Annotated in this window: 58 protein-coding genes (2 of these 58 cut by a window edge); 57 read left to right on the top strand and 1 reads right to left on the bottom strand. The window is 40.0% G+C overall.

What is annotated here, in order from left to right:
• The 4 genes in view from pknB to AC6CH1_RS02390 are tightly spaced (at most 11 nt apart) and all read left to right on the top strand, a layout consistent with a single transcriptional unit that may run on beyond the window.
• Window positions 1–258, top strand: partial view of a Stk1 family PASTA domain-containing Ser/Thr kinase gene (pknB, locus tag AC6CH1_RS02375; protein ID WP_251689426.1) — the final stretch only. 1,719 nt of this gene lie to the left of the window's left edge; the window shows 258 of its 1,977 coding nt (coding positions 1,720–1,977); its start codon lies beyond the left edge, outside the window; it ends in the stop codon at window positions 256–258.
• Window positions 259–269: 11 nt separating this feature from the next.
• Window positions 270–1,151 (top strand): ribosome small subunit-dependent GTPase A, encoded by an 882-nt coding sequence (rsgA, locus tag AC6CH1_RS02380; protein WP_251689423.1) that lies wholly within the window; start codon window positions 270–272, stop codon window positions 1,149–1,151.
• 2 nt (window positions 1,152–1,153) lie between these two features.
• The gene (rpe, locus tag AC6CH1_RS02385; RefSeq protein WP_251689421.1) at window positions 1,154–1,819 is read left to right on the top strand and encodes a ribulose-phosphate 3-epimerase; all 666 of its coding nucleotides are present in this window, start codon (window positions 1,154–1,156) and stop codon (window positions 1,817–1,819) included.
• On the top strand, window positions 1,816–2,445 hold the full coding sequence (locus AC6CH1_RS02390) for a thiamine diphosphokinase (protein ID WP_251689419.1): 630 nt from the start codon (window positions 1,816–1,818) through the stop codon (window positions 2,443–2,445). The genes rpe and AC6CH1_RS02390 overlap by 4 nt, the downstream gene beginning before the upstream one ends.
• 203 nt (window positions 2,446–2,648) lie before the next feature.
• Here AC6CH1_RS02390 and rpmB read toward each other — a convergent pair whose 3' ends face one another.
• Window positions 2,649–2,837 carry a 50S ribosomal protein L28 gene (rpmB, locus tag AC6CH1_RS02395; protein WP_251689417.1) on the bottom strand — a complete coding sequence of 63 codons (189 nt, stop codon included), beginning with the start codon at window positions 2,835–2,837 and terminating at the stop codon, window positions 2,649–2,651.
• 215 nt (window positions 2,838–3,052) lie between these two features.
• Here rpmB and AC6CH1_RS02400 point away from each other — a divergent pair, with 215 nt between their 5' ends.
• The 53 genes from AC6CH1_RS02400 to AC6CH1_RS02660 all read left to right on the top strand — a co-directional run.
• Window positions 3,053–3,931, top strand: a complete 879-nt coding sequence (locus AC6CH1_RS02400) for a diacylglycerol/lipid kinase family protein (RefSeq protein WP_427710999.1) — start codon at window positions 3,053–3,055, stop codon at window positions 3,929–3,931.
• 240 nt (window positions 3,932–4,171) lie between these two features.
• Window positions 4,172–4,534 carry an Asp23/Gls24 family envelope stress response protein gene (locus AC6CH1_RS02405; RefSeq protein WP_008403339.1) on the top strand — a complete coding sequence of 121 codons (363 nt, stop codon included), beginning with the start codon at window positions 4,172–4,174 and terminating at the stop codon, window positions 4,532–4,534.
• 18 nt (window positions 4,535–4,552) lie between these two features.
• Window positions 4,553–6,199 (top strand): DAK2 domain-containing protein, encoded by a 1,647-nt coding sequence (locus AC6CH1_RS02410; RefSeq protein ID WP_427710996.1) that lies wholly within the window; start codon window positions 4,553–4,555, stop codon window positions 6,197–6,199.
• A gap of 290 nt (window positions 6,200–6,489) precedes the next feature.
• The gene (gene sdaAB / locus AC6CH1_RS02415; protein WP_079525121.1) at window positions 6,490–7,152 is read left to right on the top strand and encodes an L-serine ammonia-lyase, iron-sulfur-dependent subunit beta; all 663 of its coding nucleotides are present in this window, start codon (window positions 6,490–6,492) and stop codon (window positions 7,150–7,152) included.
• Window positions 7,153–7,164: 12 nt separating this feature from the next.
• Window positions 7,165–8,085 (top strand): L-serine ammonia-lyase, iron-sulfur-dependent, subunit alpha, encoded by a 921-nt coding sequence (gene sdaAA / locus AC6CH1_RS02420; RefSeq protein WP_251689411.1) that lies wholly within the window; start codon window positions 7,165–7,167, stop codon window positions 8,083–8,085.
• Between the two features lie 165 nt (window positions 8,086–8,250).
• The gene (gene recG, locus AC6CH1_RS02425; RefSeq protein WP_427710994.1) at window positions 8,251–10,290 is read left to right on the top strand and encodes an ATP-dependent DNA helicase RecG; all 2,040 of its coding nucleotides are present in this window, start codon (window positions 8,251–8,253) and stop codon (window positions 10,288–10,290) included.
• A 68-nt stretch (window positions 10,291–10,358) separates the two neighbouring features.
• Window positions 10,359–10,778: a VOC family protein gene (locus AC6CH1_RS02430; protein ID WP_251689405.1), complete on the top strand. Its 420-nt coding sequence runs from the start codon at window positions 10,359–10,361 to the stop codon at window positions 10,776–10,778.
• Window positions 10,779–10,894: 116 nt separating this feature from the next.
• Window positions 10,895–11,467, top strand: coding sequence for a transcription factor FapR (gene fapR / locus AC6CH1_RS02435; protein ID WP_079525130.1), 573 nt, complete (start codon window positions 10,895–10,897; stop codon window positions 11,465–11,467).
• Entirely contained in the window at window positions 11,464–12,459 is a 996-nt protein-coding gene (plsX, locus tag AC6CH1_RS02440; protein WP_498316228.1) for a phosphate acyltransferase PlsX, read from the top strand. The genes fapR and plsX overlap by 4 nt, the downstream gene beginning before the upstream one ends.
• Window positions 12,460–12,484: 25 nt before the next feature.
• Window positions 12,485–13,438, top strand: a complete 954-nt coding sequence (gene fabD / locus AC6CH1_RS02445) for an ACP S-malonyltransferase (RefSeq protein WP_498316229.1) — start codon at window positions 12,485–12,487, stop codon at window positions 13,436–13,438.
• Window positions 13,429–14,175, top strand: coding sequence for a 3-oxoacyl-[acyl-carrier-protein] reductase (gene fabG / locus AC6CH1_RS02450; RefSeq protein WP_427710987.1), 747 nt, complete (start codon window positions 13,429–13,431; stop codon window positions 14,173–14,175). The genes fabD and fabG overlap by 10 nt, the downstream gene beginning before the upstream one ends.
• A gap of 100 nt (window positions 14,176–14,275) precedes the next feature.
• Window positions 14,276–14,512: an acyl carrier protein gene (gene acpP / locus AC6CH1_RS02455; protein ID WP_008403327.1), complete on the top strand. Its 237-nt coding sequence runs from the start codon at window positions 14,276–14,278 to the stop codon at window positions 14,510–14,512.
• Between the two features lie 204 nt (window positions 14,513–14,716).
• Window positions 14,717–15,478 (top strand): ribonuclease III, encoded by a 762-nt coding sequence (rnc, locus tag AC6CH1_RS02460; protein WP_251689397.1) that lies wholly within the window; start codon window positions 14,717–14,719, stop codon window positions 15,476–15,478.
• A 1-nt stretch (window position 15,479) separates the two neighbouring features.
• Window positions 15,480–19,061, top strand: a complete 3,582-nt coding sequence (gene smc, locus AC6CH1_RS02465; protein WP_427710984.1) for a chromosome segregation protein SMC — start codon at window positions 15,480–15,482, stop codon at window positions 19,059–19,061.
• Entirely contained in the window at window positions 19,058–20,329 is a 1,272-nt protein-coding gene (gene ftsY, locus AC6CH1_RS02470; protein ID WP_498316230.1) for a signal recognition particle-docking protein FtsY, read from the top strand. Before smc ends, ftsY begins: the two co-directional genes overlap by 4 nt.
• A gap of 199 nt (window positions 20,330–20,528) precedes the next feature.
• Entirely contained in the window at window positions 20,529–21,515 is a 987-nt protein-coding gene (locus tag AC6CH1_RS02475; protein ID WP_427710980.1) for a LacI family DNA-binding transcriptional regulator, read from the top strand.
• A gap of 190 nt (window positions 21,516–21,705) precedes the next feature.
• Window positions 21,706–22,686 carry a TRAP transporter substrate-binding protein gene (locus tag AC6CH1_RS02480; protein WP_251689389.1) on the top strand — a complete coding sequence of 327 codons (981 nt, stop codon included), beginning with the start codon at window positions 21,706–21,708 and terminating at the stop codon, window positions 22,684–22,686.
• Between the two features lie 21 nt (window positions 22,687–22,707).
• The gene (locus tag AC6CH1_RS02485; protein WP_413077753.1) at window positions 22,708–23,223 is read left to right on the top strand and encodes a TRAP transporter small permease; all 516 of its coding nucleotides are present in this window, start codon (window positions 22,708–22,710) and stop codon (window positions 23,221–23,223) included.
• Window positions 23,223–24,503, top strand: a complete 1,281-nt coding sequence (locus AC6CH1_RS02490) for a TRAP transporter large permease (protein ID WP_251689387.1) — start codon at window positions 23,223–23,225, stop codon at window positions 24,501–24,503. The genes AC6CH1_RS02485 and AC6CH1_RS02490 overlap by 1 nt, the downstream gene beginning before the upstream one ends.
• A 12-nt stretch (window positions 24,504–24,515) precedes the next feature.
• Window positions 24,516–25,910, top strand: coding sequence for a glucuronate isomerase (uxaC, locus tag AC6CH1_RS02495; RefSeq protein ID WP_498316231.1), 1,395 nt, complete (start codon window positions 24,516–24,518; stop codon window positions 25,908–25,910).
• A 16-nt stretch (window positions 25,911–25,926) separates the two neighbouring features.
• Window positions 25,927–27,342 (top strand): tagaturonate reductase, encoded by a 1,416-nt coding sequence (locus tag AC6CH1_RS02500; protein WP_251689383.1) that lies wholly within the window; start codon window positions 25,927–25,929, stop codon window positions 27,340–27,342.
• Complete coding sequence (locus tag AC6CH1_RS02505) at window positions 27,339–28,832, top strand: UxaA family hydrolase (protein WP_498316232.1); 1,494 nt, start codon at window positions 27,339–27,341, stop codon at window positions 28,830–28,832. The genes AC6CH1_RS02500 and AC6CH1_RS02505 overlap by 4 nt, the downstream gene beginning before the upstream one ends.
• 200 nt (window positions 28,833–29,032) lie before the next feature.
• A complete protein-coding gene (locus tag AC6CH1_RS02510; RefSeq protein ID WP_251689378.1) occupies window positions 29,033–29,368 on the top strand; it encodes a putative DNA-binding protein in 336 nt (111 codons plus the stop codon).
• 12 nt (window positions 29,369–29,380) lie between these two features.
• Window positions 29,381–30,739 (top strand): signal recognition particle protein, encoded by a 1,359-nt coding sequence (gene ffh, locus AC6CH1_RS02515; protein ID WP_251689376.1) that lies wholly within the window; start codon window positions 29,381–29,383, stop codon window positions 30,737–30,739.
• Window positions 30,740–30,831: 92 nt separating this feature from the next.
• Entirely contained in the window at window positions 30,832–31,104 is a 273-nt protein-coding gene (gene rpsP, locus AC6CH1_RS02520; RefSeq protein ID WP_008403312.1) for a 30S ribosomal protein S16, read from the top strand.
• A 27-nt stretch (window positions 31,105–31,131) separates the two neighbouring features.
• Entirely contained in the window at window positions 31,132–31,365 is a 234-nt protein-coding gene (locus tag AC6CH1_RS02525; protein WP_008403311.1) for a KH domain-containing protein, read from the top strand.
• 244 nt (window positions 31,366–31,609) lie between these two features.
• The gene (gene rimM / locus AC6CH1_RS02530) at window positions 31,610–32,131 is read left to right on the top strand and encodes a ribosome maturation factor RimM (protein ID WP_251689374.1); all 522 of its coding nucleotides are present in this window, start codon (window positions 31,610–31,612) and stop codon (window positions 32,129–32,131) included.
• A complete protein-coding gene (gene trmD / locus AC6CH1_RS02535; protein WP_498316233.1) occupies window positions 32,128–32,856 on the top strand; it encodes a tRNA (guanosine(37)-N1)-methyltransferase TrmD in 729 nt (242 codons plus the stop codon). The genes rimM and trmD overlap by 4 nt, the downstream gene beginning before the upstream one ends.
• Window positions 32,857–32,987: 131 nt before the next feature.
• Window positions 32,988–33,332: a 50S ribosomal protein L19 gene (gene rplS, locus AC6CH1_RS02540; protein ID WP_008403308.1), complete on the top strand. Its 345-nt coding sequence runs from the start codon at window positions 32,988–32,990 to the stop codon at window positions 33,330–33,332.
• 182 nt (window positions 33,333–33,514) lie between these two features.
• Window positions 33,515–34,078, top strand: a complete 564-nt coding sequence (lepB, locus tag AC6CH1_RS02545) for a signal peptidase I (RefSeq protein ID WP_251689370.1) — start codon at window positions 33,515–33,517, stop codon at window positions 34,076–34,078.
• Window positions 34,079–34,431: 353 nt separating this feature from the next.
• A complete protein-coding gene (ylqF, locus tag AC6CH1_RS02550) occupies window positions 34,432–35,385 on the top strand; it encodes a ribosome biogenesis GTPase YlqF (protein ID WP_251689369.1) in 954 nt (317 codons plus the stop codon).
• A 113-nt stretch (window positions 35,386–35,498) separates the two neighbouring features.
• Window positions 35,499–36,272 carry a ribonuclease HII gene (rnhB, locus tag AC6CH1_RS02555; RefSeq protein WP_251689367.1) on the top strand — a complete coding sequence of 258 codons (774 nt, stop codon included), beginning with the start codon at window positions 35,499–35,501 and terminating at the stop codon, window positions 36,270–36,272.
• Window positions 36,273–36,276: 4 nt separating this feature from the next.
• Window positions 36,277–38,199: a hypothetical protein gene (locus AC6CH1_RS02560; protein ID WP_498316234.1), complete on the top strand. Its 1,923-nt coding sequence runs from the start codon at window positions 36,277–36,279 to the stop codon at window positions 38,197–38,199.
• Complete coding sequence (locus AC6CH1_RS02565; RefSeq protein WP_251689363.1) at window positions 38,196–38,489, top strand: EscU/YscU/HrcU family type III secretion system export apparatus switch protein; 294 nt, start codon at window positions 38,196–38,198, stop codon at window positions 38,487–38,489. Before AC6CH1_RS02560 ends, AC6CH1_RS02565 begins: the two co-directional genes overlap by 4 nt.
• A 188-nt stretch (window positions 38,490–38,677) precedes the next feature.
• Window positions 38,678–39,859 (top strand): ADP-forming succinate--CoA ligase subunit beta, encoded by a 1,182-nt coding sequence (sucC, locus tag AC6CH1_RS02570; RefSeq protein WP_251689361.1) that lies wholly within the window; start codon window positions 38,678–38,680, stop codon window positions 39,857–39,859.
• Complete coding sequence (gene sucD, locus AC6CH1_RS02575) at window positions 39,856–40,758, top strand: succinate--CoA ligase subunit alpha (RefSeq protein ID WP_251689359.1); 903 nt, start codon at window positions 39,856–39,858, stop codon at window positions 40,756–40,758. The genes sucC and sucD overlap by 4 nt, the downstream gene beginning before the upstream one ends.
• Window positions 40,759–40,933: 175 nt before the next feature.
• Window positions 40,934–41,827 carry a DNA-processing protein DprA gene (gene dprA / locus AC6CH1_RS02580; protein ID WP_251689357.1) on the top strand — a complete coding sequence of 298 codons (894 nt, stop codon included), beginning with the start codon at window positions 40,934–40,936 and terminating at the stop codon, window positions 41,825–41,827.
• 125 nt (window positions 41,828–41,952) lie between these two features.
• Entirely contained in the window at window positions 41,953–44,037 is a 2,085-nt protein-coding gene (topA, locus tag AC6CH1_RS02585) for a type I DNA topoisomerase (protein WP_251689356.1), read from the top strand.
• An 18-nt stretch (window positions 44,038–44,055) separates the two neighbouring features.
• The gene (gene trmFO, locus AC6CH1_RS02590) at window positions 44,056–45,369 is read left to right on the top strand and encodes an FADH(2)-oxidizing methylenetetrahydrofolate--tRNA-(uracil(54)-C(5))-methyltransferase TrmFO (RefSeq protein ID WP_251689354.1); all 1,314 of its coding nucleotides are present in this window, start codon (window positions 44,056–44,058) and stop codon (window positions 45,367–45,369) included.
• Between the two features lie 270 nt (window positions 45,370–45,639).
• Window positions 45,640–46,539, top strand: a complete 900-nt coding sequence (gene xerC, locus AC6CH1_RS02595) for a tyrosine recombinase XerC (RefSeq protein ID WP_251689352.1) — start codon at window positions 45,640–45,642, stop codon at window positions 46,537–46,539.
• 18 nt (window positions 46,540–46,557) lie between these two features.
• Window positions 46,558–47,100: an ATP-dependent protease subunit HslV gene (hslV, locus tag AC6CH1_RS02600; RefSeq protein WP_079525191.1), complete on the top strand. Its 543-nt coding sequence runs from the start codon at window positions 46,558–46,560 to the stop codon at window positions 47,098–47,100.
• Entirely contained in the window at window positions 47,100–48,491 is a 1,392-nt protein-coding gene (gene hslU, locus AC6CH1_RS02605; RefSeq protein ID WP_251689348.1) for an ATP-dependent protease ATPase subunit HslU, read from the top strand. Before hslV ends, hslU begins: the two co-directional genes overlap by 1 nt.
• 83 nt (window positions 48,492–48,574) lie before the next feature.
• Entirely contained in the window at window positions 48,575–49,354 is a 780-nt protein-coding gene (gene codY / locus AC6CH1_RS02610) for a GTP-sensing pleiotropic transcriptional regulator CodY (protein ID WP_251689346.1), read from the top strand.
• 562 nt (window positions 49,355–49,916) lie between these two features.
• Window positions 49,917–50,309, top strand: coding sequence for a flagellar basal body rod protein FlgB (flgB, locus tag AC6CH1_RS02615; protein ID WP_427710956.1), 393 nt, complete (start codon window positions 49,917–49,919; stop codon window positions 50,307–50,309).
• Between the two features lie 2 nt (window positions 50,310–50,311).
• Entirely contained in the window at window positions 50,312–50,776 is a 465-nt protein-coding gene (gene flgC / locus AC6CH1_RS02620) for a flagellar basal body rod protein FlgC (RefSeq protein ID WP_251689342.1), read from the top strand.
• A 7-nt stretch (window positions 50,777–50,783) separates the two neighbouring features.
• Window positions 50,784–51,092, top strand: a complete 309-nt coding sequence (fliE, locus tag AC6CH1_RS02625) for a flagellar hook-basal body complex protein FliE (protein ID WP_498316235.1) — start codon at window positions 50,784–50,786, stop codon at window positions 51,090–51,092.
• 57 nt (window positions 51,093–51,149) lie between these two features.
• On the top strand, window positions 51,150–52,745 hold the full coding sequence (gene fliF, locus AC6CH1_RS02630) for a flagellar basal-body MS-ring/collar protein FliF (RefSeq protein WP_251689340.1): 1,596 nt from the start codon (window positions 51,150–51,152) through the stop codon (window positions 52,743–52,745).
• A 14-nt stretch (window positions 52,746–52,759) separates the two neighbouring features.
• Window positions 52,760–53,773, top strand: a complete 1,014-nt coding sequence (gene fliG / locus AC6CH1_RS02635; protein WP_065216424.1) for a flagellar motor switch protein FliG — start codon at window positions 52,760–52,762, stop codon at window positions 53,771–53,773.
• Window positions 53,766–54,563, top strand: coding sequence for a flagellar assembly protein FliH (gene fliH, locus AC6CH1_RS02640; protein ID WP_498316236.1), 798 nt, complete (start codon window positions 53,766–53,768; stop codon window positions 54,561–54,563). The genes fliG and fliH overlap by 8 nt, the downstream gene beginning before the upstream one ends.
• 5 nt (window positions 54,564–54,568) lie before the next feature.
• Window positions 54,569–55,894 carry a flagellar protein export ATPase FliI gene (fliI, locus tag AC6CH1_RS02645; protein WP_498316237.1) on the top strand — a complete coding sequence of 442 codons (1,326 nt, stop codon included), beginning with the start codon at window positions 54,569–54,571 and terminating at the stop codon, window positions 55,892–55,894.
• 2 nt (window positions 55,895–55,896) lie between these two features.
• A complete protein-coding gene (gene fliJ, locus AC6CH1_RS02650; protein ID WP_498316238.1) occupies window positions 55,897–56,343 on the top strand; it encodes a flagellar export protein FliJ in 447 nt (148 codons plus the stop codon).
• Between the two features lie 4 nt (window positions 56,344–56,347).
• Window positions 56,348–56,962 (top strand): MotE family protein, encoded by a 615-nt coding sequence (locus AC6CH1_RS02655; protein WP_498316239.1) that lies wholly within the window; start codon window positions 56,348–56,350, stop codon window positions 56,960–56,962.
• 26 nt (window positions 56,963–56,988) lie between these two features.
• On the top strand, window positions 56,989–57,671 hold the 5' portion of the coding sequence (locus AC6CH1_RS02660; protein WP_498316240.1) for a flagellar hook-length control protein FliK. The gene runs 550 nt beyond the window's last position; only the first 683 of its 1,233 coding nucleotides appear in the window; the start codon lies at window positions 56,989–56,991; its stop codon lies off the right edge, out of view.

The raw sequence follows: 57,671 nt of genomic DNA on the forward strand, positions 1-57,671 counted from the left end.
CAGGAAAAATTCTATACAAATACAATTGAAATTCCGTACGAGCCTTTAGAGGAAGGGATGGAACAAGAAGTCTCCATTTACATTCAGGACAAAACACGTACAATGGCAGAGCCTGTAGAAACGATAACAATAACTGAAGATACTTTATATACAATTAAGCTGGTTATTGTTGAAGGGGACAAAGCAGCCTACCAAATTGTACGGGATAACAATGTAATTGAAAATAAAACAATTACTTATGAAGAATTGGCGGAATAAGGAGGAATTGGATGGCGCAAGCCCAAATTCGAAAAGCATTAAGCGGTTATTATTATGTTGAAAAAGACGGTGATTTAATTCAATGTCGCGCTCGAGGGATTTTCCGTAATCGCGGAGAATCTCCACTTGTCGGCGATTTTGTGGAATATTCTTATGATGGCGAATCGGATGGTTCAATCGATAAAATTCTGGAACGCCATAATGAGCTCGTTCGGCCGCCGATTGCAAATGTGGATCAGGCCTTACTAGTGTTTTCCGCAAAAGAACCGGATTTTAATACAGTACTGCTCGACCGTTTTTTAGTCGTTCTCGAGTCGTTCCATGTGCAGCCGATCATTATTTTGACGAAGATGGATCTATTGAATGATGCCGAACGTGCACATTTACAAACATACATTGACGACTATAAGAAAATCGGCTATGACATTATCGAAACATACATTGATGATCCGACATTGCTGGAGAAAATTGAACCATACTTGCAGGAAAAAACATCGGTGCTTGCTGGACAGTCAGGTGTAGGGAAGTCAACATTATTAAATACATTGCTTCCTGAGCTTGACTTAAAAACAGGTATCATTTCAAAAAGTTTAGGGCGCGGGAAACATACAACTCGCCACGTTGAGCTGATTGAAGTATGCGGCGGACTATTGGCGGACACACCAGGCTTTAGTTCTTTTGATTTTGAAATGATAGAAAAAGAAGAGCTGACATCCTGTTTACCAGAGTTCGAACGTATTAGCGAGAATTGTAAGTTCCGTGGCTGCCTGCATATAAAGGAACCGAAATGTGCTGTAAAACAGGCGGTAGAAACCGGTGAAATCCGTACGTACCGCTATGAACATTATGAACAAATTTTACAAGAAATTATTGACCGAAAGCCGAGGTATTAGACATGATTAAAATTGCACCATCAATTTTAGCAGCAGACTTTGCAAAGCTGGGACAAGAGGTAAAAGAAGTAGAAGCCGCAGGAGCGGAATTGATTCATATCGATGTAATGGACGGCCATTTCGTACCAAATATTTCATTTGGTGCGATTGCATTAGAAGCAATTCGCCCCCTTTCTACATTACCGATGGACGTACATTTAATGATTGAAAATCCGGATCAGTATATTGAACAATTTGCAAAAGCAGGTGCAGACTACATTACAGTACATGTTGAAGCATGCCGCCATTTGCACCGTACAATCCAGTTAATTCGTTCATTTGGTGTTAAACCGGGTGTTGTATTAAATCCGCATACGCCGATTGAAACGATTCAGCATATTTTGGAAGATGTTGATATGGTGCTGTTTATGACGGTTAACCCAGGCTTTGGCGGGCAAAAGTTCATTGAATCGGTTGTGCCTAAAGTGGAAGCATTATCGAAAATCATTAAAGAACGTGGCCTGAATATCGAAATTGAAATTGATGGCGGAATTAACGCTGAAACAATCGTACCTTGTGCAAAAGCAGGTGCAACGATTTTTGTTGCGGGTTCAGCTATTTACAGTAAAGAAGATCGCGCACAAGCTTTACAGGAAATTAAACAAGCAGGATTAGCGGCAATTCAGTGATTGTAGCAATCTGCTCAGGCGGCCCCGTTCATGAGGTCGCCTTTTCTTTAACACCGGATATATGGATTGGAGTCGACCGGGGCGCATTATATTTAGTGGACAAAGGCATACATCCACACAGCATTGTCGGTGATTTTGATTCTATTACAGCGGAGGAATTTGCGCGGATTTCCGAAGTTGTAGACCATGTTGAACAGTTTCAGGCGGAAAAAGATGAGACGGATACAGACTTAGCCTTGCTGAAGGCACTTACATATGAGCCACAGGAAGTTTTTTTAACGGGTGTTACAGGCGGGCGCTTGGATCATTACGAAGCGACTCTAAGATCAGTTTTTCTTATGCAGCAGCAGTATCCTCATATTACTTTTAAAATCATTAATTCTCATAATATCATTCAATTTTTACTGCCGGGTACACATATTCTGAAAGAAGATCATTATACTTATGTATCGTTTTTTGCCTATGGAAAAACTCTTCAAAACGTTACGTTGCGAGGGGTTAAATATGAAACGACAGATGAAGTGATTGAGCAGGGGACAACGCGTTTCACAAGCAATGAAATAAAAGGTACAGGGTCTATTTCATTTAAGGAAGGCATATGTTTAATGATAAAGAGTAAAGATTAAGGAGGAACAACGCTGAAAGTATATACATTCCAAATGCCTAAGTGGTTAAGCGGTGTGGCAAGAGGCTGCGTGAAGTTGTTTCGTAGAGATAAAAAAGAAAAATAAAGATCCTGGCTACAGCTCATAGCGATTATGGGCTGTATTTTTTCTGGCTTTTTACGCAAAAAAATAGAGTACCAGCATTGCTGATACTCTATACGCGATTATACGCGCTCGATTTTACCTGATTTTAAAGCACGAGCAGAAACCCATACACGTTTTGGCTTACCGTCAACTAAGATACGAACTTTTTGAAGGTTAGCACCCCAACTACGTTTGTTAGCGTTCATAGCGTGTGAACGGTTGTTGCCTGTACGAGCTTTACGGCCAGTAATTACGCATTGTTTTGGCATTGTAAAATTCCTCCTTACAGCTGAATCTGAAATCTTTATTTCAGTTCGTTATTTCACATACCATAATAATTTAACATACAGAGTCAATGAGTGCAAGACATTTTGCATAACCTTTCAAGAAAAAAACCTTTACACCCCATTTTGCTTAATCAAGATTAAAAACTTTCTGGAAAAGGTAACGTACTATATAAACTAATTACTTGGGGGAATCAGTTATGAAAAAATGTATGGTTATCATCAATCCTTCTTCAGGAAAAGAAAATGCAAGTGAGTACGAAAAGAAAATTATTGGACAATTACATAATTATGAAGTTGTTGTGAATGAAACAGCAGGGGAAAAGGATGCAACCCGCTTCGCTAAAATGGCGTGCGAAGAAAAATATGATGCGGTTATTTTAGTCGGCGGAGACGGTACATTAAATGAAGGAATCAATGGCATTGCAGAGCAGCCTCACCGCCCTGTTGTAGGAATCGTCCCATTGGGTACAGTCAACGATTTTGCCCGTGCATTGGACATCTCGCTTGATCCGGATGAAGCGATAGCGTTACTTGGCGGAAAAACAACAAAAGCTGATATCGGAAAAGTGAATGATCATTACTTCACGAATGTCATTGCGATTGGATTGTTGGCAGAAGCAGTCGGCGATGTAACGGTGGAACAAAAAACGTCACTTGGTTCGCTCGCTTATTTATTTGAAGGTGTGAAAGCGGCTATTCAAAATGACTCTTACGAAATGGAAGTTAAGGCAGATGGACAAACATATAAAGAAAATATGATGCTCTTCATCTGTGTATTGACCGATTCAGTCGGAAGCTTCCGCCACCTGAATGAAGATGCCGACAAATCAGACGGACTTTTGCACGGATTTATTATTAAAAGTACGAACACACTACAAGTGGTAGGCACAGCTAAAAACCTGCTGACAGGCAATTATGAGGACGACGACAATATTATTAAATTGAATGCGCATGAAATGTATATTAGCGCGAATGAAGCGCTTCCGCTGAATGTTGACGGTGATTTAATCAGCCAACTACCGGCGAAAATCTCCATTTTGCATAATCATATCGAATTTTTTTCGAAATATAGCTAAGTGATACGCTTCATAAATGGTTCTTTGTATAACAACCGGAAATTGTCGAATACTCTAATTAGATTGTGCTAAAAAATTATTATAGTATGATGTTGTTCCGTTTAAAAATATAGAGAAGCCTAATAAATAGAAAGTTTAAAAAACGACTTCAGGCTAGACGTAGATGAACGTTTTCTTTTATAATCAACTTTTGTGTAGTACAATATAAATTAGTCAAATAGAGCCAAGGGGGCATTCACTATGTCAGTAGAATTAAATAACGAATTCGGTCATATTGATATATCCAATGATGTTATTGCTCAAATTGCTGGTGGAGCAGCGATTGAATGCTATGGCATTGTAGGCATGGCATCAAAACATCAAATTCGTGATGGTTTAACAGATATTTTACGAAAAGAGAATTTTGCAAAAGGTGTGCTCATTCGCCAAGAAGGTGATGACTTACATATTGATATGTACATTATTGTAAGCTATGGTACGAAAATTTCTGAAATCGCTTATCAAGTACAATCCAAAGTAAAATATACAGTAAATAAAACATTAGGTATGAGCGTTAAATCAGTTAATATTTTTGTTCAAGGCGTTCGTGTTGCGAATGTGTAAGAGGAGGAAATGAATCGAATGAAGTCTTTAGACGGAATTAAATTTGCTGAAATGGTACAAATGGGTGCACATCACCTATACCAAAATGCAGCTTATGTAGATTCGCTAAATGTATTCCCTGTGCCGGATGGTGATACAGGGACAAATATGAATTTATCAATGACATCTGGTGCAGATGAAACAGAAGCCAATGTAAGTGCACATATCGGTAAAACAGCTCAGGCTTTATCAAAAGGCTTACTAATGGGCGCACGCGGAAATTCGGGCGTAATTTTATCGCAGTTATTCCGCGGGTTCGGTAAAGCGATTGAAAAAGAAGCTGAAATCGATGCGAAAAGCTTAGCGAATGCATTTCAGGCTGGTGTAGATACTGCCTATAAAGCCGTTATGAAACCAGTGGAAGGGACAATCCTAACGGTCGCTCGTGAAGCAGCAGCAAAAGGTGTGGAAGTTGCTGAAACAGAAGAAGATATGATTGTCCTGATGGAAGCATTCATCGAGGAAGCAAAACAATCATTAAACCGTACGCCGGATCTTTTACCTGTATTAAAAGAAGTGGGCGTTGTTGATAGCGGCGGCCAAGGATTGCTGTTCGTTTATGAAGGTTTCCTTGCTTCTATGAAAGGCGAGCCACTACCGGAAAAAAATGAATCTTCACTGGACGATTTAATTAATGCAGAACATCACCGTGTACAAGACTTCATGGACACATCTGACATTGAATTTGGATACTGTACAGAAATCATGGTGCGTTTAGAGGAAGATAAATCACCATTTGATGAAGAGCAGTTCCGCCAAGAATTGAATCCGATGGGCGATTCACTACTGGTAATCTCGGACGATGAAATTGCAAAAGTACATATACACTCGGAAACTCCAGGTGCCGTACTTGCAGCGGGTCAAAAATATGGTAGCTTAATTAAAATTAAAGTAGACAATATGCGTGAACAGCATTCTGCGATTGTCAACGATGCTCCACAAGCACCTGCGAAACAGCAAAAAACCAAAGTGCCATATGCGATTGTAACGATTGCAATGGGTGAAGGTGTATCCAATCTTCTACGCTCGATCGGTGCTTCTTATGTAATTGAAGGCGGACAGACGATGAACCCTTCTACAGAAGATATCGTAAAAGCTGTAAAAGAAATTGGGGCAGAGCGTGTACTAATTTTACCGAACAACAAAAATATCATTATGGCGGCAGAGCAAGCAGCTGAACTTCTGGATATTGAAGCAGCGGTTGTGCCGACAAAAACGATCCCTCAAGGAATGGCAGCTATTTTAGCATTCAATCCTGCTGAGTCGGTTGAAACGAATAAGGCAAACATGACACAAGGCTTTGCACATGTGAAGACAGGTCAAGTAACTTTTGCAGTACGTGATACATCGATCGACGGTGTTGAAATTCGCAAAGATGATTATATGGCATTAGCTGAAGGTAAAATTATTTTATCCACTCCTGAAATGATGGACGCAGCGAAAAAAGTGCTTGAAGGATTAATGGATGAAGATTCAGAAATCATCACAATCATTTATGGTGAAGATGCGACAGCAGAACAAGCCGATGAATTACAAAACTTTATCGAAGAAAATTATCCGGATGCTGAAGTGGAAATAGTTGAAGGTAAGCAATCCCTGTATCCGTTCATTTTATCTGTAGAATAAAATCAATAGTGAAAGCAGTGTGTACACTCATGTATGCACTGCTTTCATTATGTTTAAGCAGAGTGGCATGGGTTTTTAATCGGTATCGGTAGTGTTTCCTATATTGGATTAGTTAAGGGGGAATAATTCTAGCATATTTCCTTACTGCTTACATGCCAGCGTAAACTTATGGAGGATAATCCTCAATTTGGTTATTATTCTGTTTTTACAACAAGAAGTTTGTTAATTGCAGAGAAAATGAGTACACTAGGAGTAAATGAAAGTATGAAAGAATATGGGGGGATAACTTTATGAAATTTACATCGGTTTTTGATATTATTGGACCTGTTATGATTGGTCCGTCCTCTTCACATACAGCAGGGGCAGCACGAATTGGACGTGTTGCACGCGACTTGTTTGGACGTCAGCCGAAATGGGCGAAAATTTATTTATACGGTTCTTTTGCCGAAACATACCGCGGCCATGGTACAGATGTGGCGATTGTCGGTGGATTACTAGATTATGATACGGATGATGAACGGATTAAAACTTCTTTTGCGGAAGCAGAAAAGGCAGGTCTACAGTTTGAGTTTATTCCGGAAACAGCTAATAAAGAGCATCCAAATACTGCGCGGATTTTAATGGGTGATGACGAATCAGAAATGAGCGTTGAAGGCATTTCGATCGGCGGAGGTAAAATTGAAATTAGTGAAGTGAATGGATTTAAGCTGCGTCTGACAGGCGGGATGCCGGCAATTTTAGTTGTGCATGATGACCGTGCAGGCTGTATTGCAAACGTGGCGAACTGTCTAGCCATGCATGATGTTAATATTGGACATATGGAAGTATCGCGTATTGAACGTGGTTTAACCGCTTTAATGGTAATAGAAGTCGATCAAAACATTGATCAGCGTCTATTAGAGCAAATTTCATACATTCCACATATTACGAAAGTATCGAAAATTAATAACTAAGGAGTGACAAATATGGATGTTTTATTCCGCAGTGTTCGTGAGTTAGTGGAGTTAGCCGAAAGAGAAGGAAAGCTTATTTCTGAATTGATGATCGAGCAGGAAATGTTAATTACAGGTCGCTCGCGTGAAGAAATCTTTACACAGATGGACCGCAACTTAACGATTATGGAAGAAGCAGTAGAGCGCGGCCTAAAAGGTGTACAATCCGTAACAGGTTTAACTGGTGGCGATGCTGTACTCATTCAAAATTATATTAAAAAAGGTAATACATTAGCCGGAGACCTTTTACTTGATGCTGTCAGCAAAGCTGTTGCAACAAATGAAGTGAACGCGGCAATGGGTACAATTTGTGCGACTCCAACTGCAGGTTCAGCGGGAGTAGTTCCGGGGACATTATTTGCAGTTCAGAATAAATTAAATCCGACACGTGAACAAATGATTCGCTATTTATTCACATCGGGAGCGTTTGGATTTATCGTTGCGAACAATGCATCAATTTCAGGTGCGGAAGGCGGCTGTCAGGCGGAAGTCGGCAGTGCATCGGCAATGGCAGCAGCAGCGATTGTAGAAATGGCTGGCGGAACAGCGCAGCAAAGTTCGGAAGCATTTGCAATCACGCTGAAAAATATGCTCGGATTAGTTTGTGATCCGGTTGCAGGCTTGGTGGAAGTACCTTGTGTGAAACGTAATGCAATGGGTGCATCCAACTCATTAGTCGCAGCGGATATGGCATTAGCAGGAGTGACAAGCCGCATTCCATGTGATGAGGTTATCGGCGCAATGTACCGAATCGGTCAGGCGATGAGCCCGAACTTGAAAGAAACGGCGCGGGGCGGTTTAGCTGCAACACCAACAGGCAAAGCCATTACCCATGCAATCTTTGAAGGCGGAGACCTGAAAAGCCTACTAAAATCACGTGTAGGCAGTAACTAACTATCAGTTCAGAAACTGATGAAATTGAATATAGAAATCTTAAAGTACTAAATAACTAAAAAAGAACACAAATTTTTGTGTTCTTTTTTTAGTTTGTGAGGGAACATATGCACCCATTTTATGATATTGTTAAATTATAAAAAATTCGTAAAGGAAGTGTCGACAATGATTCATGAGCCAGTTTCACAATTAAAGGGAATCGGAAAAGAAACAGCCGAAAATTTAATGAAAATTGGCATCGAGACAATCCATGACTTGATTTGGACATTTCCATACCGCCATGAAGATTTTCGATTAAAAGATCTAACTGAAACACCGCATAATGAGCGTGTGACGATTGAAGCACGTGTCGAAAGTGAACCGACCGTATTATTTTTAGGGAAAAATAAATCCCGATTACAATTTACAGCTCTTGCAGGAAGACATTTAATTAAAGTTGTGTTTTTCAATCAAAATTATTTGCGGCAAAAAATTTCAACTGGCGGCATAATTACGGTTACCGGAAAATGGGATCGCGGACGTCAAGTTATTGTCGGATCGTCCGTGACATTCGGGCCGAAGACAGAACAAGTTGATTTTGAGCCTGTTTATAGTTTGAAAGGGAATATTCAGCAAAAGCGCTTCCGTAAATATATGCGCCAGGCGTTGGATACCGTAATGGAACAACTGCCTGAAACATTGCCGAATTATCTGCGAGAGAGCTATCAGTTAGTTAACATTCAAGATGCGCTTGAAGGGGTACACTTTCCGCAAAGTGCAGACCATGCAAAACAGGCGCGACGCCGCTTCGTATACGAAGAATTACTGCAGTTCCAGCTGCGTATTCAAGCATTGAGAAAAGCGAATAAGGAAAATGAAAAAGGGATTTCCGTTCGCTTTGATCTGGAAAAATTAAAGGAATTTATTTCGACTCTGCCGTATGAGTTAACAGGTGCACAAAAGCGGGTTGTCAATGAAATTTGCAAAGATTTATTGCTGCCGCAACGTATGAACCGCCTACTTCAAGGGGATGTTGGTTCAGGGAAGACGGTCGTGGCGGCAATCGGCCTATATGCAGCTGTAACGGCTGGGTATCAGGGGGCTTTAATGGCACCGACTGAAATTTTAGCAGAACAGCATGCGGAAAACTTGCATATGTGGTTTGATCCGATCGGCGTCAGGATAGCTTTATTATCGGGCTCCACAAAAACAAAGGCGCGCCGTGAATTATTGGCGCAGCTGGCAGCAGGAGAAATCGATATTCTCATTGGGACACATGCACTCATTCAGCCGGATGTTGAATTCAAGAAGCTGGGATTTGTCATTACAGATGAACAGCATCGTTTTGGTGTAGAACAACGTCGAGTACTGCGTGAAAAAGGTGAAAATCCGGATGTGCTATTCATGACCGCAACACCTATTCCGCGTACATTAGCCATTACAGCTTTTGGTGAAATGGATGTCTCGATTATTGATGAATTGCCTGCAGGACGGAAAGAGATTGAAACACATTGGCTGAAGAAAGAACAGCTGAACAGTGTATTGATGCGCATGACGCAAGAACTTGAAGCAGGCCGCCAAGCGTATGTCATTGCTCCGTTAATCGAAGAGTCCGATAAACTGGATGTGCAAAATGCAGTGGAAGCCTACGAACAATTGAAGGCGTATTTCGGCACCCGTTTTGAAATCGGCCTGATGCATGGCCGACTGCATTCTGACGAAAAAGATGCGGTCATGCGAGCATTTAGTGATGGGGAAATTCATGTGCTTGTATCGACAACTGTTGTCGAAGTTGGGGTAAACGTTCCAAACGCAACATTCATGACAATTTATGATGCCGAGCGTTTTGGTTTAGCACAGCTTCACCAGCTGCGCGGTCGTGTCGGCCGTGGAGAACATCAATCCTATTGTGTACTGATTGCCGATCCGAAAACAGATGAAGGAAAAGAACGTATGATGAGTATGACCGAGACGAATGACGGTTTCCGCCTGGCCGAAAAAGATTTGGAGCTGCGCGGATCAGGCGATTTCTTCGGGAAACGACAAAGCGGATTGCCGGAATTTAAATTGGCCGACCTTGTCCATGATTACCGGGCACTTGAAACGGCAAGACAGGATGCCGAGAAAATGCTCTATGATGAAGCATTTTGGCAAGATCCGGAATATGAATTTTTACGAGAAGATTTAACGGCTTCTGGCGTTCTGCAAGGAGAACGAATTGATTAAACGATTAGAACCTGTAATTGGTGGAAAACTATTTAGGCTACTTAAAAATGCTGAAAAGAGGTTATAAGATGGGAAACCTGTATCCGTATTTCGTGTTAAATGGACAAGCAAAAGAGGCAGTGGTGTTATATGCAGAACTGTTTAATGCCAAAAGTGTAACGATTTCAACTTTTGGAGAATTACCGCCAAATCCTGAGCGCCCTATTCCACCGGAAGCAAAAGATTTGGTAATGAATGCTCAAATTGAACTGCAGGAAGGTCAAATGATGTTTTCCGATACGTATCCGGGCTCTCCGCAAGTGACGGTAGGGGACAATATCAGCATTGCCTATACGTCAAAAGACGAGCAGGAAATCCGATATATTTTCGATGGTTTAAGAGAAGGCGGAAAGGTCGTAATGGAGTTACAGGAGACCTTTTGGAGCAAGTGCTATGGGCAAGTAACAGATAAGTTTGGTGTGCTGTGGCAGCTAAGCCTTGAAGCATAAGATTTTAGGAACGCGACAAAAAGTTGTTGCGTTCTTTTTTTTATACATGTATATTGATATTAGTACCAAGTGCTAATACTAATCTTTTAGAAAATTAAAGGTAGGTAACAAATACGATGAAGCGTTCCAAAAAAGAGCGACAGTCGTTATTGACTGAACAGATCGCAGACAATCCTTTCGTGACAGATGAACAATTAGCAGCTGAATTTAATGTGAGCGTTCAAACAATTCGATTGGATCGCATGGAACTCGCTATTCCGGAATTGCGTGAACGTATTAAAGATGTTGCTGCTAAAAAATATGATGAAGTAAAATCATTGCCACTTGATGAAGTCATCGGTGAAATTATTGATATAGAGCTGGATAATCGGGCAATTTCAATATTTGATGTTGGAGAAGAGCATGTATTTCAGCGCAACGGCATAGCGCGCGGTCACCATTTATTTGCACAGGCTAATTCTTTGGCGGTAGCAGTAATTGATGATGAGCTTGCCCTTACTGTAAAATCAAATGTAGCTTTCGTGAAACCGGTTCGAGCAGGAAACCGCGTCGTAACGAAGGCAGTTGTAAAAGGGAAAAACCCTGATAAAAACCGTACATTTATCGAAGTGACTTCTTCTGTTGATAATGAAATAGTTTTCAAGGGAGAGTTTGAAATGTATCGGATGAAAGGTGAAGAAACAACATGAAAATAGCAGTAGATGGTATGGGTGGAGATAACGCACCACAGGCAATCGTGGAAGGTGTCTTCATGGCCCTTGAAGATTTTCCGAAATTAACAATTGATTTATATGGCGATGAACAAAAAATGGCACCGTATTTAAAAAATCACGATCGCCTAACGGTTGTTCATTGTAGTGAAGTTGTAGAGGCAGAGGATGACCCGGCACGCGCAGTACGCCGCAAAAAGGATTCTTCAATGGCTCGTATGCTGGATGCGGTTGCTGAAGGAAAGGCGGACGCTTGTTTATCTGCAGGAAATACTGGTGCTTTAATGGCAGGCGGACTTTTCAAAGTAGGGCGTATTGATGGGGTAGCGCGTCCTGCATTGGCAACGACATTACCGACGATGAATGGTGATGGCTTCCTTATGCTTGATTTAGGGGCAAATGCAGATGCAAAACCTGAAAACTTATTACAGTACGCAATTATGGGTGATATCTATGTGAAGCAGGTACGCGGTCAAAAGGCACCTCGTATTGGTTTATTAAATATCGGAACTGAAGATAAAAAAGGTAATGAATTAACGAAAGCGGCATTCACTTTACTGAAAGAAGCGGATTTTAACTTTGAAGGCAATGTAGAAGCACGCGAATTACTGAATGGGGTCGCTGATGTTGTCGTAACGGATGGGTTTACAGGCAATATGGTGCTGAAAACAATTGAAGGTACAGCAGGTACGGTTTTCAAAATGTTGAAGGATGCATTATTTGCCACGACAAAAACGAAAATTGCTGCAGCATTAGTAAAAAATGATTTAAAACAGTTAAAAGATAAAATGGATTATACAGAATATGGCGGAGCGGCTTTATTTGGTCTGAAGGCACCTGTTATTAAAGCGCATGGTTCGTCGAATGCACGTGCGATTTACAGTGCAATTCGCCAAGCGACAATTATGGTAGAGCATAAAGTATGCGAAACAATTGCCAAAAAAATTGATCAATTGCCAAAACCAGAATAAGCTTTTTCACAAAGGGGATTATCAAATGACAAAAATTGCTTTTATTTTTCCAGGACAAGGTTCACAAACTGTAGGGATGGGTGCGGAGTTTGTTGCGAATGATGAAGTAAGCAAACAGTATTATGAACGAGCAAACGAAGTGTTGAACCTTCCATTGTCGGACTATATGTTAAAAGGTCCACAAGAAACATTAACACTGACATATCATGCTCAGCCAGCTTTATTGACATCAGGGGTGATGATCGCAAATAAGCTGATTGAAGCTGGTATTGCGCCGCAATATACTGCGGGACATTCATTAGGAGAATACAGTGCATTTGTCATTTCAGGAGTAATTGATTTTGAGGATGCAGTTCAAACGGTTCATAGAAGGGGTTTATTTATGGACGAGGCAGTACCTGCAGGTCAAGGAGCAATGGCAGCTATATTGGCGTTAGACGGAGAAAAACTAGACGCCATTTGCCAACAAGTATCCGCTGAAGGAGAAGTCGTTCAAGTAGCGAACTTTAACTGTCCGGGCCAGATTGTGATTTCAGGGACGAAACAAGGTGTTGACGAAGCATGTAAAAGAGCGAAGGAAGCAGGAGCAAAACGAGCTTTACCTTTAGTCGTAAGCGGTCCCTTCCATAGTTCATTAATGCAGAAAGCGGCACATAATTTAAGAGATACAGTAGCAAATTTACCATTACAGGAACCAAAAATTCCGGTAGTGAGCAATGTGACTTCAGAGCTTTTAACAACGGTTGAAGCAATTAAAGAAGAAATGGTTGCCCAAGTAACAAGCTCTGTACAGTGGCAGCAAAACATTGAAAAGCTTATTGCTGAAGGGGTAACGGTCTTTATTGAATGCGGACCTGGAAAAGTATTATCAGGCTTAGTGAAAAAAATCGACCGCAATGTACAAACATACTGTGTATATGATGAGACGAGTTTGACACAAGTTGTTGAGGCATCAAAGGAGTGGAAACAATGGGTTTAACAGGGAAATGTGCTGTCGTAACAGGGGCATCTCGTGGCATTGGTCGCGCGATCGCATTACAATTGGCAAGTGAAGGTGCAAAAGTCGTTGTCAATTATAGCGGGAGCGAGCAAAAGGCACAGGAAGTTGTAGAAGAAATTAAAGCAAATGGCGGCGAAGCAATTGCCGTACAGGCAAATGTGGCAGATTCAGATTCTGTACAGAATTTGATGAAATCAGCGCTTGATACGTACGGTTCAATTGATATTTTAGTGAACAATGCGGGCATCACGCGCGATAACCTATTAATGCGTATGAAAGATGACGAATGGGATGATGTCATCAATACGAATTTAAAAGGTGTTTTCCTTTGTACAAAAGCTGTTACGCGTCAAATGATGAAACAGCGTGCAGGACGAATTATTAATATTTCTTCAATCGTTGGGGTTGCCGGAAATGCCGGACAGGCAAACTACGTAGCGGCAAAAGCGGGTGTGATCGGTCTGACGAAAACAACTGCACAGGAACTTGCATCACGTAATATTTTAGTCAATGCCATTGCACCAGGCTTTATTACAACGGAAATGACAGAAGGCTTACCGGAAGATTTAAAAGAAGGTATGCTTAAACAGATTCCATTGGCAAAACTAGGCCAACCGGAAGATATCGCAAAAGCTGTCGTATTTTTCGCATCAGACAGTTCCAACTACATTACAGGCCAAACGCTCCAAATAGACGGCGGCATGGTAATGGCTTAATATTATTGAAATATAAGCAATTAAGTTGATGATAGCTGGGGGTCAAGTATACCAGGAACGGAAATCAACAGGTTAGATTCATTGAGGGGAGGTGACTGATTTGTCTACAGTATTTGAGCGTGTTTCAAAAGTAGTCGTTGACCGTTTAGGCGTTGACGAAAGCGAAGTGAAATTAGAAGCATCATTCCGTGAGGATTTAGGTGCAGATTCATTAGATGTTGTTGAGTTAGTAATGGAACTTGAAGATGAGTTCGATATGGAAATTTCTGATGAAGATGCAGAAAAAATTGCAACAGTTGGTAATGCAATTTCATACATCGAAAGCAAAATTAGCTAATTCATTTATAAAACACAGGGCTGTACGAAGTCACAACGACTTTTGTACAGCCTTTTTCGCGTCTGAAAATTGCGTTAAATAGCAGTTTCTAGTTGACTGAACAAATAAAACGAAATTTGATAGGAATTTGACTGATACCCTTTGCACAATGCTATAGAACAAGGTAAACTAAACGATAGAAACTAGAAGGAAGGCAGAAAGTACATGACCTATAGAAAAAAAGGGAACAACCAGAAACCCGGTGTGCTCCCTGAAAAAGTAAAAGAGCAATTCCAAGTTTTAGAAAACGAAATGAACATTCATTTCCAGAATAAAGATTTATTATATCAAGCATTTACCCATTCATCTTATGTGAATGAGCATCGCCGCAAATTATTTACGGACAACGAGCGATTAGAATTTTTAGGGGACGCTGTATTAGAGTTATCTGTATCAAAATATTTATTTGAAAAATTTCCGAATATGAGCGAAGGGGAACTTACGAAATTACGTGCATCAATCGTTTGTGAGCCATCACTAGTTGTTTTTGCGAATGAACTAAACTTCGGACAATTCGTTTTATTAGGTAAAGGTGAAGAATTAACAGGTGGTCGCGAACGTCCGGCATTACTTGCTGACGTATTTGAATCATTTGTCGGAGCCCTTTATTTAGATCAAGGTCTAGAAGTAGTTGTCGCATTTTTAGAACGTGTCGTATTCCCTAAAGTTGAAGTCGGTGCTTTTTCGCATGTGATGGATTTTAAAAGTCAATTACAAGAAATTATTCAACAAACAAATAACGGCCTTTTACATTATGAAATTGTTGATGAAAAAGGTCCAGCACATAATCGAACATTCGTTTCACGTGTATTGTTAAACAGCCAGGAGTTAGGTATTGGCCGTGGAAAATCAAAGAAAGAGGCTGAGCAGCAAGCAGCACAAAGTGCCATGCTGATGCTTAAGCAGTCAAAGCAAGAGGAGGAATAACATGTTCCTTAAAAGACTCGAAGTAGTAGGCTTTAAATCATTTGCCGAACGTATCGGGATTGATTTTGTACCTGGTGTTACAGCAGTTGTAGGACCAAATGGTAGTGGGAAAAGTAATGTAACAGATGCAATCCGGTGGGTATTAGGAGAGCAGTCTGCCAAAAGTCTGCGTGGAGCCAAAATGGAAGACGTTATTTTTGCAGGAAGTGAATCAAGAAGAGCACTGAACTTTGCTGAAGTTACACTCGTTTTAGATAATTCAGATGAACTAGTAGCAATACCTTATACAGAGGTAAGTGTGACGAGACGTGTTTATCGTTCAGGCGAAAGTGAATATTTACTGAATAACCAGCAATGTCGTCTGAAGGATATTACAGACTTGTTTATGGATTCGGGGCTTGGGAAAGAAGCCTTTTCCATTATTTCGCAAGGGCGAGTTGATGAAATTTTAAACAGCCGTCCAGATGACCGCCGCAGTATTTTCGAAGAGGCTGCAGGTGTTTTAAAATATAAGCAGCGCAAGAAGAAAGCGGAGCATAAGCTTGTAGAAACAGATGAAAATCTAAATCGGGTTCTCGATATTTTGCATGAAATCGACCAGCGTCTGGAGCCATTGAAAATTCAGGCGTCCAGCGCGAAAGATTATGTGCGAATGACCGAAGAACTGAAAGATTTTGATATAGCATTAATGGTTCATGATATCCGTGCAAACGGGAAAGTATTGCAAGGCTATACTGAAGAACAGCGGAAATTAACAGCAACCGAAAAAGAACATGCAACTGAAATTGCGACAGTTGAACAACAATTGCGCAAAATGCGTACGGAGTTAAAAGCGATTGACGAAGTGCTGGACAGTTCTCAAGAACAGCTTGTCGAGGCGAGCGCGGAAGTAGAGCGATGGGAAGGCCGTAAAGCGTTATTTAACGAAAAGCGTTCAAATGCAGAAAAACAAATTCAACAATTACGTGAAAGCTTAACGGAAGCAGCCAATACGGTAAAAGATTTGCAAGAAGCTGAACGGGAAAAACGCGGTCAGTTTACAGAAAAGCAAAAAATCGTTACCGAAATTCGTTCGACGCTAAAGCAGGTCGAGCAAGCTTTAACACGCTCTGCTTCGGAAATCGAACAAGAAATTGAAGATGCAAAAAATACGTACATTAACTTGCTTAACGAAGAAGCGACCGTTAAAAATGAATTAAAGCATATCGATCAACAACTTTCGCAGGAACAGGCAACTGTTGAGCGAATGACGGGTCGTTCATCTGAAATTCAAAAAGAACTGACTGAAGCACTCATTGCAAAAGAAGTGACAGAACGTGCACTTGAACAGGCGGAACTGTCTGTGAAAGAACAACTTAATCATTTTGATGTCATGCAGCTTCAGTTAAAATCAGCGACTGCCGATTTAGATGAAAAGCAAGCATTATTGTATAAGGCTTATCAGCATCATCAGCAATTAAAAGCGCGTAAAGAGACATTGGCTGAACTTGAGGCTGATTTTTCAGGCTTCTTCCATGGTGTTAAGGAAGTCCTTTTAGCCCGAGATCGTAAAGAACTGCAAGGAATCGAAGGTGCGGTAGCCGAGCTGATTCAAGTCGAGGCGAAATACTCGCAGGCTATTGAAACTGCATTAGGTGCAGCTTCACAGCATATTGTGACTGAAAATGAACAACATGCCCAAAAAGCAATTGGCTGGTTGAAGCAAAAACGTGCAGGCCGTGCAACATTTTTACCGAAAACAGTAATGCGTTCACGGAAAATTCATGCACAGCAATTAAGTGATATTCAATCACATCCAGCATATGTTGCAATGGCATATGAACTAGTAAATTATGCACAGGAAAATACGACAATTATTGAAAACCTTTTAGGTAATGTATTAGTAGCATCTTCTTTGGAAGGTGCGAGCCAAATTGCCCGTTTATGCGGATTTAAGTACCGTGTTGTTACCCTTGAAGGGGACATCGTGAATGCTGGTGGTTCTTTAACTGGTGGTGCCTTAAAGCAGCAAAGTTCATTGTTCTCGCGTAAAGCGGAACTCGACAAACTCGTATCGACATTGGGAGAAATGGAATCAACAATCCATTCTGCCGAGCAAACGGTAGCGACGAAGAAAGAACAGATTGCAACATTACGACACTCATTGGAAGAGATGAAGCTGCAAGGTGAATCAATGCGTGAGCAAGAGCAAATTCATCGTTCGAAGCTTATGGAACTCGATATGATTGTGAAGAACTTACAGACAACAGTAACAATTACACAGTCGGAGCAAACTTCATTATCGACACGTAAAGAGTCATTAAACGAACAGCAGTCAGCTGCACAATCACGATTGACTGAATTAAGTAAAGAATTACAGGAAATCCAGCAAACGGTTGATGAACTGACACTCGCTAAGGCACAAAGTGAAACGCAAAAAGATGTGTTGCGTGAACAGTTAGCCCAACAACGATCTGAGCTTGCAGTTGCCCAAGAGCAATTAACACAAGTACAAGCTTCGATTGCAGGAATTGAACTGAATTTGTCTAAAGCACAGGCAAATGTCGAAAAAATTTCCCGGGAAATCGACTGGGTAGAATCTGAAGATGGCTTAAATGGGCCATCCGCAGAAGAATTGGCCCAAACAATTGTCGAATGGACGGAGAAAAAAGACGTACTGACAGAAATTATTCAAAAGAACCGTACACTGCGTTCTACTTTGCATGAGCAAGTTACGGAAAATGAAATTCACCTGCAGGAAATACAGCGAGTACATAAAAGCTATGTTGATGCATTGCGTGCACTCGAGCTGAAATGCAGCCGAATTGAATTTGAAATGAATAGTCTGCAAGAGCAATTGCTCGAGCAATATGAATTAGATGTTTTATCTGCTCAGGAAGAAGCAATCAGCATTGAAGACGAAGAACATGTTCGACGGAAAGTGAAGCTGTTGAAGCAATCGATCGAAGAACTTGGTCCAGTCAATTTAACTTCGATTGAGGAATATGAACGTGTTCAGGAACGCTATACATTTTTAAGTGAACAACGAGAAGATTTAGTTGCTGCAAAAGATACGCTGCACAAAGCAATCGGCGAGATGGATGAAGAAATGACAGAACGCTTCAGTGAAACATTTAAGCAGATCCGTAAGCAATTCGTCATTTCGTTCAGAGAGCTGTTTGGCGGCGGTACGGCGGACCTGGTGCTGTTGGATCCTAATAATATGTTAGAAACGGGCATTGAAATTATTGCCCAACCACCAGGGAAAAAACTGCAAAGCTTAAGTCTGCTTTCTGGCGGAGAACGTGCATTAACGGCTATTGCTTTATTGTTTGCGATTTTAAATACACGACCTGTACCATTCTGTATATTGGATGAGGTTGAAGCAGCATTGGATGAATCGAATGTTGTGCGTTATAGTGAATATTTACGTAAATTTAGTGAGCATACTCAATTCATCGTCATTACACACCGTAAAGGCACGATGGAAGGGGCAGATGTTCTGTATGGTATTACAATGCAAGAGTCGGGTGTATCGAAACTTGTATCGGTAAAACTGGAAGAACATGCTGAATTAGTAGCGCAAGGGAGTGGCGGAAAATGAGTTTTTTTAAGCGACTGAAAGAAAAACTGGCAGGTAGCAGTGAACAGCAAGAACAACAAGAACAACAAGAACAACAAGAACAACAAGATCAACAGGTAGATTTGTTACCGCTTGACGAACAAGAGCAAGAAGAAAATCAACTAATCGAAGCGGTAGAGGAAGAAATTCCTGGAACTGAACAAGCTGTTGAAAAAGAGCAGGAAGAAACAGTTGAGCAGCCGCCAATTGAAGAAGTGCAACCTGTTGAAGAAGAGATTTCTAATCAATCGGATACAGATGTTGAAGAGCAACCTCAAAAGCAGTCTGCGTGGTCGATTACCCAGAAGTTTAAAGCGGGATTGGAAAAAACACGTAATTCTTTCACTTCTAAAGTAAACGATTTAGTTGCACGTTATCGTAAAGTGGATGAAGATTTCTTTGAAGAGCTGGAAGATGTCCTGCTGCAAGCGGATGTCGGCTTTGAAACAGTGATGGAATTAATGGATAAATTACGTTTTGAAGTACAGCGTCAAAACATTAAAGATACAAACGGAATTCAGGCGATCATTTCCGAAAAGCTTGTTGAAATTTATGAATCTGGTGAAGAAAATTTAACAGAATTAAATATTCAGCAGAGCGGAGATTTAACGGTTATTTTATTTGTTGGTGTTAATGGTGTCGGAAAGACTACGACAATCGGTAAATTGGCCCACCGTTTAAAATCTGAAGGAAAATCTGTGATGTTGGCAGCGGGAGACACATTCCGTGCCGGTGCCATTGAGCAGCTGCAAGTATGGGGCGAACGTGTCGGTGTAGAAGTTATTGCACAATCAGAAGGTTCCGACCCTGCAGCAGTAATGTATGATGCTATTCGTGCAGCTAAAAACCGCGGTGTCGATATTTTAATTTGTGATACAGCCGGCCGTCTGCAAAACAAAGTCAACTTAATGAACGAACTTGAAAAAGTGCATCGTGTAATTTCGCGTGAAATTCCGAATGCACCACATGAAGTACTTCTTGCATTGGATGCGACAACAGGCCAAAATGCGCTTGTTCAGGCTCAAATGTTCAAAGAGGCGACAAATGTAACAGGTATCGTTTTAACAAAACTGGATGGTACGGCAAAAGGCGGTATCGTATTGGCTATTCGCAATAAACTGCACATCCCTGTGAAATTTGTAGGACTTGGTGAAAAAATGGATGATCTGCAACCATTCGATGCAGAACGTTATGTATATGGTTTATTTGCCGAAGGACTGGAAAAAGAACTGGAAAAAGCAGAAGAGTAACGATTACTTTCACTTTAAAATTATATTAAAAAAGCAATTCGTATAATTTTTACGAATTGCTTTTTTAATGGAAAAATGATTCAATTGACTGATTTTTCTTTTAATTCTGAATTGAGGGGTTGCTTTTCAAATTATATTTTGACATGATAAACTTTACCAAAACGTTTTAGTAAACATTTATTAACAAAAGGAGATAAAAATGAAAAAAGTAACAATAGCCGACGTTGCTAAGGAAGCAAATGTTTCGGTCAGTACCGTTTCACAATTTATGAATCAGCGCTACGAGTATATGAGTGTTGAAACACGGGCAAAAATCCAGTTAGCCGTTGAAAAACTGCACTACCGGCCAAATATTTTAGCACGAAGCCTGAAAAACAAAGGGACACAAACAATTGGGATTATTGTCGCTAATATTATGTACACGTTTACTACACATATCGTCCATCATTTAGAGCGTCATTTTCAGCAGCACGGCTTTCAGGTCATTGTGTGCAACGCAAATGATAACCCGAAATTGGAGCGTGAACATATTGATTTGCTGCTCGCAAAGCAAGTAGAAGGATTTATTCTTTTTCCTACAGGCAATAACAAAGACTTGTACGACTATTTGTATAACAGTAATATACCGGTTGTCTTTTTAGATCGTATGATTGCCGACGTGAAAATACCAAGTGTTCTACTGAATAATGAAAAAGCAATCGAGCTCGCAGTTGGGGAACTGATGAATAAGGGCTATGAAAATTTAGCAATTGTGGCAGGCTCGATTGAACAAAATATTACGCCTCGTCTTGAAAGGTTGGAAGGTTTCCGCCAAGCGATGAAAAAGAGGGGGGTAGCATACGGAGAACATCAAGTAATCGCCACTTCAACGGAAAACTTGCCGGAAAAATTCAATCGGTTGCTTACAGAAGTCAACCTGGATGGAATCATAGCCGGAAATGACCGTATGCTGCTCGCAATTTTACATTACTTAAAAGAACATGCTCCAGATCTTTTGGGGAAGATCGGTATTGCTGTAATTGATGAAATGCCATTAGCTAAATTTATGTCTACAAAATTGACAACGATTGAACAGCCAACAGAAGAAATGGCGAAACAAGCGGTTCATTTGTTCCTGCAAATCAAAAAAAGCGGCTACACAGAAGAATTATTATCCTCATACCGGTTTGATCCGATTTTAGTATAGGATTCATAACGATTGAGGAACTGTATTAAGAACAGGTCCTCTTATATTATACAAAATATTTTTTAAGAATAATATTCTAAAAATTAAGAATTATCCTTGCAAATGTATTGAAGATAATTTATTATTTTTTAATAAAACGTTTTACTAAAACGTTTTAGTTAAATGTAACCGCATACAAGGGGGAGAAATGATGAAAACAAAAGGGGTTTTAATGCTATTACTTGCATTAACAATATTTTTAACTGCTTGTAATTCTTCTGAAGAAGCTCGAACAATCATTTTAGCCGAGAACCAGGTAGATGATTATCCTACTTCCGTCGGCGATTATGAATTTGCGAGATTGATTGAAGAAAAAACAGATGGACGTTACAAAGTGGAAGTTTACACAGGAGGTCAGCTTGGTGACGAAAAGAGTGCCATTGAATTAATGCAGGTAGGGGCGATTGAACTGGCACGGATTAATGGCAGTCCTTTAATGGAATTTTCGGACTCATTAGGTGTTTTATCGTTACCATACTTATTTTCGGATGATGAGCATAAGTGGGAAGTATTGAATGGTGAAATCGGCGAGACATTATTAAATGGATTAAGCGAATCGAATTTACAAGGGTTGGCTTTTTACGATTCAGGCAACCGCCACTTCTATAATGCGGTTCGCGAAATAAAATCACCGGAAGATTTAGAAGGACTAAAAATAAGAGTACAGCAATCAAGTTTAAATATTGACATGGTTGAGGCATTAGGAGCTTCTGCCACAGCAATGTCTTATGGTGAGGTATATTCGGCAATTCAAACAGGGGTAATTGATGGTGCTGAAAACAACTTCCCAAGTTATTACACGACAAATCATTTTGAAGTGGCTAAATACATAACGATGGACGGACATTCTGGTGTACCGGAAGTTTTGACAGCTTCGAAAGCTTTCTGGGATACGTTATCCGAAGAAGATAAGGAAATCTTTAAGGAAGCAGCATTGGAATCACAAGTCGTGCAACGAGAAGCGTGGGCAGCACTGGAAGAAAAGTCTTTACTTGAAGCGCGAAATGCCGGTAATACAGTTACAGTCATCGATGATGTGACACCTTGGCAAGAAGCAGTTGAACCAATCTACGCAAAATACGGGCAACAGTTTAAAGAAAATTTAGAGAAGATTCAATCATTGGTTAAGTAAAATAAAGGGGAGGGCTATCGAGTGGCTACTATAAAAAAGGCAAAAAGTATTTTAGACCGCAGCCTAGATTATATTTTAGGAACGATGGTTATTGCGATGACACTGATCATCATCTATCAAATATTTACACGTAACTTTTTAGACTTCACACCGAGATGGACGGAAGAATTGGCATTGCTTTTATTAATTTGGATTGCCTTTATTGGAATTGCAATCGGATTTAGAGACAACTTACATATTGGGGTAGGGGTATTTGTAGGTTTGATGCCAAAGAGCATTCAAAAGAAAATCGATCTCATCACTAAAGTATTGGTAGTTGCAATGAGTATCATTTTTATCTATTACGGCTTCCGTTTTACATTTTTAATGCATGGCTCATTAATGGCCGGTACAAGATTGCCGCAAAGTATTTTATACAGTGCGATTCCTGTCAGTGGTATTTTAACATTCATTTACGGGATTGAAATGTTCTTTAAAGATGCGATTCATGAAGATTTTGATGACGATGCCAAAGAAGCGATGGAGGCGGCTAAATAATGGGGATTGCAATATTACTTGCAGTATTTGTAGTGTTATTACTTTTACGTGTACCGGTTGCACTATGTCTGGCGGTTTCGTCTTTTGTCACTACGATTTATTTAGGGATTGATTTAGCGGCAATTGTACAGCGAATGGTAAGCGGATTGAACAGTTTTTCGCTTATAGCGATTCCATTTTTCATTTTAGCCGGGGAAATTATGAATGAAGGCGGTATTTCACGCCGTTTAATTAATTTGGCGAACGTTATTGTCGGGAAAGTGCGCGGGGGCTTGGCGATGGTAAACGTTTTATCTTCAACATTTTTTGGCGGTATTTCGGGTTCTGCTGTAGCGGACGTATCATCAATTGGTTCTGTATTAATCCCAATGATGAAAAAGCAAAAGTATGATGCGGAATATTCTGTTGCGGTCACTATTTCAAGTGCTGCACAAGGCGTTTTAATTCCACCAAGTCATAATATGATTATTTATTCTACTGCTGCCGGTGGTGTATCGGTTGGTGCATTGTTTATGGGAGGAATCGTTCCGGGTATTGCATTAGGCTTAATTTTAATGATTTTTGCATATGCGATTGCAGTAAAGCGTAATTATCCAAAAGGTGAACCGATTAAGCGTGAAGAGGTACCTAAAATTGTACGCGAAGGTTTATTAGGATTGTTTACAGCGGTTATTATTATCGGGGGTATTTTATCCGGTATTTTCACAGCGACAGAATCTGCGGCAATCGGTGCATTATATGCGTTTATTATTTCATTTTTCGTTTATAAAGATGTGCCGATTTCGGCGATGGGGAACATTCTGAAACGTACTGTAAAAACATTGTCGATGGTACTGTTTTTAATTGCAGCTTCTTCAGCATTCGGCTGGCTGCTTGCATTTTTAAAAGTACCTGCAATGGTTACAGAAACGTTATTGGCTGTTTCACCGAACGATTTTGTTACATTATTAATTATTAATGTCATTTTATTAGTATTAGGTATGTTTATGGACATGGCACCGTTAATTTTAATTGCGACACCAATTTTATTGCCGGTAGCAATCGAAGCAGGTATGGATCCGGTTCAATTCGGTGTTGTATTAATTCTGAACTTAGCGATTGGTCTTGTAACACCGCCGGTTGGTACGTGTCTGTTTGTCGGATGTGCCATCGGTAAAATACCGATCGAAAAAGCAACAAAGGGAATGCTTCCATTTTATGGCGCAATGATTGTTATACTACTATTAATAACGTTTGTTCCAGATATTACGTTAAAACTTCCGGAACTACTATTAAAGTAAGGGGACTAGAATATGACAAAAACATTTTTAGGTGATTCGTTTTTATTGAATAATAAAGTAGCTGAGAAGTTGTATTTCGATTATGCAAAAGATTTACCGATTATTGATTACCACTGTCATTTAAGTCCTCAGGAAATTTATGAGGATAAGCAATTCAAAAATATAACAGAGGCTTGGCTGTACGGTGACCATTATAAATGGCGTGCGATGCGGGCAAATGGGGTTCCGGAGCATCTAGTAACGGGTGATGCGGCTGATTATGAGCGTTTTGAAGCATGGGCAAAAACCGTTCCGTATACAATTGGAAACCCTTTATATCAGTGGACACATCTAGAGCTTCGCCGATTCTTTAATGAAGAAACTCTATTAAATGAAAAAACAGCACGCGCTATTTGGGATAATGTAAATGAACAACTACCTCAAAAAACAGCACGTCAGTTAATTATAGACTCAAAAGTAGAAGTAATCTGCACAACAGATGATCCGATTGATTCACTTGAATATCATATCGCACTTCAAAAAGATGAGCTGTTTAACGTGAAAGTACTGCCAAGTTTCAGACCGGATAAAGCATTGGAAATCAATAAGCCGACATTTGCGGACTGGATTGGATCATTATCGGAAGTAGTCGGTGAAACAATTGAGTCTTATGAACAATTGAAAGAAGCTCTTGCAAAACGTATTCAATTTTTTGATGAAGTCGGCGGTAAAGTATCAGACCATGCATTGGATACGATTTATTATGCGGAAGCGACAGAACAAGAAGTGAGTGCTATTTTTGAAAAGGGGCTTGCGGGTGGACAAGTATCGCTGGAAGATGAAGCGAAATATAAAACAGCATTGCTTATCTTTTTAGGAAAGCAATACGCTTCATATAATTGGGCGATGCAATATCATATTTCCGCACACCGCAACAACAATACACGTCAGTTTAATGAATTAGGGCCGGATACAGGCTATGACAGCATTAATGACGGTCCAATCGCAGTACCGCTGACACGTTTACTGGATGCACTTGCACTTGAAGATGCATTACCGAAAACGATTATTTATTCATTAAATCCGAAAGACTATTACGTTATTGCCAGTATAATCGGAAGCTTCCAGGAAAAAGTGCCGGGGAAAATTCAATTCGGTACAGCTTGGTGGTTTAATGATCAAAAAGAAGGAATGCTTGATCAGATGAAAGCACTTGCGAGCATCGGGGTATTCAGCCGCTTTATCGGTATGCTGACGGATTCACGCAGTTTCCTGTCTTATACGCGCCACGAATATTTTAGACGCTTAGTATGTGATCTTATTGGCGGATGGGTTGAAAATGGAGAATTCCCTGAAGATTATGAGCTTCTTGGAAAGGTAGTACAGGATATTTGCTATTACAATGCAAAAAATTACTTTAACTTTTAAATGGGGTGGATGAAGCATGCAACAGTTATCAAACGAAGTGTATACTCGAAAAACAGCTGTCGTAGAGCGTATTGTCCAATTTGGCACGGGGAATTTTCTCCGTGCTTTTGTTGATTGGCTTGTACATGAAGCGAATTTACAGCAGCAACAGGATTTAGGAATTGTTATTGTCCAGTCAACATCAGGAAGTACGTCAGAAATAATCAATGCGCAAGACGGCCTATACACACTTGTTACGCAAGGAATTCAAAATGGTAAGCGAGTCAACTATGAACAAGTGATTGAAAGTGTAACACGGAGCATATCACTGCAAAAGCAATACGAAGAATATATGAAGCTCGCGGTTTCAGAAGACCTCCAATATGTTGTATCCAATACTACCGAAGCGGGGATTGTTTATGAAGAGCTTCCATTTGATAAACAGCCATCAACAAATTTTGTAGCGAATGTGACTCATTTTTTATGGAAACGCTATGAAACATTCGGCGGAGACCCGTCAAAAGGGCTGATTTTCCTGCCGTGTGAATTAATTGAACAGAACGGTACCGCTTTAAAAAATGGGATTGTAAGCTATGCAAATGCATGGAACCTAGGGCAGAGCTTCATCGATTGGGTAACAAATGCCAATACGTTTTGCAACACACTTGTTGACCGTATCGTACCGGGATTCCCGAAAAGCCAACATGAAGAATTATCGATGAAGCTTGGGTATGTTGACAAATTACTTGTCTCGGCAGAACCGTATTATATTTGGGTAATAGAAAATGAGGAAGCGCTTCATTCTTTTCCGTTAGTTAATAATAAATTTGAAGTAAAGCTTGTAGAAGAATTGAGTTATTACCGGGAGCGCAAAGTGAAAATGCTCAATGGTGCACACTCCGCATTAACACCGCTTGCTATTTTGATGAATATAGATACAGTCGGGCAAGTGATGGAACACCCTGGATTAAGACCGTTTGTTCAACGCTTACTTGCCCAGGAAGTGATACCTACCATTAATGGTGACAAAGAACAGTTAATCATATATCAACAAGCGGTTTTAGAGCGCTTTGAAAATCCTTTTATTGCACATTACGTAAAAAGTATTGCACTCAATGCAATCGCCAAGTTTAAAACTAGAAATATCCCATCTTTACTGGCGTATTATAAGCAATATGAAACACTTCCGAAACATTTAACAACATCATTGGCTGCCTGGATTTACCTATATCAGACACCGGCAGTATTTTCGCCGCAAGATGCTCCGGAAGCGATTGAGCAAATTACGGCAAACTCATTAGAGGCTGTATTGCGTAATGAAAATCTTTGGGGAATAGATTTAACCACGATTCCACAACTTGAACAATTTGTCGGGCAGGCAATTGCGGCATTTAAAGAACAACAAACAGCACAGTTTATTGCGGAATTGGAAGAGGAGGTAATGGGATTATGAAAGAAACGATTGTAATTCATCCATCTGATAATGTTGCGGTCGCTTTACGTGCGTTTGAAGCGGGAGAGCCATTTTCCATCGGCCAAGAGCAGATTAATTTGGCACAGGAAGTTACTAGAGGCCATAAAATTGCCACACGTAACATTGAAAAAGGGGAACATATTATAAAATATGGCTATCCGATTGGACATGCTACTGAAGATATTGCAAAAGGAACTGTTGTCCACACGCATAATGTGAAAACAAATTTGCAGGACATCATTAACTATAATTACGACAAGAAAGATATTACATTAAACTACCCGCAGCGTAATTTAACATTTAAAGGGTATCGACGCAGCAATGGTGAAGCTGGTATACGGAATGAGCTGTGGATTATTCCTTCAGTCGGATGTGTGAATGGTATTGCGGATATGATTATTCGGGAGTTTGAGCAACGCGTAGGAAGTATTGCGCCTTTTGAATCGACACTCGTATTAAAGCATAATTTTGGCTGTTCGCAATTAGGCGACGACCATGAAAATACACGTACTATTTTACTGGATGCAATTAATCATCCGAATGCTGCAGCGGTGCTTGTATTAGGACTTGGTTGCGAGAATAATACAATTGAAGAGATGAAGCAGGAACTAGGTGATTACGATACTTCCCGTGTGAAATTTGTCGTGTCTCAGCAAGTTGATGATGAAGTTGAAGCAAGTGTAGAAGCACTCGTGGAACTTCATGAAGCAGTCCGCAATGACCGCCGAGAAGATATTCCGATTAGTGAATTGCGTATCGGACTAAAATGTGGCGGTTCAGACGGCTTATCGGGTATCACGGCGAATCCGCTTCTAGGCCGTTTCTCCGACTTTTTAGTATCACAGGGCGGCACAACGGTGCTGACGGAAGTTCCGGAAATGTTCGGAGCGGAAACGATTTTAATGAACCGTGCACAAGATGAAGAAACATTTGAAAAGATTGTTTCGCTTATTAATGACTTTAAACAATACTTCATCGACTACAATCAGCCGATTTATGAAAATCCTTCACCAGGAAATAAAGCAGGCGGGATTACAACGCTGGAAGACAAGTCGTTAGGTTGTACGCAAAAAGCGGGCAGTGCTGAGATTGTAGACGTTTTGAAATACGGCGAACGTTTAAAAAAACGCGGGTTGAATTTATTGAGTGCACCTGGGAATGATCTTGTAGCATGTACAGCACTTGCATCAGCCGGCTGTCAATTAGTACTGTTTACTACAGGTCGTGGTACGCCATTCGGCTCATTTGTACCTACGATGAAAATTTCAACAAACAGTGCTATTTATGAGCAAAAAAAGCATTGGATTGATTTTAACGCAGGGCAAATATTAGAAGATGACGTTGATGAAGATGCGGTACTGGAAGAATTTATTCAATACATTATTGCTGTTGCAAGTGGTGAGCCATTAAATCATGAACGAATGAATTTTAAAGAAATGGCTATTTTTAAAACAGGTGTAACGCTGTAAAAGTATCTTCGCTTTATAGTAATCTTCCTATTATATAAGAAATGGCGATGCTTCCTTTTTCTTGAGGGAGTGTCGTCATTTTTTAAATTTGCTTATCGATGGAAAGAAAAAGGTTATCCATACGGACAAGGGGATTACCTTGACAGTAACTGCCCACAAGATTATGATAAGATAGACAAATTATGATTGGAGAGATAAAAATGCTACTTGAAAAAACAACACGCATGAACTTTCTCTTCGACTTTTATCAAGCGTTATTAACTGATAAACAGCGTAGCTACATGGAACTGTATTACTTGGACGATCACTCGTTAGGAGAAATTGCCGAAAGTTATAGTATTTCACGCCAAGCTGTTTACGATAATATTCGCCGTACTGAGGCGATGCTTGAAGAATATGAAGAAAAACTAAATTTATTCGAAAAGTTTCAACAACGTCAAATCGTGTTAAAACAATTGACGAATGCGATCATGGATGAGGCTTCTACGACAGAGGCGAAACTGGCATTGGTTGAACAACTGAAGGAATCGGATTAGGGGGCGAACGAGTTGGCTTTTGAAGGTTTAGCAGAGCGACTCCAAGGTACGATCCAAAAGATTAAAGGTAAAGGTAAAGTAACGGAACAAGACGTTAAAGAAATGATGCGTGAAGTCCGATTTGCCTTAATCGAAGCGGACGTAAACTTAAAGGTAGTAAAAGAATTCGTTAAAAAAGTTAGTGAGCGTGCAGTCGGCGTCGACGTCATGAAATCATTAACACCTGGTCAGCAAGTCATTAAAATTGTCCAGGATGAATTGAAGAATTTAATGGGTGGCGAACAAAGCCCGATTAAATTCAGCAACCGTCCTCCGACTGTCATTATGATGGTTGGTTTACAAGGTGCAGGTAAAACGACGACTACAGGTAAGTTGGCGAATGTATTACGTAAAAAGTATAATAAAAAACCATTATTAGTAGCAGCAGATATTTACCGTCCAGCCGCTGTTCAGCAATTACAGACAATAGGCAAACAGTTATCTCTGCCAGTATTCTCACTAGGTACAGATGTTTCACCTGTTGAAATTGCACGTCAGGCAATCGAGCATGCAAAAGAAGAGCATTTGGACGTTGTATTAATCGATACAGCTGGTCGTCTTCATATTGATGAAGAGCTGATGCAGGAACTGAAAGACATTCGCGGTTTAAAAGAGCCGGATGAAGTATTTTTAGTTGTTGATGCAATGACTGGTCAAGATGCTGTAAATGTTGCACAGAGCTTTAATGAAACAGTCGGCATTACGGGCGTTGTCTTAACAAAATTAGACGGCGATACTCGTGGTGGTGCGGCACTGTCGATTCGCTCTGTTACTGAGAAACCGATTAAATTTGTCGGTATGGGCGAAAAAATGGATGCGTTGGAACCATTCCATCCTGAGCGTATGGCATCACGTATTTTAGGGATGGGTGATGTACTTTCACTGATCGAAAAAGCACAGGCCAACGTTGATATGGAAAAGGCAAAAGAGCTGGAAGAAAAGTTCATGACACAGAGCTTTACGTTTGATGACTTTATCGAACAACTTCAAGCTGTGAAGAAAATGGGACCACTTGATGAATTATTGAAAATGATTCCAGGTGCAAACAAGATGAAAGGCCTTGACAATGTCAAAGTCGACGAAAAGCAGATGGGACGCATTGAAGCGATTATCTATTCGATGACACCAAATGAAAAGACAAACCCGGAAATCATTTCGGCGAGCCGCAAAAAGCGTATTGCTACAGGTTCAGGGACGTCAATTCAGGAAGTAAACCGCTTATTGAAGCAGTTTGAAGAAATGAAAAAAATGATGAAACAGATGACAGGCATGGCTCAAGGTAAAGGTAAAAAGAAGATGAAAATGCCTGGTTTTGATTCATTATTTAAATAAAAAATTAGGTGTTAAGAAAAAACACTTTACAAACCATCAAGACATTGCTAATATAATATCTTGTGTGAAACTTATTCGGAGGTGCTATAAAAATGGCAGTTAAAATTCGCTTAAAACGTATGGGAGCTAAAAAATCTCCTTTCTATCGTATCGTAGTTGCAGACGCTCGTTCACCACGTGACGGCCGTCAAATCGAAACAGTAGGTACTTACAACCCACTTACAGTTCCAGCTACAGTACAAATCGATGAAGAAAAAGCTCTTAAATGGTTAACTGATGGTGCAAAACCATCTGATACTGTACGTAACCTGTTCTCAGAACAAGGTATCATGGAAAAATTCCATAACGCTAAATACAGCAAATAATTCAATGATTAATTCGGAGGTGGCATTATGCAGCAGCTGATTGAAGCAATTGTGAAACCGTTAGTCGATTATCCTGAAGACGTTCGTATTGAGACGGACGAAACTTCAAATCGAGTTGTTTATAAGCTTTTTGTTCATCCAGAGGATCGAGGGAAAGTAATAGGCAAGCAAGGACGTGTTGCGAAGGCAATTCGTACGATTGTGTACTCAGCAGCGGGCGGCCACCAGAAGAAAAAGACGTATGTCGATATATTGGATTAGTAAAAGAAGGGTGGCATTTTGCTAACCCTTCTTTTTTTGTTATGATAATGTTGTTTTCCGTTACGGTAGGAGTTTATTGCGGTTGCCATAGAAGGATTGTGCATGTGCTCCTGTCGCTCCGCTTTCGTCGCAAAGTAACATTCAAATCAAAAGGCATTTGAATGTTACTTCGCCGCCTTCACTCCAAACAACGGTGTATATAAAAGTTATGTGGTAACAAATTATTATAAAAGGTGGAATATACATGGAATGGTTTAATGTAGGACGTATTGTAAATACACATGGTATTCGTGGAGAGCTGCGAATCTTATCGACAACGGACTTTGAAGAAGAACGTTTTGCGGTAGGATCAAAACTAGCAGCATTCAAAAAAGATGATAAAAAACCGACTTGGGTAACGATCAGTTCATCAAGACGGCATAAAAACTTTATCTTGGTGACATTTGAAGGAATGGAAAACATTAATTTAGTGGAACCATTTAAAGAAGGCCTATTAAAAGTGTCGATGGATCAATTAGCGGAAGATGAGCTTGAAGATAATGAATACTATCACTTTGAAATTAAAGATTGTGAAGTGTTTTCAGAAGAGGGCGAACTGATCGGCGTTGTTACCGATATTTTAGAAACGGGCGCAAACGATGTATGGGAAGTTAAAGCGCAAAATGGTAAGAAACACTACATTCCTTACATTGAGGATATCGTAAAAGATATTGATGTCGATGAAAAGAAAATCGTTATTCACGTAATGGAAGGTTTGTTGGAATGAAGATTCACGTATTAAGTTTATTTCCTGATATGTTCACGGGTGTGTTTGGGTCATCGATTTTAAAAAAGGCTCAGGAAAAAGGTGCCGTTGAGCTAGCGGTAACCGATATCCGGGAGTACAGTGAAAACAAGCACAAACAAGTGGATGATTACCCGTACGGCGGCGGAGCGGGAATGGTATTAAAGCCGGAACCGATGTTCAATGCGGTGGAAGCCATTACAGAAGGCCGCAAGCCACGTGTTATTCTCATGTGCCCACAAGGCGAGCGCTTTACGCAGAAGAAGGCAGAGGAGCTTTCAAAGGAAGAAGATTTAGTATTCCTTTGCGGGCATTATGAAGGATATGATGAGCGGATTCGGGAGTATCTAGTAACAGATGAGATTTCGATTGGCGACTTTGTTCTAACAGGAGGCGAGCTACCTGCGATGACGGTAATCGATGCGGTTGTACGTTTGTTGCCGGGTGTACTGGGACAGGAAGATTCACATATTCAGGATTCATTTTCAACAGGATTATTAGAGCACCCTCATTATACGCGCCCATCTGACTTTAGAGGAATGAAAGTGCCTGATATATTGCTATCAGGTAATCACGCGAAAATAGATGCGTGGCGTGAGGAACAGTCATTCAAGCGTACGTTGGAGCGCAGACCGGATTTATTGGACGCACTTGAATTAACGGACAAGCAAATGAAAATAATCGAAAAAATTAAGAATGAAATGTAAAGCAAAACTACTTGCAAGCCTAAAACAATTATGGTAAGATTCATTTTGTGCTTCAATGTAAGCACTGAATTACGGTGTTCCGCTGTGGCTTAAATTAGCGTGCATGAGCATCTGTCTAAGGAGAGAAAACAATGTCAAACATTATTACAGAGATCACTAAAGATCAATTACGTTCAGACTTACCTACATTCAAACCAGGTGACACAGTTAAGGTACACGTTAAAATCGTTGAGGGTACTCGTGAGCGTATCCAATTATTCGAAGGTGTAGTTATTAAACGTCGTGGTGGCGGAATTAGCGAAACTTTCACAGTACGTAAAATTTCTTACGGTGTTGGTGTAGAGCGTACTTTCCCAGTACACACTCCAAAAATCGCTAAGTTAGAAGTAGTACGTAAAGGTAAAGTACGTCGTGCTAAACTTTACTACCTACGTAACTTACGTGGTAAAGCTGCTCGTATTAAAGAAATTCGATAAGAACTTTTTAGGAGGGGGCTTGTATATACAAGTCCCTTTCTTTCTTTAAGTAAAAAAATGTGTATTAACATGTGATTTTGACAATAAACTATAGATAATATGATGTAATAATTTAGATTAGATTTTTGCTTGATATACATATTTCGTATACAATAAATGTGATGAGCAAGGGGGATAGCTACGTGGAAAAAACTGAAAAAGAAAAAAATGAGCTTTGGGAATGGACGAAAGCTCTACTGATTGCGTTTGCGATTGCCGCATTTATTCGTTACTTTTTATTTACACCGATTGTAGTAGACGGGGATTCAATGATGCCTACCCTTGAAAATGGAGATCGTATGATCGTCAACAAATTCAGCTATAAAATCGGCGAACCCGACCGTTTTGACATTGTCGTATTCCACGCACCTGAACAAAAGGACTATATTAAACGTGTCATCGGTGTTCCAGGGGACTTTGTAGAATATAAGGATGATCAATTATACATTAATGGTGAACCGATCGACGAACCGTATTTGGACGCTTATAAGGCCGAAATTAGCGAAGGCAACTTAACAGGTGACTTCTCGCTGAAAGATATCGATCCGTCACTGGACGTAATTCCGGAAGGCTACGTATTCGTAATGGGCGATAACCGTCGCTTCAGTAAAGACAGCCGCCATATTGGAATCGTCGAACAGAAAGAAATTATCGGCAATACGAACATCATTTTCTGGCCGTTAAACGAAATTGAAATCGTAAAGTAAAATTTATCGGATTTTCATCAATAGATGAGGATGACTTAACTAAATGTCATAGCGGTTGATTAGAATGGAGGGGAGGCGAATTGATTTCGCTTTCTCATTTATCAAGTCGTTGCTTCTGCGGTGGTCGCATTAAATTGCAGCCATCCTCGGCGCAAAGAACTAGAGACAAACAAGTTTGACTCTAATTCTTGCCCGCGGAAAGCGTCTGCCCTGTAATGGAAATCAACCCCATATTTGATGAAGGATCATTTATCGCAATAAATATTAAATATTGTCTAAAATGAGGGGGCAGTTTAAACTCCTCATTTTTTTGTTGAGAATAGAAGTATGTAATTTACAGGAGGTTATACATTATGACAATTCAATGGTTTCCAGGACATATGGCAAAGGCGCGCCGTCAAGTATCGGAAAGTTTAAAGCTTGTCGATATCATTTTTGAGCTTGTCGATGCGCGTTTACCATTATCTTCACGTAATCCGATGATCGATGAAGTCATTCATCAAAAACCGCGCCTGCTCGTTTTAAATAAACAAGATATGGCCGATGAGCAGGAAACACGCCGCTGGATTCAATATTTCGCCGACAGAGGCTTTAAAGCAGTAGCGATTAACTCGTTGGAAGGGAAAGGCTTACAGGCGGTTACAAAGGCCGCACAGGAGATTTTGGCGGATAAATGGGAGCGCATGAAATCAAAAGGAATGAAGCCCCGTGCCATCCGCGCAATGATTGTAGGTATTCCGAATGTCGGGAAATCAACTTTAATCAACCGTTTAGCGAAGAAAAACCTTGCGAAAACAGGAAATATGCCGGGTGTTACAAAAGCACAGCAATGGATTAAAGTCGGTAAGGAAATTGAACTTCTGGATACTCCGGGTATTTTATGGCCGAAGTTTGAAGATCAGGAAGTCGGCTATAAGCTTGCTTTGACTGGTGCGATTAAAGATACAATTATGAATATGGAAGACTTGGCTGTATACGGCTTACGTTTTTTAGAAACTCACTATCCAACACGCATGGAAGAACGCTATAAAATTTCAGCAGTATCCGAAGAACTTGTCGAAACATTTGATGCAATTGGAAAGTTACGCCGTGTATTTGGACAAGGCGGAGAGATTGACTATGATCAAGTGTCCGTATTAGTTGTACGCGACATTCGTGAACAGAATCTTGGGAAACTCACATTTGATTTTGTTTCCGAGCAACTTGAAAAAGAGCAATTGGAAGAAGCGATTGCGCTGGAAAATGAAGAGCGCCGGAAAAAAACTGCCGCGCTAAACCGCCAGAAAAAGCAAGAAAGCAACGAATAAAGTGGAATAATAGACAGTCAAAACCTTTTTCATTTATTTGAGAAAGGTTTTTTCTTTTATAATAAGAAAAGTAGACGATATAACAAGAAGATTGATAGATTTGAGGACTTTATATGAAAACAATTAAAGAGATTACAGAAGCATTAAAAACAGCAGCACAAATCGAGCCATGGATGGATTATATAGTAAAGGATGAACGGGCAGGCGTCCAAAAAGCATGGATGCAATTTCAAAAACGCCTGGAAAAGATAGAAGCACTCCAACAAGCACATAATGAAAAACTGCAATTTGACGCAAGCTATTTACCATATGAAAATGCCTATATTGCAGGCACAGACGAAGCAGGCCGCGGACCACTCGCGGGACCTGTCGTAACCGCGGCCGTTATATTGCCGAATTATTGCCAGGAACTGATTGGCGTAAACGATTCCAAACAATTATCAAAAGAAAAACGTAATCAGTTTGCTGAACGGATTAAAAAACATGCATTATATTATTCTGTTCATTTTCAAAGTGCCGAAGAAATCGATCGCCTTAATATATATGAAGCAACACGCCAGTCAATGTTAAAAAGTATCGAAACACTTGAAGTCAAACCGAACTTCATATTGGCTGATGCGATGACACTTTCGACGTCGATTCCGCAAGCATCCATCATAAAGGGGGATGCACGCAGCCTGTCAATCGCAGCAGCATCTATTTTAGCGAAAACGGCACGTGATGACTATATGGAAAAGCTGGATTGCGAATATCCGCAATACGGTTTTGCGCAGCATGCCGGGTACGGAACAAAGCAGCACTTGGAAGCAATTGCCCAATATGGACCGACAGAACATCATCGAAAAACATTTGAACCGATTAAATCAATGCTTCAAAGAAGGGAGTAACGGCATGAACTTCTCATCGTTTAATGCAATCCAAACTAATACTTCGCAGCAAGTAACAGCAAACCAGCCATTATCGTTAAGACAGGATCAGGTATTTCACGGGACGATTAAGCAGCTCTACCCAAATCAGATGGCAGAAGTCCAAGTGGGCAATCAAAAGCTCATGGCAAAGCTGGAAGTACCTTTAAAGCTAGGCGATGCACATTTTTTTCAGGTGACAGCGACAAATCCGCAAACAGAATTAAAAGTAGTAACTGGACCGATGTCGCAATCAATGACAGCCGGCCAGCAGATGTCCCAGCTGCTTGAAACAATGAATTTGCCGAAATCGAGTGAAATGCAGCAAGTACTTTCGCATTTTATGAAAGCCCAGTTACCCCTTGCAAAAGAACAGCTCATAGCCGCGGAAAGCTGGATGAAAAACTTGCCTGCAGGAGTAGATAAGAATAATGCACTTCACGCACTGCAGCGAATGGTGGAGCTGAAAATGCCTTTTACAAATACCGTATTTCAAGCATTGACTCAAGGAATCAAAACAGATGGCATGTCGGCAAATTTAGCCAATTTGGCGCAGCTCTTGGCATCTCAATCTGGAGGGAATGAAACGATCAAATCATCGCTATTACAGCAAATTGACCAGCTGGCAAAGCCGTTGAACAATGAAACAGGCGGTATCCTCCTTGCAAGGGCGACTCAAAATTTACTGGATAATAATTCATCGATTGCATCGAAACTTCAATCGCTGACGGTATTAAAAGAAGCGGGTATTTTACCGCAAAATGCAACTTTGCAAAATTGGCAAACGGTAAATCAGCAAGGAAACCAACAGACGATGAATCCATTACAGGCTGCTGCAACACCGCTGTTAAAAGGGGCGGGCCAAATGCTGCAGCAGCTCGGGCAAACGAACCCTGAACAAATAAAACCGATGTTAGAGCAAGTAAAAGCATGGATTAATAATGAAAGCTTATTAACGTCAACGCAAAAGCAGCAACTACAGCAATTACTGTCACGTTTTGAACAGATTCCGGCTTCAAAGCCAGCTGTGGAAGTATTAGTAAATCAACTACGGCAGCAACTGACAAACGCATACAGTGAAAATGTAACGACGCGATTATTTATGCAAAATGATCAAGGGCTGTCCGCGAAGGATCAATTGCTCACGTTACTGAAGCCAGAGACAAATTTACCGATTGCCGATCAGCTGTTGCGCAATTTAGTGAAAGTGACGGCTGACAGTCCGCAGCCTGTGATGCAAAGTGCGCTCACACAAGCAGAAGGTCAAGTACAGGCTGCGGTTGATAGTCGTGCGATGGAACAGGCAATAAAGACTGTCTTAAAAGGGCTTGGCGTCAGCTATGAGGCGGCGCTGGCGAATAAGGCAGGGGATATACAGGCAATTGCCCAACAAATAAAGCCGCAATTATTAGCGCTACTTCAAGATGTCCAAACACCGGTTGCAATAAAGGATGCCGCTGAAATGGTGATGGCCAGACTAAATGGGATGCAGCTCAATTCAGGGGAAAACGGACATCAGCATCAGCTTGTCATGCAAGTGCCGTTGGATTTCTTCGGCAAGAAAATGGATGCCACATTGCAATGGAATGGTCGTATGAAAGATGATGGTAAAATTGATGCCAATTTTGCCCGCATTCTATTTTATTTAAATATGGAAACATTGCAGCAGACTGTAATCGATATGCAAGTACAAAACCGTGTCGTCACAATTAATATATATAATGATATGCCAAATTTAGATTCGTTGGCGACTTCCCTGAAAGGAACGTTAAAGGCAGGGTTGCTGGAAAAAGACTATACATTATCCGGACTGTTTATCAAACCTTTTGGAGAACAAGCAGGAAAAACTGTCACAAAACTGTCAAATCAGCAAGAAGACGAGCAAGGAGGGGTAGATATCCGCGTATGACCGAAAAAAAATATATACGAAAAGAAGCGATCGCCCTTTCCTATGATCCGCAGAAAAGCAGTGGTCCGACAGTTGTCGCGAAAGGAAAAGGGAAAATTGCGGAAAATATATTAGAAAAAGCAGCAATGCATGAAGTACCTGTTTATGAAGACCCCAACTTGGTGGAACTGTTGGGCCAGCTTGATTTGAACACATCCATCCCGGAAGAACTTTACCAAGCAGTGGCCGAAGTTTTTGCCTTTATTTATCATTTGGACGAAAAGCAGAAGTTAACTTCTAAAAATAAATAACCGGTATTTTATTATTTTTATGTAGAGTATATCTTTCGGAAAATTAGAAAATATCTATACAAAGAATATTTTGACATAAAGCAAACTAAAAATTGCTTGTGTGACAAATATAGACATTGTCTGAATAATTGTATAAAATAGATTATGTTAGTAGAATAATTTCCAAATGTCCGATGGGAGGATGTATCATGAATATCCATGAGTATCAAGGGAAAGAGATATTAAGACAATACGGTGTAGCGGTTCCAAGAGGAAGTGTCGCGTTTTCACCAGACGAAGCAGTAAAAGCAGCAAAAGAGCTTGGATCAAACGTAACAGTAGTAAAAGCACAAATTCATGCAGGGGGCCGCGGTAAAGCGGGGGGCGTTAAAATTGCAAAAAACCTCGATGAAGTTCGCTCTTTCTCTAAAGAATTGTTAGGCAAAATTTTAGTAACTCACCAAACAGGTCCAGACGGTAAAGAAGTAAAACGTCTTTATATAGAAGAAGGTTCGGACATTAAAAAAGAGTATTACTTAAGTTTAGTATTAGACCGTGCAACTTCTAGTGTAGTAATGATGGGTTCTGAAGAAGGTGGTATGGATATCGAAGAGGTAGCCGAGACTAATCCGGAAAAAATCTTCAAAGAAGTGATTGACCCGGTTACAGGATTAAATGCTTTCCAGGCGCGTCGTATGGCATTCAATATGAATATCCCTGCTAAGCTAGTAAATAAAGCAGTAGGGTTAATGCTTGGTATTTACAAAGCATTTATCGATAAAGATGCATCTACAGTAGAAATCAACCCGCTAGTTGTAACTGGTGATGACCAGGTAGTGGCGCTTGATGCAAAATTCAACTTTGATGCAAACGCTTTATATCGTCATAAAGATATCGTAGAATTACGCGATTTCGATGAAGAAGATCCAAAAGAAATTGAAGCATCTAAATATGATTTAAGTTATATTTCGTTAGACGGCAATATCGGCTGTATGGTAAATGGTGCAGGTCTTGCTATGGCGACGATGGATACGATTAGTTACTACGGCGGATCACCCGCAAACTTCCTTGACGTTGGGGGCGGTGCAACAGCTGAAAAAGTAACAGAAGCTTTTAAAATTATTTTATCAGACAAAAATGTAAAAGGAATTTTCGTTAACATTTTTGGTGGAATCATGAAGTGCGACATCATTGCAAGTGGTGTTATCACGGCTGCAAAAGAAGTCGGTTTGGCAGTTCCATTAGTAGTACGTTTGGAAGGGACTAACGTAGAGCTAGGTAAAAAGATGTTAAATGAATCTGGTTTAAACATTGTGGCAGCTGACTCAATGGCGGACGGCGCACAAAAAATCGTGAAATTAGTTGAAGCTGAAGGCGGGGTAACGGCATGAGTGTGTTCATTAATCAAGAGACAAAAGTAATCGTACAAGGGATTACTGGGGAAACAGCCCTTTTCCATACAAAACAAATGCTTGAATACGGAACGAAAATCGTTGCAGGGGTAACACCAGGTAAAGGTGGCCTTGAAATCGAAGGTGTTCCTGTATTCAATACAGTACAAGAAGCAGTCGATGCGACAGGTGCAAATGTATCTGTTATTTACGTACCGGCACCATTTGCGGCTGATGCTATTATTGAAGCAGTTGATTCGGATTTGGATATGACGATTTGTATTACTGAACATATTCCGGTACTTGATATGGTTAAAGTAAAGCGCTATATGGAAGGCAAGAAAACACGTTTAGTTGGTCCAAACTGTCCGGGTGTTATTACTGCTGATGAGTGTAAAATCGGTATCATGCCAGGCTACATTCATACAAAAGGACATGTAGGCGTAGTTTCACGTTCTGGTACATTAACTTATGAAGCGGTACACCAACTGACTCAGGCAGGTATTGGTCAAACAACGGCGGTAGGAATCGGGGGAGACCCGGTAAATGGGACAAACTTTATCGATTGCTTAAAAGCATTCAATGAAGACCCGGAAACTTATGCGGTTGTCATGATTGGTGAAATTGGTGGTACAGCGGAAGAAGAAGCTGCTGAATGGATCCAGGAAAACATGAATAAACCGGTAGTAGGCTTTATCGGTGGCCAAACAGCTCCTCCAGGAAAGCGTATGGGTCACGCAGGTGCCATTATTTCCGGCGGTAAAGGAACAGCTGCAGAGAAAATCAAAGCAATGAATGCAGCGGGTATTGAAGTAGCTCCGACGCCTTCTGTAATCGGTGAAACACTGATTAAAGTAATCCAAGAAAAAGGCTTGTACGAAGCTTGTAAAACACATTAAAATGGAAGATGTAGCGGTCGCCTCGCTACATCTTTTTCATATGTCTCCATATATTAGGTTCCATAAACGGGTTATGAGCCCGAATTCATTGGCTACACTATGTTTTACACAATGCTTACCTCACAATTAAAAACTGCGGTCATCTGAATTTCTTCTATTAAAAAGGAGTGTCGAAATGACCAACCCAATAAATGAACAATTATTGAAACTGCATTATATTCTTCCCCTCTCCTGGAAAAAAGTCCGAAATTTTATGAAAATTACAGATGATTTCGACGAAATATTGCATATTTCGCCAAAATTTTTAGCGGTCCAGCTAAATATAAAAGAAGAAAAAGCCTCACAGCTCATAAAATATTATAAAGAGCTCATACCAAGGTCGATGGCAACTTATTATGGCCAACATAATATAACGGCCATTCCCTATACGAATCCTTTATATCCGGAACGCTTAAAACAACTGTTCGATGCACCTGCTGTTATTTATGCTAAAGGTGATATTCAGTTACTGAACAGACCGAAAATGCTTGCGGTCATCGGTTCAAGGGCAGCGACTAGCTATAGTGAGGACGCGTTGAATTTCATTGTTCCCCCGCTAATTCGTGAGCAATATGTTATAGTGAGCGGTCTTGCAAAAGGAGCAGACCGACTTGCACATGAAGCAACAATCCGATATGGTGGAAAGACAATAGGTGTTTTAGGCCATGGCTTTTTCCATAGTTATCCGCCTCAAAATAAAGAGCTAAATGCATTTATGGCACATGAGCATTTACTTGTAACAGAATATCCACCCTATGTCGGTGTGCAAAAATGGCATTTCCCTGCACGAAATCGTATTATTAGCGGATTGAGCGAAGCGCTGGTCGTTACGGAAGCCGCACTGAAAAGCGGAACACTTATAACAACGGAGCTTGCTCTTGAACAAGGAAAAGATGTTTTTGCAGTGCCGGGAAATATTTTTAGCGAGCAGTCAAGAGGGACAAATAAATTAATAAAAGAAGGCGCAATTCCAGTGTGGGATGGCTTTCAAATCTTAGAGGAAATCCAATTGTTTTCAAAATCACGTTGAAAAAAAGTTGCAATATTAGCCAATCTGTTATACATTTTGCAACAGGAAAAGCTTTGACAAACATGGACAGCTTCATGTGAGTGAATATAAGAAAAATAACTATACCTCTATAAGGAGGACAACAGATGGCAGATTATTTAGTAATTGTTGAATCACCTGCAAAGGCGAAAACAATTGAACGATATTTAGGAAAAAAATACAAAGTAAAAGCTTCGATTGGACATGTACGTGATTTACCACGTAGTCAAATGGGAATCGATACCGAAAATAACTATGATCCAAAATATATTACGATTCGCGGTAAAGGTCCTGTACTTCAGGAACTGAAAACAGCGGCAAAAAAAGTGAAAAAGATTTATCTCGCAGCCGATCCAGACCGTGAAGGGGAAGCAATTGCCTGGCATTTAGCCACTGCTTTAAACGTTGATATTAATTCAGATTGCCGGGTCGTATTTAACGAGATTACGAAAGAAGCAATTTTAGAGAGCTTCAAGCACCCGCGTCCAATTAATATGGATTTAGTCGATGCACAGCAAGCACGTCGTATTTTAGACCGTCTAGTAGGCTACAATATTAGTCCGATCCTTTGGAAAAAGGTTAAGAAGGGCTTGTCGGCAGGACGTGTACAATCTGTTTCATTGCGTTTGATTATTGACCGTGAAAATGAAATTAAAAACTTCGAGCCGGAAGAATACTGGTCGATCGAAGCAAGCTTCGAGAAAAACAAAAAGCAATTCGATGCCTTTTATTACGGAAACGGCAAAGAAAAAATTAAATTAACAAATGAACAACAAGTAAAAGATATTTTAAAAGGTGTAAAAGGCTCAGAGTTTGAAGTGATGAATGTTGTAAAAAAAGAACGGAAACGCAATGCGTCTCCGGCTTTCACGACTTCTTCACTTCAACAGGAAGCTGCACGTAAGTTAAACTTCCGCGCTAAGAAGACAATGATGCTTGCACAGCAGCTTTATGAAGGTATTGAGCTAAGCAAAAAAGAGGGTGCTGTCGGATTAATTACGTATATGCGTACCGATTCAACGCGTATTTCTGATACAGCAAAAACAGAGGCTAAGTCATATATCGAAACAAAATACGGCAAAGATTTCATTGCCGGAGAGCAAAAGCAGGCGAAAGCGAAGGCAAATGCACAAGATGCCCATGAAGCGATTCGCCCAACGAGTGCAATGCGTACACCAGAGGAGCTCAAAGCTATTTTAAGCCGTGACCAGCTGCGATTGTATCGTTTAATTTGGGAGCGCTTTATCGCAAGTCAAATGGCACCAGCTGTACTTGATACCGTGACAGTTGATTTGCAAAACAATGATGTATTATTCCGTGCGAATGGTTCTCAAGTGAAATTTGCCGGGTTTATGAAGCTTTATATTGAAGGCACAGACGATCAGGAAGAAGAAACAAATAAGCTTTTACCTGAAATGGAAATCGGAGATAAAGTAAAGTCGCTTGAAATCGAACCGAAGCAGCACTTCACTCAGCCACCTCCTCGCTATTCAGAAGCGCGTCTAGTAAAGACATTGGAAGAGTTAGGCATAGGCCGTCCATCGACATATGCCCCAACACTGGATACTATCCAAAAGCGCGGTTATGTGCAGCTAGATGCGAAACGCTTTGTGCCGACTGAACTCGGAGAAATCGTTCATCAGGCAACATTGGAATTTTTCCCGGAAATCATCAACATTGAATTTACCGCACAGATGGAGCACAATCTTGATGAAATTGAAGAAGGCATTACACAATGGGTAAATGTCATCGATGAATTTTACAAAGACTTTGAACCACGGGTGAAATATGCGGATGAAGTAATGGAAAAAATCGAAATTAAAGATGAGCCAGCTGGAGAAGACTGCGAAAAATGCGGTGCGCCAATGGTATTCAAGCTTGGACGTTACGGTAAATTTATGGCTTGTTCAAACTTCCCGGATTGCCGCAACACAAAAGCGATTGTAAAACCGATCGATGTTAAATGTCCTTCATGTGAGACAGGTGAAATTGTTGAGCGTAAATCCAAAACAAAGCGCATTTTTTACGGATGCAATCAGTATCCGGAATGTGACTTCGTATCATGGGATAAGCCGATTAGTAGACCTTGTCCGAAATGTAGTGCATTATTAGTGGAGAAGAAATTGAAAAAAGGTGTTCAAATTCAGTGTACAAACAGTGAATGTGATTATGAAGAAACACCGTCACAATAAAATGAAGAGGTAACAAAAATGACACAACAAGTAGTAAATGTAATTGGTGCAGGTTTAGCCGGTTCAGAAGCAGCTTGGCAAATTGCGAAGCGCGGTGTGAACGTACGTTTATATGAAATGCGCCCAGTAAAGCAAACACCAGCACATCATACAGATAAATTCGCTGAGCTAGTATGCTCAAACTCTTTACGTGCAAACGGACTGACAAATGCTGTTGGTGTAATTAAAGAAGAAATGCGTAAATTGGACTCTGTTATTATTGCAGCTGCAGACAATAGCTCTGTACCTGCAGGCGGTGCTTTAGCAGTAGACCGTCATGAATTTGCTGGTATCGTAACAGAAAAAGTGAAAAACCACCCATTAATCGAGGTAATCAATGAAGAGGTAACTGAAATTCCGGAAGGCATTACAGTAATCGCAACAGGTCCATTAACTTCTGAAGCGTTGGCAAAACAAATTCAGGGCCTTACAGGAGAAGACTATTTGTACTTCTATGATGCGGCAGCGCCGATCATTGAAAAAGATTCAATCAATATGGATAAAGTATACTTGAAATCACGTTATGACAAAGGTGAAGCGGCATACTTGAACTGTCCGATGACAAAAGAAGAATTCAATGCTTTCCGTGAAGCACTTATAACAGCGGAATGTGCACCTTTAAAAGAATTCGAAAAAGAAAAGTATTTCGAAGGGTGTATGCCAATTGAAGTAATGGCAGCACGCGGCGAAAAGACAATGACATTTGGACCGATGAAGCCGGTTGGTCTGGAAGATCCGAAAACGGATAAACGTCCATATGCTGTTGTTCAGTTACGACAAGATGATGCAGCGGGAACACTTTATAATTTAGTAGGTTTCCAAACACATTTAAAATGGCCAGAACAAAAGCGTGTATTCTCGATGATTCCTGGTTTAGAGAACTTGGAAATTGTACGCTACGGCGTAATGCACCGTAATACATTTATCAATTCACCAAAAGTGCTGACACAGACATATCAGTTGAAAGCACGTCCGAACCTTTTCTTCGCAGGTCAAATGACAGGTGTTGAAGGTTATGTAGAATCAGCCGGAAGTGGTCTGATTGCTGGGATTAATGCAGCACGTATGGCTTTAGGTCAAGAATTGCTTTACTTCCCTCATGAAACAGCATTAGGTGCAATGGCTCGATACATTACACATACAGATGCGAAAAATTTCCAGCCGATGAACGTGAATTTCGGAATTTTCCCTGAACTTGGCGAGCGCGTCAAATCAAAGCCGGAGCGTGCTGAACGCCATGCTAACCGTGCATTAGAATCAATTCGGAATTTTATTAATAATCAGGCAATTTAATTGCGGAAAGCCCTTAAAGACTGTTATACTTTAGGGGCTTTTAATTTTGCGGTGATTATTGTTATAAATGGCTATAAAAATAAGTATTACTTGACATGATATTGCGAAATTTGTCGAATAATACAAAGAAGTTGAATAACTCCAGCAAATTTTACTTGAAAAGTATTCACAATAGGTATAGTGTCAATATGTGTGTTTTTTTAGTAGGAAAATAAACATATTTATTCATACAACATCATTTCTCTTTTGTAATAACAGGGGGTATACACGATGGATGAAAACTTGCAAAGTCAGCTTGACCAATTTATTCGCTACGTGCAACTAGAAAAAAACTTTTCCCTACATACTGTCCGCGAATATACTTCTGATTTAGAAGAATTTTTTGCATTTTTGCATGCTGAAGGTATACAAAAAATTACAGAAGTTGAGTATATCCATGCACGTCTATATGTAACAAAGCTTTATGATGAACAAAAAGCAAGGACTTCAATTTCCAGGAAAATCTCATCGATCCGTTCTTTTTTCCGTTTTTTAAATCGAGAACAGAATATTGATGATGCTCCGTTTCGTTCACTTTATCATCCGAAAAAGGAAGAGCGATTACCGAGCTTTTTTTATGAAGAAGAATTGAAGGAACTATTCGAGAAAAATGAAGGCGATGAGCCGATTCAAATTCGTAATATGGCACTGTTGGAACTTCTTTATGCGACTGGAATGCGTGTAAGCGAGTGTGTCAGTCTTGAACTGACAGATATCGATTTTCATTACAATATCGTCCGCGTAATGGGGAAAGGACGAAAAGAGCGGATTATTCCGTTCGGTCAATATGCGCATGATGCACTTATACGTTATATAGATCGAGTACGTCCGACATTAATGAAGAAGGAAAATCATCAGAAAGTTTTTGTCAATATGCGCGGTGGCGAACTTACTACCCGTGGTGTGCGTTATATATTAAGTGAGATGATTGAAAATGCCAGTATGCATACGAAAATTTATCCACATATGTTGCGACACACATTTGCTACGCATTTATTGAATAATGGGGCAGATATGCGTACAGTCCAGGAACTACTTGGGCACGCTAATTTATCTTCAACTCAAATTTATACTCATGTAACGAAGGAAGCTTTAAGAAAGACATATATGAATAGTCATCCGCGAGCATAGTTAAGGAGGAAATAAAGAATGGGTCAAATTCATGCGACAACGATTTTCGCTATTCACCACAACGGTGAATGTGCAATGGCCGGGGATGGTCAAGTAACATTGGGAAATGCAGTTGTAATGAAGCATACGGCACGTAAGGTCAGACGTCTGTTTAATGGGAAAGTACTGGCAGGTTTCGCAGGTTCTGTTGCGGATGCTTTTACATTATTCGAAATGTTTGAGGCAAAACTGAATGAATATAATGGTAACCTGCAAAGGGCTGCAGTAGAAGTAGCAAAGCAATGGCGTGGGGATAAAATGCTCCGTCAATTGGAAGCGATGCTGCTTGTAATGGATAAATCAACATTGCTTCTTGTCTCAGGGACAGGTGAAGTAATTGAGCCGGATGATGGCATTTTAGCAATTGGTTCAGGTGGGAACTATGCATTATCAGCTGGCAGAGCATTAAAAAAACATGCGGGCGATCATTTATCGGCAAAAGAAATTGCAGAGGCTGCGCTGACGACCGCTGCGGATATTTGTGTGTTTACAAACCATAATATTATCTTGGAGGTATTATAATGACTTCGATCAATTTAACACCAAGACAAATTACGGAACAATTAAACCGTCATATTGTTGGTCAGGAAACAGCAAAACGTGCAGTTGCAGTTGCGCTGCGTAACCGGTACCGCCGCTCTTTATTAAGCGAAGAATTAAAAACAGAAGTAATTCCGAAAAATATTTTAATGATTGGACCTACTGGTGTAGGTAAAACAGAAATTGCACGCAGAATTGCAAAACTGACAAATGCTCCGTTTATTAAAGTGGAAGCGACAAAGTTCACGGAAGTTGGTTATGTTGGGCGTGATGTCGAGTCAATGGTGCGCGATTTGGTAGAAGCTTCTCGTCGCCTTGTGAAAGACGAAATGTTCGAAAGAGTAAAGGATCAGGCAGAGCGCAATGCAAATGATGTACTTGTTAAATTACTTGTACCTTCAAAAGTAAGAGAAAAGCTTACGCAAAATCCTTTTGAAATGCTATTCGGTCAAAAAGAGTCGTCTCAAGAAGAAACTGCTAACCAGGATGAACCGGAAATTCGTACACGACGCGCGCAAATTGCCCAAGATTTAAAAGACGGAAAATTAGAAGAGCAATGGGTAACAATAGAAGTAACCGAAAATACTCCATCTCTTTTTGATGCAATGCCAGGTATGAATATGGATAATGCAAACGGTATGCAAGATATGCTTTCTAATTTAATGCCGAAAAAGACGAAAAAGCGCAAAGTCCAAGTAAAGGATGCGCGTCGTTTATTAACGCAAGAAGAAGCAAATAAGCTGATCGATACAGATGCGTTGTCTAGTGAAGCAATTCAACGGGCAGAGCAGGCCGGCATTATTTTTATTGATGAAATCGATAAAATTGCAAGCAAAGGTTCTTCATCGGCAGAAGTTTCCCGCGAAGGCGTTCAGCGTGACATATTACCGATTGTGGAAGGATCCACAGTTACGACAAAATACGGCACTGTTAAAACTGACTATATGCTCTTTATTGCAGCAGGTGCTTTCCATATATCAAAACCGAGCGATCTTATTCCTGAATTGCAAGGGCGATTCCCGATTCGTGTTGAACTTGAAAAATTGACGAAGGATGATTTTGTTCGTATTTTGAAAGAACCAGATCAATCGTTAATATTGCAATATAAAGCATTGCTTGAAACAGAAGGTGTTACGCTGAACTTTACGGACGAAGCGATTGAACGCATAGCGGAAATTGCAACAGAAGTAAATCAGGAGACGGATAACATCGGTGCACGCCGACTGCACACAATTTTAGAACGATTGCTTGAGGAGCTTTCCTATGAAGCATCGGAAATTGCGCCGGCACATATCGACATTACACCGAACTATGTCGATCAAAAATTGGCGAATATAGTAAAAAACAAAGATTTATCGCAATTTATTCTTTAAGTACAAGTTGAATTAGTATCTTTAAATTGTAAAAACCTTTAGAATATTAAGTGAATTAAAACGTTCCGTAGGAGGAAACAGAAATGAATTTATTAACAAAAACACGAAAAATCAATGCAATGTTACAAGCATCTGCTGGTAAACCAGTTAACTTTAAAGAGATGGCTAATACTTTAGGTGATATTATCGAAAGTAACGTATTTATCGTAAGCCGTAAAGGTAAATTGCTTGGCATTTCAATTCACCAACAAATCGAGAATGAGCGTATTAAGAAAATGTTCGAAGAGCGCCAATTCCCTGAAGAATATACACAAAACTTATTCAATATTACAGAAACATCTTCAAACTTAGATGTTAACAATGAGCACACTGCATTCCCAGTGGAAAATAAAGACCTATTTGCATCTGGTTTAACTACTATTGTACCGATTATCGGTGGCGGTGAGCGTTTAGGTACATTAATGTTAGCGCGTATTAGTGATCAGTTTGAAGATGATGATCTTATTTTAGCTGAATACGGTGCTACAGTAGTAGGTATGGAAATTTTACGTGAAAAATCAGAAGAAATTGAAGAAGAAGCACGTTCAAAAGCAGTTGTCCAAATGGCGATTAATTCATTATCTTATTCTGAGCTTGAAGCAATCGAGCATATCTTCGAAGAATTAGATGGTAACGAAGGTTTACTAGTTGCTTCGAAAATTGCTGACCGTGTTGGTATTACACGTTCGGTTATCGTAAACGCATTACGTAAACTGGAGTCTGCTGGTGTAATTGAATCACGTTCATTAGGTATGAAAGGAACATATATTAAAGTATTAAACGATAAGTTCCTGAACGCTTTAGCAGAAATTAAAATGAAATAAATCATATTCATGCACAGCAAGGAGGATTTTTCTCCTTGCTGTTTTTTTATTTTTTTTAAGGAAACGAAGAAAATTGTCGAATAAAAATACTCTAAACGAGAAATTTTTTTTAATTAATTGTATAATTAGGTATATCGTCGTTGTCGCCTAAAATAAATAAATATCTTTTATACCTAAATGGTGATAAAATTTGTATGACAAACGATTTGTTACAAAATTATGAAATGTAATTATATAAATACTAATACAAAGGGATTTAATGTATGATGTTTAAGGAAATAAATAGTATTTCAGTAAACTAAAAATATTGAGGTTAAGATTTATATATTAAATTTCTGTTAGATAAAGTATATATATAGGTCTTAATAGTCTTATGAAATTTAATGTCGAAAAATATTTGGACTAATATATTGATAACTGTTAATTTTTACAAGTAAAAATAGCCCTTTTTGACTATTCGAAAGGGTCAAAAGTCGATAGACACTAAGGTTTAATCTAATTACAATTGTATTATTAAGTTTTTGTGCGCAAATTTTAGCGAAATATGAATGAGGTGAGAATTTTGGATTTATTTGGCGGGACAATAAGTAGCCTGGAAAAGGGACTTTCCTATGCAACTTTGAAAAATAAAGCAATTACACAAAACATAGCGAATGTTGATACACCGAATTATAAAACTAAAGAAGTTAGCTTCAAAGACGTATTAAATGATGCAAAGCAAGCAACGATTCCTGCGTATCGCACAGATGCGAGGCATTATGATTTTGAAATTAATATTGGGAGCAGCGGTGTGTATTCGAATGAAAACTTCCGCAGCAGAGCAAATGGAAATGCTGTAAATATGGATGCTGAACAAGCAAAGCTGGCTGAAAATACAATTTATTATAATGCGCTTATAGATCGTGTCAGCAGTAAATTTTCAACATTGAATAATGTTGTAAAAGGAGGAAGGTAGTAATGTCCATTTTTCATAGCATGAATACGACAGCTTCTGCATTAACGTCACAGCGATTACGAATGGATGTAATTTCCTCTAACATTGCTAATGTCGATACAACGCGAGCGAAGCAGGTAAATGGTGAATGGGAGCCATACCGAAAAAAATCTGTCACATTAAAAGAGCAGCAAGGTCAATTTTCCAACTTTTTAAATATGGCGATTGGAAAATCGGAAAAAGACGGTGTTGGTAACGGTGTTAAAGTAAGTTCTATTAAAGAAGATACAGAAACCCCTTTTAAATTAGTTTATGATCCATCACATCCCGATGCGAATGCAGAAGGATATGTTCAAATGTCGAATGTTGACGTATTAAAGGAAATGGTTGATCTCATTTCAGCAAGCCGCTCTTATGAAGCGAATATTACTGCTTTTAATGCAAACAAGAACATGTTAACAAAAGCATTAGAAATCGGGAAAGGATGATATTTAAATGGCGATTAATCCAGTAACATTCATGTCCCCTGCACAATCAGTGAATGAAGTAAATGTTCAGAATCAACTGACTCCTGCAAATGCACAACAGCAATTTGCAGACACATTAAAAGAAGCGATTGCAAGTGTCAATGAACATCAAAAAACATCAGATACAATGACACAAAAATTAATTAACGGTGGAGATGTTGATTTATTTGAAGTGATGATTGCTGCTCAAAAAGCAAGTGTTACTTTAAACACAACAATTGAAGTTCGTAATAAAGCTGTGGAAGCTTATCAAGAAATTATGCGTATGAGTGTGTAATGATTTGAAAAACGACTGAATAATTGTTGGGCATTCACTTTAAGCGGAGGATTCATAATGAATGAACGACTTACAAAAATTAAAAGCGACTCAACCGGTTTCTGGAAAAGTCGCACTAAAAACCAAAAAGGTGCATTAATCGGTGCGTTTGCTGCTGTCATTGCAATTGCAGCGGTAATTACGTATTTCTCAACGCGTACGACAATGGCTCCGTTATTTCCGGAAATGTCACAAGCTGAAGTTGGGAGAATTACGGAAGTGCTTACTTCCCAAGGTGTAAAATACGAAGTTGCAAACGGCGGGACAGTAATATTAGTGCCGGAAAATCAAGTACAGGACTTACAAGTGTCATTAGCAGCCCAGGGTTATCCTGATTCTGGGGAAATTGACACGTCTTTTTTTACTTCTAACGCAGGCTTTGGGATGACCGACAATGAATTTAACGTAATTAAGCAAGCGACGATCGAAACGGATCTGGCGAATTTAGTTCGTAAGTTTGAAGGAGTCAAAGATGCGAGTGTCATGATTACTTTACCTGAAGAAGGTGTCTTTCTTAAAGATGCCAAAGGTGAAGCACAGGCTGCAATTGTGTTGGATACAGCACCTGGACACAAATTCTCGGACGATCAAATTAAAGGATTATTTAATTTAGTATCGATGAGTATTCCGAATTTACCTAAAGAAAATATCACGATCATGAATCAGTATTCTGAGTATTATGATCTCGCTTCAGCGGAAAGCGGTGGCGGCGGAATCGATTCAGTTACTGGACAAATGGAAGTGAAGAAAACGATTGAGCGTGATTTGCAGCGCCAAGTGCAGCAAATGCTAGGTACGTTAATCGGTCAGGATAAAGTCGTAGTAAATGTATCGGCTGATATTGACTTTAAAAAAGAAAATCGCGAAGAAAATTTAATCCGACCTGTTGATGAGGAAAATATGGAGGGTATTGAAATAAGTGCCCAACGTATTACAGAAACATACACAGGCGGTGCTGCAGGAGCTGCAGAAGGTACTACTGAAGCCGGAAGTGTAACTGATAACTTTGTAGATTATGTAGAAGGAACAAACGGTGATGGCGATTATGAACGAGTAGAAGAGACGATTAACAATGATGTTAACCGTATCCGCCGTGAAATCCAGGAAAGTCCTTACAAAATTCGTAATTTAGGTATTCAAGTAATGGTAGATCCTCCAAATGCAGAAGAAGGGTTCGATCAAGGTGTTCGTACCGATATTGAACAAATTTTATCGACAATTGTCCGTACATCGATTGATCAAGAAGCTGCCGGTAACCTGACAGACGAAGATATTGCAAATCGTATTGTCGTGTCTGTACAGCAATTCCAAGGAAATGATACAGCGGAAGATCAGCCGCAATCGGTAATTCCTTGGTGGGTATGGGTAATTGGCGGTATATTAGTTGTTGCAATTATATTACTTGTCATTAATGTTCTTCGTGCACGCCGACGTAAGCAAGATGAAGAAGAGCTGGAAATTTTAGAACAGCAACAGCAGTTAATTGAAATAGAAGATATTTCCGAAGAAAAAGAAACTGAAGCGACTGTACGCCGTAAGCAATTAGAAAAAATGGCCAAAGATAAGCCGGAAGATTTTGCGAAATTATTGCGTAGCTGGATTGCTGAAGACTAATAGGAGGTTCCGCTGTGTCCAAGAAAGATAAAGATCTATCAGGAAAGCAAAAGGCTGCTTTACTGTTAATTTCTCTAGGACCGGAAGTTTCGGCTTCTGTATATAAGCATTTAAGTGAAGAGGAAATTGAACGTCTGACACTGGAAATTTCGAGTGTGAAAAGGGTGGAATCGACAGTCAAAGAAGAAATTATAGAAGAATTTCATCAGATTGCACTCGCGCAGGACTATATTACGCAAGGCGGTATAGGTTATGCGAAGACGGTACTGGAAAAAGCATTAGGTGCTGAACAGGCACAGGCGATATTAAATCGTTTAACCTCTTCCTTACAAGTAAGACCATTTGATTTTGCTAGAAAAGCAGATCCGGCACAAATTTTCAACTTTATCCAAAATGAACATCCTCAAACAATTGCTCTTATTCTATCTTATTTAGAACCAGGGCAAGCAGGGGTTATTCTATCTTCGTTACCACAGGAAGTACAAGCGGATATTGCGAAGCGTATTGCAATTATGGAATCGACGTCTCCGGAAGTCATTAGCGAAATTGAGTCCGTATTAGAGCGAAAACTATCATCTACTGTGACACAGGATTACACAGAAACAGGCGGTGTAGATGCGGTCGTGGAAGTATTGAATGGTGTGGACCGACAAACTGAGAAAACGATTCTGGATGCACTTGAAATTCAAGATCCTGAACTTGCCGAAGAAATTAAAAAGCGCATGTTTGTGTTTGAAGATATCGTTACACTCGATAATCGTTCAATCCAGCGTGTTATTCGTGACTGTGAAAACGAAGACTTATTATTATCGATGAAAGTCTCTTCAGAAGAGGTAAAAGAAATTATTTTCCGCAATATGTCACAACGTATGGCGGATACATTCCGAGAAGAAATGGATATTATGGGTCCTGTGCGCTTACGTGATGTAGAAGAAGCACAGTCTCGAATTGTAGCAGTTATCCGACGTTTAGAAGATGCAGGTGAAATTATTATCGCACGTGGCGGAGGAGATGATGTAATTGTCTAAAATCATCCGTTCAACAAATGCACAGCAACCCGAAGAGTCATCAATTGTAGAAATTAAACTTCAAAATTTCTTCGAGCCGATTCATTATGGGAAAACGGACGATGAACGTACAGAGGAATTGTCACAACAAAAATCAATATATATTGAAGCTGAACGTCAGCAAATGCGGGAACAGGCAAATTATGAAATCGAACAGCAAAAAGCCCAATTCGAGCAATATCGAACAGAGCAGCTTGCGGCAATTGAAGCGTTAAAGCAATCATGGGAAGAAGAAAAAATTATTCTTCAACAGGAAGCTTATGACGGTGGTTTTGCACAAGGGTATGAGGATGGCGTACAAAAGGCAAATGCAGCGATGCAGCAGTCATTACAAGCGGCAAATGAGACGATGTCAAATGCGGAGAAAAATGCAGCATCTTATATTGAGTCCCAGGAGGCAGTCCTTTTGGATCTTGCATTAACAGCTGCAGAACGCATCATTCATACAACACTTGACCGTGACGATGAAATATTTGTCTCCATTGTACGACGGGGTTTAAAAGAAGCACGGGAAATGAAAGAAATTAAGTTATATGTTTCACCGAAATATCATCCGATTGTGACAGAACAGTTAAAAGAATTAGCGGAAATGTTCCCGGTAAATGTTCCATTTATGGTATTTGTCAATGAAGATTTACTAGATTCGGAAAGTTATATCGAGACAAATCATGGCCGCATCGTTGTTTCAATTGACGAACAATTGCAGGAGCTCCGCAGACAGTTATACGAACTAATCGAAAGTAAGGAATGATAAGGATGAAAATGGCTCAATTAGTTGAACAAATTCCTAATCTTAATACATTTAAAAAGTATGGTAGAGTGACGAGAGTTGTCGGCTTGATGATTGAGTCCCAAGGTCCTGAAAGTTCCATCGGGGACGTATGTAAAATCCATATCCAAACATCGAAAAACGGTCCGCAAGTTATGCTGGCAGAAGTCGTAGGGTTTAAAGATGAAATCGTGATTTTAATGCCATACTCTTCGTTGAAGGAAATTTCGATCGGCTGTCTTGTAGAGGGGACAGGTTCACCGCTGGAAGTGAAAGTTGGCCCTGAACTGATTGGGAAAGTACTTGACGCAATGGGCAACCCGTTTGATGGGCAACCATTGCCAAAAGGATTAACGACAGTCCCAACGGAAAAAGAGCCGCCAAATCCTTTAAATCGCCCGCCCATTAACGAACAGTTAGAGGTCGGAGTAAAGGCGATTGACGGAATGCTTACAGTTGGCAGTGGTCAGCGTGTCGGTATATTTGCAGGATCGGGCGTCGGTAAAAGTACATTGCTTGGTATGATTGCCCGAAACACGGAAGCGGATATTAATGTTATTGCTCTTGTAGGGGAACGGGGACGTGAAGTAAGGGAGTTTATCGAACGGGATTTAGGTCCGGAAGGTTTACAACGGTCGGTTGTCGTAGCGGCTACTAGTGATCAGCCTGCATTAATGCGAATTAAAGCGGCATTTACCGCAACAGCCATTGCAGAATATTTCAGGGACCGCGGGAAGAACGTTATGTTAATGATGGATTCCGTAACCCGAGTTGCGATGGCACAGCGTGAAATTGGACTGGCAATCGGTGAACCGCCTGCGACAAGAGGTTACACACCATCCGTTTTTGCAATATTACCAACATTGTTAGAACGGTCAGGTACGAATATAAATGGGACCATTACCGCATTTTATACAGTGCTTGTAGACGGTGACGATATGAACGAACCAATTGCAGATGCGGTACGGGGGATTTTGGACGGGCATATTGTACTGGACCGGAATCTAGCCAACAAAGGACAGTATCCGGCAATTAATGTATTAAAAAGCGTAAGTCGTTTGATGAACCATATTGCACAGCCTGATCATGTTCGTGCAGCAAGCCGTTTGCGGGAATTATACTACAGCTATTCAAAATCAGAGGACCTGATCAATATCGGGGCATATAAACGCGGGACATCGAAGGAAATTGATGAGGCGATTATGTATGAGCCGCTCATTACAGAATTTTTAAAGCAAGGATATAAAGATAAAATTTCGATCGAACAAACTGTCAATGAAATTATCGCTTTATCGAATGGTGGTGCCCGTTAATTATGAAATACAATTATCGTTTTGAAAAAATTCTTGTTGTTAAAGATCAGGAAAAAACGGAATCGGAACTGGCTTTTAAAGAATCGGTGCAAGTGTTTGAGGAAATTGCTACAAAGCTGTATGACCTGTTAAAGAAAAAAGAAGATTTAATCGAGTATCAGCAGGAACGGTTAAAAATTGGGTCTTCCATCGATGAAATCAACCATTATTCGAAATTTATCGATAGTATGGAAAAAACAATTGAGGATGCACAGCAAAAAGTAATGCAGGCGCGTGCAAAAATGAATTGGCATGAGCAAAAGTTATTGGAAAAAAGTTTGGAAGTACGTAAATATGAAAAAATGCGTGAAAGAGATTATGAAAGATTCATAGAAGATCAACTTCATATAGAAGCAATACAGCTGGATGAGCTTTCAACAATTGCGTATTACAAGAAGGAAATCAGGTGATTCCGTGGCAAAAAAAATAAAAAATACGATGGAACAAGTGGAAGAAATGGAATTGGAAAGCCAATCTCCAGGTTTTTTCAAAAAGTTTTTCTACCTATTTTTAATCCCGTTCATGTTTCTTATCGCAATTTTATTGATTATTACATCTATGACGGAATATAACGTGTTTAAAATGGCGGATGAGGCAATTGGAAAAATCCCGTTTATCAGCTCGGATGAAAAAGAGGAAGTAGTAGAAAATAGCTCATTAAATGAACAAAAGGTAGTGGAGCTGCAAGCGGAAATTCAGGAAAAGGAAGCGCAAATTTCCCAGCTGCAATCACAAATTGACGCATCAGCGACTGAAAAGGAAGAGCTTTTAATTGAGCAGGAACGATTGCTGTTTGAAATTGAAAAATTGCAGCGCAATCAGGAAGAGACGAAAAAAGAGTTCAAAGAAATTCTGTCTACTTTCGAAAAAATGTCTGCAAGAAAAGCAGCACCTATATTAGTTGAAATGAGTGACACGGAAAGCGTACGTATTATGTCGGAGATGAAACCCGATACATTATCAGCTATTTTCGCAAAAATGGCGCCGGCAGATGCTGCCCGCTATACAGAGCTTTTATCACAGCAATAGTCCTTGAATGGAGGGAGGTGTAGTAAATGAATATAGCAATGTTACAAACAGTAAAAATGCCGAAGCAAGATTTCCAGCCAAACACAGTAAAAACGCCAAAGCCAGATTCAAAAGTATTTGGAAGTGTGTACAATTCGATGATTTCCAAGTCGTCTGCTCCAACTGCTAAGCAAGCAGAATTATCAGAACCTCCGCTTGCTGAAAGTATTTCTGAAATTTTAGAAGAGGACTCACTCGAAAGTTTACTCGAACAATTAGGTGTGAAAATGGATGAGTCGGGGCTATTTGCACTAGTAGGTGAAGAAAGTACACCGGTTGCGCTAGACGAACTAATGACTTTAGATAACTTGACGGAACTTTTAGGCATGACAAAAGAAGAGTTGAGTCAAATTATTGAACAGTTATTAGGGGACACAAAGCAGGAAATTACGGATGTTTGGTCTCTAATAGAGCAGGCACCGCATATTTTAAATGAAGTAATGGCAGCTGTACAGAAGCCTGAGCAAAACAATGTGCAACCAAAAGAATTGCAGCAAATTGTCCAGCTGTTAAAGTTAGCTCAACTAGCCGGAAGTAAAGTTGATACGGTCTATCAACAGGAAGTTCAATTAGCCAGTTTAAAAGATGCATTGCTGACATTGGCAAATGAAGCTCAGAAATTAGCAGGAACAGAGCAGAGTACTTCAAAAACTACGACTTTCCAACAAGT

Source organism: Solibacillus sp. GQ1, assembly GCF_059758555.1.

Bases quoted from the DNA above. Each gene is read 5' to 3' on its own strand.
- rsgA (WP_251689423.1), top strand. From the start codon at position 270: ATGGCGCAAGCCCAAATTCGAAAAGCATTAAGCGGTTATTATTATGTT.
- rpe (WP_251689421.1), top strand. From the start codon at position 1,154: ATGATTAAAATTGCACCATCAATTTTAGCAGCAGACTTTGCAAAGCTG.
- rpmB (WP_251689417.1), bottom strand. From the start codon at position 2,837: ATGCCAAAACAATGCGTAATTACTGGCCGTAAAGCTCGTACAGGCAAC.
- AC6CH1_RS02400 (WP_427710999.1), top strand. From the start codon at position 3,053: ATGAAAAAATGTATGGTTATCATCAATCCTTCTTCAGGAAAAGAAAAT.
- AC6CH1_RS02405 (WP_008403339.1), top strand. From the start codon at position 4,172: ATGTCAGTAGAATTAAATAACGAATTCGGTCATATTGATATATCCAAT.
- AC6CH1_RS02410 (WP_427710996.1), top strand. From the start codon at position 4,553: ATGAAGTCTTTAGACGGAATTAAATTTGCTGAAATGGTACAAATGGGT.
- sdaAB (WP_079525121.1), top strand. From the start codon at position 6,490: ATGAAATTTACATCGGTTTTTGATATTATTGGACCTGTTATGATTGGT.
- sdaAA (WP_251689411.1), top strand. From the start codon at position 7,165: ATGGATGTTTTATTCCGCAGTGTTCGTGAGTTAGTGGAGTTAGCCGAA.
- recG (WP_427710994.1), top strand. From the start codon at position 8,251: ATGATTCATGAGCCAGTTTCACAATTAAAGGGAATCGGAAAAGAAACA.
- AC6CH1_RS02430 (WP_251689405.1), top strand. From the start codon at position 10,359: ATGGGAAACCTGTATCCGTATTTCGTGTTAAATGGACAAGCAAAAGAG.
- fapR (WP_079525130.1), top strand. From the start codon at position 10,895: ATGAAGCGTTCCAAAAAAGAGCGACAGTCGTTATTGACTGAACAGATC.
- plsX (WP_498316228.1), top strand. From the start codon at position 11,464: ATGAAAATAGCAGTAGATGGTATGGGTGGAGATAACGCACCACAGGCA.
- fabD (WP_498316229.1), top strand. From the start codon at position 12,485: ATGACAAAAATTGCTTTTATTTTTCCAGGACAAGGTTCACAAACTGTA.
- fabG (WP_427710987.1), top strand. From the start codon at position 13,429: ATGGGTTTAACAGGGAAATGTGCTGTCGTAACAGGGGCATCTCGTGGC.
- rnc (WP_251689397.1), top strand. From the start codon at position 14,717: ATGACCTATAGAAAAAAAGGGAACAACCAGAAACCCGGTGTGCTCCCT.
- smc (WP_427710984.1), top strand. From the start codon at position 15,480: ATGTTCCTTAAAAGACTCGAAGTAGTAGGCTTTAAATCATTTGCCGAA.
- ftsY (WP_498316230.1), top strand. From the start codon at position 19,058: ATGAGTTTTTTTAAGCGACTGAAAGAAAAACTGGCAGGTAGCAGTGAA.
- AC6CH1_RS02475 (WP_427710980.1), top strand. From the start codon at position 20,529: ATGAAAAAAGTAACAATAGCCGACGTTGCTAAGGAAGCAAATGTTTCG.
- AC6CH1_RS02480 (WP_251689389.1), top strand. From the start codon at position 21,706: ATGAAAACAAAAGGGGTTTTAATGCTATTACTTGCATTAACAATATTT.
- AC6CH1_RS02490 (WP_251689387.1), top strand. From the start codon at position 23,223: ATGGGGATTGCAATATTACTTGCAGTATTTGTAGTGTTATTACTTTTA.
- uxaC (WP_498316231.1), top strand. From the start codon at position 24,516: ATGACAAAAACATTTTTAGGTGATTCGTTTTTATTGAATAATAAAGTA.
- AC6CH1_RS02500 (WP_251689383.1), top strand. From the start codon at position 25,927: ATGCAACAGTTATCAAACGAAGTGTATACTCGAAAAACAGCTGTCGTA.
- AC6CH1_RS02505 (WP_498316232.1), top strand. From the start codon at position 27,339: ATGAAAGAAACGATTGTAATTCATCCATCTGATAATGTTGCGGTCGCT.
- AC6CH1_RS02510 (WP_251689378.1), top strand. From the start codon at position 29,033: ATGCTACTTGAAAAAACAACACGCATGAACTTTCTCTTCGACTTTTAT.
- rpsP (WP_008403312.1), top strand. From the start codon at position 30,832: ATGGCAGTTAAAATTCGCTTAAAACGTATGGGAGCTAAAAAATCTCCT.
- AC6CH1_RS02525 (WP_008403311.1), top strand. From the start codon at position 31,132: ATGCAGCAGCTGATTGAAGCAATTGTGAAACCGTTAGTCGATTATCCT.
- rimM (WP_251689374.1), top strand. From the start codon at position 31,610: ATGGAATGGTTTAATGTAGGACGTATTGTAAATACACATGGTATTCGT.
- trmD (WP_498316233.1), top strand. From the start codon at position 32,128: ATGAAGATTCACGTATTAAGTTTATTTCCTGATATGTTCACGGGTGTG.
- rplS (WP_008403308.1), top strand. From the start codon at position 32,988: ATGTCAAACATTATTACAGAGATCACTAAAGATCAATTACGTTCAGAC.
- ylqF (WP_251689369.1), top strand. From the start codon at position 34,432: ATGACAATTCAATGGTTTCCAGGACATATGGCAAAGGCGCGCCGTCAA.
- rnhB (WP_251689367.1), top strand. From the start codon at position 35,499: ATGAAAACAATTAAAGAGATTACAGAAGCATTAAAAACAGCAGCACAA.
- AC6CH1_RS02560 (WP_498316234.1), top strand. From the start codon at position 36,277: ATGAACTTCTCATCGTTTAATGCAATCCAAACTAATACTTCGCAGCAA.
- AC6CH1_RS02565 (WP_251689363.1), top strand. From the start codon at position 38,196: ATGACCGAAAAAAAATATATACGAAAAGAAGCGATCGCCCTTTCCTAT.
- sucC (WP_251689361.1), top strand. From the start codon at position 38,678: ATGAATATCCATGAGTATCAAGGGAAAGAGATATTAAGACAATACGGT.
- sucD (WP_251689359.1), top strand. From the start codon at position 39,856: ATGAGTGTGTTCATTAATCAAGAGACAAAAGTAATCGTACAAGGGATT.
- dprA (WP_251689357.1), top strand. From the start codon at position 40,934: ATGACCAACCCAATAAATGAACAATTATTGAAACTGCATTATATTCTT.
- topA (WP_251689356.1), top strand. From the start codon at position 41,953: ATGGCAGATTATTTAGTAATTGTTGAATCACCTGCAAAGGCGAAAACA.
- trmFO (WP_251689354.1), top strand. From the start codon at position 44,056: ATGACACAACAAGTAGTAAATGTAATTGGTGCAGGTTTAGCCGGTTCA.
- xerC (WP_251689352.1), top strand. From the start codon at position 45,640: ATGGATGAAAACTTGCAAAGTCAGCTTGACCAATTTATTCGCTACGTG.
- hslV (WP_079525191.1), top strand. From the start codon at position 46,558: ATGGGTCAAATTCATGCGACAACGATTTTCGCTATTCACCACAACGGT.
- hslU (WP_251689348.1), top strand. From the start codon at position 47,100: ATGACTTCGATCAATTTAACACCAAGACAAATTACGGAACAATTAAAC.
- codY (WP_251689346.1), top strand. From the start codon at position 48,575: ATGAATTTATTAACAAAAACACGAAAAATCAATGCAATGTTACAAGCA.
- flgC (WP_251689342.1), top strand. From the start codon at position 50,312: ATGTCCATTTTTCATAGCATGAATACGACAGCTTCTGCATTAACGTCA.
- fliE (WP_498316235.1), top strand. From the start codon at position 50,784: ATGGCGATTAATCCAGTAACATTCATGTCCCCTGCACAATCAGTGAAT.
- fliF (WP_251689340.1), top strand. From the start codon at position 51,150: ATGAATGAACGACTTACAAAAATTAAAAGCGACTCAACCGGTTTCTGG.
- fliI (WP_498316237.1), top strand. From the start codon at position 54,569: ATGAAAATGGCTCAATTAGTTGAACAAATTCCTAATCTTAATACATTT.
- fliJ (WP_498316238.1), top strand. From the start codon at position 55,897: ATGAAATACAATTATCGTTTTGAAAAAATTCTTGTTGTTAAAGATCAG.